Genomic DNA, 56,700 nt, shown 5'->3' on the forward strand with positions numbered 1-56,700 from the left:
ATGCCGACATACTCGGCGTACGGATCCTTGCGGACAAGCCACGGTGCATCCTCCGTCCCACCGTCCATGCCCAGGCCTTGTGCTGCACTGTTAGCCATCGCTGCGTTCGGGGGTGACGGAGGTGGCCTTGTGGTCATGAGCTGGCAGCGCTGGGGATCCATTTCAGCGTGGCCAGGCCGGCGGGGCCGCCGAGGTGGAGTGTATGGCCGTCAACGCTGGTGTGGGCGAGGTTGGTCACGGGTGCTGCGGTGAGCAGTGAGTGGATGAGATCCCCTGTCTGCGGGTCCCAGAAGCGGACGCCGGTGCCGCTTGCGGTGACGAGGACTGAGGATCCGTTCTTGTGCGGGAGCGAGATCATGGCGGTGGTCAAAGACGTGTCGATGTGCTGCAGGGGTTTCCAGGTTGCCTTGTCCCAGAGGGTGATGCCGTGAGAGGTGGCTGCAGCCACGATGTGGTGATCCGGGGTGAGAGAGACCGGGGTGAGAGCGGTGTGTCTGAGGTAGGGGGGCACGGCGGCGGTGCTTGCGGTGATCTGGTTGCTGTCCGGGTCCCAGAGCAGCAGCCCTGACTTTCTCTCAGCCCAGAGGATCGCGGTGGTGGCGTGGGGGGACGGCAGAGCGAGGCACGCGCTCATTTCCAGACGGTGAGGGAAGGCGAGGTCTGCTGTGATCGTTGCGTTGGTGAGGTTCATCGCGGACAGACCCATCCCGTCGCCGATCACCAAAGCAGGGTCGCCGTCGGGCAGACGGACCACACACCAGACGGCACGGCGCAACGGCCCTGACACGGGGTCGATGTGATCGCGTATTGCGTTCCACACTTCGATGCCTTTGTCGTGTTCCAGGACGACGACGGCTTCCTCATTGGGGCCGGGGATCGCTTGCAGGGCCCGTACAGGGCGGCGGCTGGTGTGCTCGGTCAGTGTTTCTCCGGTGGTGGGGTCGATCAGAGCGACGGTGTGGCCCGTGGCCACTACGAGGAGTTCGTTTCCGGCGTCCCGGTGAACAACGCTCATCAGCCTCGGTGTGCTGGGGGCGTTGGCCAAAGACGGCTGGGAGGATCTGCGCTGATAGCGGCGGCCGTCTGTCCGGTCCCATAGCAGGATGCCTTCGTGGCCGGCGGAGGCCAGCTTCCAGCTCCGCCCGCCGCGGCCGGGATCTCCCCTCAGCAGCATCGTCCCAAGCTGTGCGGGGTAGCGGCCCATATGCCGCGGCATCTGTTCCGATAGCCGCCACACGGTGACGTCGTCGTTGGTCACGGTTGCGAGCATCGTCTGGTGGTTGAGGCCGTCGAGGCTGGCGATCCGGGTGGCTTCGACGGGCAGAGGTGCAAGGGGCTTGCTGTCGAAGGGACTGACGAGTTGGACTTCCCGGCGGCGCGGGATGGCCAGTACGTCGTGGCCGGAGCAGCCGGTCGCAGCAGCTACGGTGCGTTCGGAGCTGTTCGCGAGTCCCGTCATGATCGTGTCTTGGGTCAGCGGGTCGACCAGCGCCAGATAGCCGCTGTAGGTGCGGCACAGCCGGTGGCGGTGTCCGCGGGCGTCGGATGCCCACAGGTTCCGTGCGGCGGGCTTGGTTTCGTCTGGCCAGCTCACGCTGTGGACAAGGTCCTCACTCGGCTGCCACAGCACCGTTTCGCGGTTGATGCGGACGGCGACCATCCAGCGTCGTGGACCGTCAGCCAGGACATCTACCGTCCCGGTGCCCTTGCGGTTCAGGGACGCCAGCAGGCGTCCGGACAGCGGATCGAACACCGCAGCTCCCTGGGTGGTACCCGCTACGAGGAAGGGGCGGCCGCTGGATCCCATGGCGACGGCAAGGGAGTACACGGAGCTGGTGGGGATGTGCACGAGCTGTTGTCCCGTGGTGCTGTCCCACACTCCGATGCCGTGCCGGGTGCCGGCCGCGATCAGGCTCCGTCCGTCTGCGGTGCGCAGGGCGCACATGTCGTGGACGTTGCCGGAAGGGGAGGCCACGACGTTGGTGTGGGGCCGCCATGGCGCGTGCACGGGCTGCAGGGGCAGGTGGGGGGCGGCCTGGCTGTAGTCGGGCGCCGGGAGCGGGTCGAGACCGGGATCGGTGGATGCGGCGAGGTGGAAGCGGATGCTGCTCAGCCGGGAGAGGTAGTCGGTGGACTCGTCCACGTAGGGCTCGATCAGCCCCGCTGCGGTCAGGACGCTGCGGGAGGGGTCGCCGGTGGGCAGCGGCAGGCCCAGCCGGGCGCGGAGTGTTCCCGAGCTTTCCCTGGAGGCGAGTTGCAGCGGCATGACGTCATCGGTCAGGGTTCGGCCGGCGTGGGCGTGGGCGATGGTGTGGCGGCGGACGTAGGGGTGGGGGGCGAGCTGGCCGGCCGCGCGTGCCAGTTCCGCGCAGGTGGCGGCGATGTCGCGGTGGATGCGCTGCTGCTCGTCGGGGTCGGGTTCGTGTGCCGCGTGGGTCAGGGAGTGGGGTTGTTTCAGGAGGACTTCGGCCACGCGCTGGTGGATGGGCCGGTAGACGGCCCGGTCGTCTTCCTCGCTGGTGGTGAGGTAGCCGATCAGCCGGCTGTGCTGGACGAGGCGGATCGCCGCGTCGATGTCGTGCTGGCCGGGCACGTCGGGGTTCAGGACGGCGGCTGTCACGGCGGGCCAGACCTCTGCCCAGGGCAGGCCGTTGCCCTGGGCGAACGCGGTGGCGCGCAGGACGGCGAGCAGGAGGGCGGGGGCGACGTGGTGGTCGCGGGCGACGCGCGCGAGGTCGTCTCGCAGGAGTGCTGTGGTTCCCGCTTGCAGGCGGGAGCGCCACTGGAGGTCGTTCACGTCCTGCAGTACGGGGGCGTCTCGCAGCTGGGTGGCGGCGAGGCGGGCGTCGAGGAACGACGGGGTGACTGCCTCGGCGATCGCGTGGGCGGTCCGCTCGGTGAGGGTGTCCTGGGCTGTGTAGGGGCTGTCGGGGTGGTCTTGCAGGAGGGCTTGTGCGTAGGCGGCGATGTCGTCGGCGGTTTCCGGTCCGTCGGTTCGCAGGTGTGTCAGGGGTACCTCATCGTGGCCGATGCCTGGCTGCAGCACGGTGTGGAGGGCTCCCAGGAGCTGGTCGGCTGCAGTGTCCTGCAGTCTGTTGGTGTCGTCGATGGCGGAGCTGCGCATGCCGAGTACCAGCCGGACGGCTGGCGAGCCGTCAAGGTGGCGTAGCCATGCCAGGGGTCCGACCACGTCCGACAGGCAGGCGAGGGGCTGCTCCGCCTCGTCCAGTGCGTCGAGGACGATCGTGACCGGGGTGCTGGCGCCGTCGTGTTCGAGGCCTGTGAAGTGGTTGAGCAGGATTTGCAGCGGGGGCTCTTCGCGTGCGGCGGTGAGATCGAAGGCCGCAAGGAGGTCGTCAGTCAGTTCCAGTGCTGACTTGCCCCGCGCGAGGACGGCAGCGTCGACGGCACCTGGCCGTGGACGCAGGTCGGTGGGGATGTGCTGCGCCGTGTGGGCGAAGCGTGACTCGGTCATGAACAGCGGGTCGCTGAGGGTGACGAGGCGGGCGAGGAGCGCCGATTTGCCTGATCCGGCAGCCCCGGTCACCACCATGACACCTGTGCCGTCGGTGACGAAGACTGTCAGGGACTGCATGAGGGCGGTGCGTCCGCTGAAGTACCAGCCGGGGTCGGTGTCGCTGGTGCGGCCGGAGGCTCTGGACAGCCAGTACTCGGCCAGGGGGGCGGTCAGTGCCAGCGAACGTCTGGCTTGGGCGACGAGTTGCTCCGGCGGGCGGTAGTGGGGGTTGGGCAGGCACAGGCTCGGCTTGCCGCGGCGGGAGTCAGGAGCCACCCACAGGGCTCGCAGCAATTCGGGGTTCTCGTCGGCGGCGGTGTTGAGGAGTTTCTCCCACTCCTCGAACGACAGATGGGGGGCGGTGAAACCGGCGGATTCGTCTTGGGCGAGGTCCAGGCTGCGCTGCAGCAGCTGGGTGAACTCCCCCACCCGGGGTTTCTGGGTGGAGTCGCCGCTGGTGATCACCGCCAGGCTGCTCAGACGGCGCCGGGCGGTGCGCAAGTCTTCGACGAGGGCGGCGAGTTCGCGTTTCAGGACGCCGGAGAAGCAGGAGTCCACGAGGACGAGGACGTGCTCGGCGTCGCTGTCCAGGACCGCGGCGATCAGTTCGCTGGTGGGGAAGGCGGTGGTGAGCAGCCGGTCGGGGTCGGAGCCGGCGAAGGTGAGGTAGTGCCGCTGGGAACGGCCCGCCACCCCGTGCCCGGTGATGTACACGACGAGTGATTCGTCCCATGGAGTTTCGGGCAGACACTCGCCGTCCAAGAAGGCCCGCAGATCTGTCACCGAGGCCAGCTGGTCGGCATGACGAAGGTCAAAGCGCCGCTCGTCGTCCAGGTCAGGGTGGGCGAGCCAGCCGGTCACAGTCGCCACCTGGTCACCGATGCCGGCGGCGAACTTGTCGTCCTGGAGTCCGTAGTCGTCAACGGCGATGACCACCAGCCGACGTGCTGCCGCTTCCACTGTGGGGACTCCCTCACCCGCGCTCGTGCGAAGGGAAAACTCTAGCCGCCTACTCCCAGGCCCCAAGTGGCCGGTCCGGGGGCCCGGGAGCGGTGGATCCGGCCCCGATAGGATCGCGCGCGAGGGCAGCGGACCACAGTTTCGGGGGATCGGGTAAGCATGCACATCGTGGGTGTCCATGGCATCTGGCAGGGAAACACCAACGCCATGAAGCTCTCCGCCGACTGGAGCGGGGCCCTGGCCCGGGGGCTGCGGCGGTATCACGGGGCGCACTGCCCGATCCCGCCCCTGACGGTGTCCCACTACGGGCGCCTGTTCCGCGATCAGGCGCAGCATCTGGGCCCCGGCGAGGACGAGACGTGGGTGGACGAGAGCCCGGTCACGGACGAGGAGGAAGCCTTCATCCTCGACACGCTCGATCCCTACCTGCCGGACGGCGTGGACACCGCTTCCCTGCCCGTCGACACCCTCGGTCTCGGAATCCCCTACGTCCCACGCCAACTCGCCCACGTGCTGGTGGCCGTCGACCAGAAAGCGGGCCGGGGCACGGGACAGTGGCTGCTGCGGATCATCCGGCAGGTCTACCGCTACCTCCACGACGATGACGGCTACGGCTCCCCCATCCGAGACCTGGTCGCCGAGGAGCTGCACCGTCCCGGGCCGCGCGTGGTCATCGCCCACTCCCTGGGCAGTGTCATCGTGTTCGACATTCTGACACGCCAGGACATCGGTCCCGGCCCGGACGGCCTGCAGTACCTGGTCACCTGTGGCTCGCCGCTGGCCTGGCCGACCATTCGCCGCTCCCTGGGCCACGACGGGCTTCTTCGGATCCCGCAGGGAATCCAGTGGCTCAACCTCCACGCCGCCGGCGACGTGGTCGCGCAGTCACGCGGCCTGGCCCACGTAGCACCGGACGTACACGACGAAGCTGTCCGCAACGGCGTCGCCGAACCGCATTCCGTCGTGCGCTACCTTGCCCAGCAACCACTCGCGGACCTGATCGCCAAGGCCGCCACCGGCTGAGCAACCGTACTGCCGAGCCCGCATCTCTAAAGGCATGCCAGCCGCAGGACCGTTGTCGATACGGCACAGATCCAAGCCGCGCGCATGCAGCAAACTGCTCACCGCGACGTCGGCTGGAAGGCCCGAGGACGAAGCCGCGTTCCTGGAGGAGTTGGCTGTCGTGTGCCGTGTGAACCGCCTCTGAAAGGGGGAATCGGCTCCTGCCGTCGCCCGAGAAGAGTCCCACCGGTCCTCGCAGTAGCGGCCCGAAAATGTGCCGGCCGTCTGCGTAGCGTTTCGTCCATGCCACGAACTGCACCCGCCCAGGCGGAGCTCAAGCTCATGGACGCGGCGGCGGCGTCCGGCTTCCCGGTCAGCGCCAGCCAGTTGGAACGCTGGCGCCATCATGGCTTGATCCCGAGCCCTTGCCGGCGTGCTGCGGGAGCTGGGAGATACGAACGGGTCTATCCGCAAGGTACAGAAGACCTGGTCTGTGCTCTGGCCCGGCACGCCGGGCCGGGACGCTCCTACGACGATCTGGCCCTGCTTGCCTTCTTCTCGGGAGTCACGGTTCCCGAGGCCGCGCTCAAGACCGCGCTGGCGCGTGTCTACTTCAAGCACCGTGTGCAGCACGAAGAGCAGGTGGAACGCGTGCAGGCGCAGGTCCCGCCGCCGTGGGCTGCCGAGATGGACAACGAATACGAGCGAGCCGAGGCTGCTGCGAAAATCTCGCTGGCCGAGAACAGCAGGGCCATACGCCAGATGCGCATCAACCTCCGGCGTCGGCACGATCTGACCCGGTCCTCACGCGAAGAGGTGGACGCCCGCCTGCTGGGGGTTCTGGTGGGTCTGGAGAGGCGGCGGCTCCCTGAATCGGACGCGGCTTTCATGACCGATCTGACGGCGGCGCTGCATCTGGACTGCGACATCGCCGAGGACTGCCTCGCGGTCTGGGACTACGCGGCCGTCTGCCACGTATCGCAGATGGGCCGCCAGGAGACGACGTCGCCCCAGGAACGCCTCGAGAAGCTGGTGCGGATCAGCGCCGAGGACCTGCAGGCCCTGCGCAGGGAAGTGCTCGATGACATGGACCAGGTGTGGACGCGGGCGACCGGAGGACGCCAGACACGTGCGGCGAGGGATCAGCCGTGGCTGGCACGAAGTGCTGCCGGCGTGCTGATGGAATGGATGAGCGCGCGGGAGACACACCCGCCTGGGTCCGTGCTGGCCGACCGCTATTTCATCGACAGCCTCGCCGACCTGTCACTGCGTTGCTGGATCTTCCAGACCCGGTCCGCATGGACCGATCAGCCGGGCGAGGGGCGTACTGCCTTTACCGCACGCACCACTGGCTGACGGCTTACCCACCCCTGGCGCGCCGCCACCGGCAACACCCAGGGGGCGCCGTCCGCGCAAGTGGGGACGGTTGGCTCGTCGGCTGCCGCGCCCGCTCGTTGGCCTACCGGCGCCACCATTGCAGGAGGCGACGCAGCCTGGTCGGCGGCCCTGGCCTGTGCTCTGCGGTGTTTTGGTCCAGCAGGCGGCGGTCACGATCCCTGTTCTGGGTGATTTCTGCCGCAGAGTAGCGGCGGCTCCATCGGACACGGCCGTCATGGATCCAGTAGTGCGACCGGCAAGGTAGCGCCCAGTTGCCGATCGAGGGGGCGAGGGACACGTTCTCGCCGTCGTAGGTGATGGACCACTGCGCCGGGGAGAGTGGTGTGACGACCTCGTGGCCGCAACCGCAGCAGCAGAGGTGACCGCAGGTACGGTAAGGGATCGAGACGTACAACACCCCTGCGTCCATCGTCGGGGGGAAGGTCTCGGTGAAAACCGGGCGCAGGGTGTCGTGCGCGGTCACGGCAGGTCCTCGTTGGCGATCTCGCTGGTGATCAGTGAGTACGTCGTGTGGCTCTCGTCGGTGGCGTCGGCGTAGATACCGATGGAGCGTTTCCAGCGGATGACGGCCAGGACGGCGTTGAGCGCGTTCAGGTCCGCGGTCTGGATGTTGCGTGCGTAGGCGTCGCGTTCGGGCGCCGGCCGGGGAATGCGCCGGCGGGCCGCGTCCCGGCGGCCCGGGAGGCTGGTGGTGACGCGCAGGAGTCCGCTGAGGCGGCCGTCGATCTCTTCGATGCCCATGCCGACGTCGATGAACGGTACGTCGTGCGCTTCGAGCCAGTCGATGATCGCCGGCTTGCCCGCGGCGTCGTCGGAGGCGAGGAAGACGAACGTGGCCCCGGTGAGCAGGCCGAGGTTGTCCTCGTCGAGGTACTGCTCGCAGGCGGACACGCCGCGGTGCATGTTCGCGTAGAGCGAGGCGAAGTAGGTGGCCTTGGGCGGGCGGGCACGGAGGGTGTCGAGGGTGGGGGCGCCGGGGGCCCGGAAGGCGTTGTGGTTGTCGAAGGTGTCGCCGTCGATGAGGAGGATCGAGTCGACCTCGGTCTTGGCGACCTGGTCGAGGATGTAGCTTCCGCTGCCTCCGAGGCCGACGATCACGATGCGCTGTCCTCGGAAGCGGCGGTGGACGGCCGCGATACCGGCGCGGGAGGTGGCGGTGTCGCGGTAGACGAAGGGGCTGTCGTCCTCGGCCTCCTGCCACGCGGCGCCGGGAGTGGGGGTGGCCGAGGGGTCGAGTGCCTGTGCCTGGGCGGCGATGATCCTCGCGTACGCGGTGATCTTCGTGTACTCGTCGGGGTAGCCGTCGGGGCCGGGTTTGCTGGAGAGCATGAAGGTCGCCTGCATGCCCTCGGCGATCACCCGGGTATCCGTATGGGCCAGGGGCAGGGGGCGGCCGTGCTCGTCGCAGGGGGCGGAGCCGCTGAACCAGATACGGTGGTCGGTTGCGGAGACCAGGCGGTCCCCGCTGACAGTCACGGGGTAGGCGAGGAAGCCGTGTTCGACGGTGCGGTTCTCGGTGACGTACGGGATGTGCCGGACGATGATGTGGCCCGCGTGGACGACGATGTCGTAGCCGTCGTCGAGGAGGCGGGACAGGTCGGCGTCACGAGCGAGAAGTGCGGTAGGCATCGAAGACCATCCCCTTCTTCACTTGGACGCTGTGGCCGGCGGTGAGGCTGCCCGTTCCGTGGCCGTCGTGGCCGCGGCTGTACTGGACGGTGTAGGTGTCCTGGTCGTTCGGCGGCTGGCCGGGGTAGGCCAGGTCGACGATCTGCTCGAAGGTGATCTCCTTCGCCTCCCAGGTGTGCGGTCGGGCGTTGACGATGATCGTGACGGGCGCGGGCCCGTGGTTGTCCTGGGACATGGGTTCTCCTGGGTGAAAGTTCGTGTGTCCGCCCGGAGGTGCCCGGGGGCGTCCGGCGGGCCACCGCAAGGGGGCGGCGCGCCGGACGGTCGTGGGGGTGTGGCGGTTCAACGCCGGGGAAGGGCAAGGAGGTTGTTGGTCCACACGCCGTCGGCGCGGGTCCTCAGGTACTTCTCGCCTCGGGCGGGCGTCACCACGGCGACTTCCGTCCGGTGTCCGGCCCGGTCGCTGGTGAAGGCCTTGCCGGCCTGGTTCTCGATCCAGGCGACGATCTGCGCCCGCGTGTTGTCGCCGGTCTTGCCGGACTCCTGCTCGGTCCACCACAGGTGGGTGATGTGCTCATGCATGGTGCCGCCGGACAGCCGCACCGCGGTGATCTGAATAGCCATCGTTCTGTTCCTGCCGGCGATGTTCCGACGGCGCCCGCGGCCGGCGCCCGGGTTCCGTGATCACCCCTGGGTGGGGTGCTTCGCCTGGGACGGACGACGTAACTCGCGGGTAAGGGTGACCGTGGTGCAGATGGGGGTGGCGAGGCGTCAGTCGCAGTTGAGACAGCGGTCGCTGCCCGAGGGGAACATCGAGGGCGGGTGCAGCATGAAGCAGCCCGGGCAGGAGCGTTCGGTGACGCGGGGCGGGCAGGCGCAGCGGCCGCAGTCGGGGCACGGGGGTATATGGCAGCGCTCGCAGACGGGGGCGAAGGAGCGGTACTCCTCGTCGCAGTTCGCGCAGATGTAGTCGCGTGAGTGCGGGCCGGTGTCGCGGGTGGGTGGGGTGAAGGCGCGCCAGGGGGCGGAGTCCGTGACGAGGACGGCGACGAGGTAGCCGTCCATGGGCGCGGTGTCGGTGTGCAGTTCCCGTCCGAGGATGCCGTCGCGGTAGCGGACCTGGGTCAGCCCTCGTGCGTGGCCCAAGTCGGCCAGTGCACGGTCGATGACCGGTATGTCGCCCTGGAAGCTGCCGCGCCGCAGAGGCGGAAGGCCGTGGGAGGCGGCGAAGGCGAGGTGTCCTGTGGAGTCGAGAAGGAGGATGTGTCCGGGCGCGGGGAGATGCTGGGCGGCTCGTACGCAGACCGCCATGCGGGAGGCGTTGCTCGCCCGCCACAGCTGAATGATCGTTGAGGCGGTGGGTCCCTTGGCGTCCAGGTGCTGGCTGACGAGGGGCGCGGGGAGCAGGATCTCGGCGGCGAACGCGTCGCAGGCCGCGTCCTCAAGCAGGAGGCCGCCGTCGGGTTCGCTGCCGAAGGGCTCCATGAGGGCGAAGCTGTTCTTCTGCAGGTGGTGGCCCAATTCGTGCAGGGCGGTGAAGTCCCGCCGTGCACGGCTGGTGGACGTGGCGACGGACAGGTGCGGTGGTGGGCCGAAGTCGTACGCTCCGGCGACGCTGCACCCTTGTTCCGTCAGATTCTCCTCGACCTCCAGGACGGTCAGTTCGGGCCAGGTTCTCAGCTCCGCGAGGGCGCCGTGTGCCAGGCGCGCGACCGCGCCGGGACGGGCCGCTTCGAGTTCTTGGATCATCGCGGCGGCCTGGGCCCGGGCGGCGCCGGCGCGCACGTAGTTGACCACGCGGTCTGCCCCCCCCTATTCGCCCAGACGCAGTTCGAAGTAGCGGTCCGTGCGTGCCGTCCAGTTCGGCTGCGTGCGATCGTCGTCGCGTGCCGCGAGCGTGTAGATACCGTAGGCGGCGCGCAGCCGGGCCTCGCGTTCGCTCTCGTCGTGCTGAGCGGCGAGTGCCTTGACCTGTTTGCGGCGCAGGGGGCGGTTCAGTTCGTGCACGACGACGGGCGGCAGGGCGGGGTTGGCTGCAAGCAGCTGGCCGGTCGACTGGCCGAGGCGTTCGGCGAGTGTGGCGGCCTGCTCGGCGGTCAGGGCCAGTTGCCCCCGCCAGACGGCAAGCGCCCGGGGCGGCGGCAGTTGCAGTTCGGCCCCGAGCTGCGGGGCAGTGATGCCATGGTCACAAAGCAGCTGGTTGAGGCCTCCCGATCCCTGAGGTACCCACCGTGCCGAGGCAAAGAGCGCGAGCTGGTCGGCCAGGACCGCGCGATACTCGTTGGCTGGCGCGGACGAGACTGTGCCACTCCCCCACTGCGTACCGGGCACGGCGTCGGCGAGCGTGCGGGCGGTGAGGGCGGGAGGACGCTTGGTCAGCTCGCTGACCTGCCGGTCCAGCACACACCACGGAAGGGTGGTCTCCAGGCCCCACCACAGGGCCAGTGGCTGTTCCAGAGTGGTCGCCTGGGCGGGCACGAGCAGGGTGTCGGGGTCGGCGTACCGTTCGAACGAGGCCGGCACGGCGCGCAGGGTGTCATCGTCGCCGGCCGCTGTGATCAGCAGCAGCTGGATAGTGTCGTCCCATACTGCGCGCCAGATCTGGCCGGGCTGCGGGTCCTGGGGTGGTGCGGTGGCCACCTGGCGGACGGCGTCGGGCACCTTCAGTCCCGCCGCAGTGGCCACCAGCCGTTGGTAGGCAGTGATGTTGACAGAGCTCATACCGTCTCCCCCGTCTCCTCGGCTGTGGTCCATCAGCGCATTCTCTTCTCACTGGATCCAGACGACGTAACTGGGGCTGTTCACGAAGGACCCTCCCCGCAGCGCCGCAGCAGGGCGGCCACGACTGCCTGGGGGTCGCTGTCCGCGGACAGGGCGGTGCGGAGCGTTGTCTTGAGGTTCGACAGGACAGCAGCCGCATGGGCCTGCCCGATCTCCAGCAGCTGCGCCGCGTGATGGGCGTCCTCGTCGAGGTAGGGAAGCAGCAGGCGTTCATTGGGTGACAGGCGCTGCCAGATATCCTCGGCCACTCCGTCAACCCCCGTGGGATCCGGTGCGGTGGTGACCGCGTGCTGGTCGACGAGTTCGGCGACACTCCCTTCATCGGCGTACAGCGCGGTGAAACGGGCTGGTGCCAGGAGATCGAACCGGGCCTCGAGGACCTTGGCGAGGTCTTCCTCCCGCACCGCTCCCTGGGTGTACTGGAGCACGGACGAGAGGATGGTCTTGAGGGCGTGGACCGTCTGCTTGGGGGTGGGGCCGGAGTGGTTCCATCTGGTGATGCCGACACCTGTCACCCGTGCCGCCTGTGCGATGAGACCGTCGAGATCTCCCTGCCACACGGCTCCTTCGGCATGGTCGGCAAGCGCCCAACGCGGCGGTGAGCCGCTGCTCTTGCGGTAGGCCGTGTCCTCGTTCATCAAGCGGGCGATGCGGCGCCGGAGCTTGCCCCGCGGTGTCTTCTTCGCCTCATCGATAAGGAAGTTCTTGATCGACGTGAGGAACAGTCGCTCCAGAGAGGCCTCGTCGGCGGCCTGGGCGAAGCAGAGAGTCACGAACCGTTGTCCCGCTCCTTCCTGGGACACCATCGCTCTGATCACGTCGTAGGCCGCGTCGTCGCTCCAGACAGTGTGCCCTTCCGGGGGCGGAAAGCCGGAGGCCCGGCGCACCTGGTGGACCAACCGCCGCAACAGATCAAACGTGGCCGGCCCGAACCCGCCGGTCTGCAGCTCCTCGAAAGCCCCGCTTGCCACGAGCCACCCCCGATCCCCTGCTCCCCGCCCGGCGCCTGCAGCCGCGGGGCTTCGGCTCTACATACACCCACGTCCAACCCCCGGGTGCGCGACGCGCCCAAAGTCCCCGTGCTTGTGCAACAGCCCCCAGCCGACCGATACCCCTGGGCACCTCCGGCCGATCGGCCGGCGCCATCAACCCCGTGCTTCAGGCCCTTCCCGATGAGCATTCTCTGGAACCCACCAGCGGCCCCACCACCGAGTGAAGGCCGTCTCCGGTGGGGTCGTCCTCGCCATCGCGCCACCGCCGGGGCAGCACCCGCCACCAGATCAGCGTCGCCCTGCACCCCAGACGCCGAGTTTGTCGCCGGCCGGCAACCGCTGATCGTCCGAGAGCTTGCCGCCACGGCCTGCGCTGCAGGCACCGCGCGCCTTCAGTACCGGCACTCCTCGACCACCACTACCGGCGGCTCCCCAATCCTGAGCAGTCAACGCTCCCGTTGAGCAGGCGACGCAGACCCTCCACAAAAGCGCACGTCAAACCACGTTGCCGAGCACTGCACTCAACCTTAGCCCTATAGTTACCCATAAGTAACTTCTGCTGGACCCGCTCTCTGAATCTGAGCAACACCCTGGTCAGCGCCCCGGGACTGCTCACTTCCAAGAGAGCCGCAACAGCGGCTTCGACCACATCACCGACTCCTGATCTGCCGTGGTCAGGAGCCGGTCTCGATGGTGACGGGGACCTCCAGCGGCACGGTCCACTCGCTGCCCTTGGACCTGGCGGTGATGCTCAGGCGCACCGGTTCGCTCGCGTAGTCGCGGTGCCAGGCGTCCGTGGTGGTCGTCGACCAGGGCGGCGGGGTGGTGGGGGTCAGGCCGTATCGCGTCCACTCGCCGATCGCCAGCTGCTGCGGGGCGACTGTCCGGCCGGTGTCGTCGCGTCCGTCCGCACTGAACTTCCACGGCCCCCAGATGTGGGCGCGGACCTCTTCAGGAGTCGGAGCGCCGGCGAGCTGGGGACCGTCGCCTCGGTGCGGGTTGTCGTCGCGCAGGGACGCGGTGATCTCGACGGTGCCGTGGGACAGCAGGCCGGGCGGGCCTTCGAGGTGGACCCGCAGCATGGCGGTGGAGCGGGCCTCGTTGGCCACGATCGTGCAGTGGAAGACGGGGGTGAGGTCGGTGTGTAGGCGCTGCTGCTCGAGCCGGGACAGGGTCTGCGCGGCCCCGTTGGCGTTGCGCGCGGCTCTCCAGGAGCCGAGGGCGGCAACGGCAGCGACGACCGCGACGGCCAGAGCCAGGGCCGCGATCGTGTCGGTGGTGGTCATGAGGCAGGACGCTGTCGCCACCACCCGTCACAGGTCAGCGTCCCGGAGATATGGCCATCAGCGGGGGACGTCGTCCAAGGTGGGGCGATGAGCGCACTGCGACCCGGTGACATCACCGACGAGATGATCCAGGCCATGGACGCGGCCAAGCGGCAGGGACTGCGAAAGGACCTCTGCACCCTTGCCGCCAACATCCGCACCGACGCCGAAGGTCGCTACGACAGCGCGGAACCCGGGTGGCGGGCCGGAGTCGAGTGGACGCTGCTGTGGATCGAGAACACCGCCGCCCAACTGACCGACGGCAGGCCGTAAGCGAGAACGCCGGCGGGCGTCAGGGTGTTTCACAGGAGTAGTGGAAGCGGCACACCACACCCGGGCCGGCTGCCGGGCGCGGCTCGTCTGGGAGCGGGTCGTACAGCGCCCGGCCGCCGGGCCACCGCCCCAGCTCGGTCATCAGGGCGACACCGTCGTCTATCTCTTCCGGCCGCCAGCCCGTGATGTCGAGCAGCAGCCCGTCCAGCGGCCCGCCGACCAGCGCGGCGTACGTCTGGTGCGGCAGCGGGCCCGGGTTGGGGGCGTCGTGGTCGCGGCCGTACACCCGGCCGCGCAGCAGTTGATCGTCATCGGCGTTCATCCGACCAGCCTCCCAGCTACCGCCGACAGCGGAAGGCCGGCGGCGACCGACAGCGCGGCCTCTCCCGTTCTGCGGGAAGGCGCGGGGGCGCCCTCCCGGAGGACCGGCGTCAGGCACAGGGCAGACGGTCGGAGGCGGGCCAGTTGATGCGCGCCCCGCTGCGGATCAGCGCGGTGATGCTGTCGACCTGGCACGTGGGCGGCTGCTCCTGGGTGAAGCGGCGCAGCGCCCGGTACACGCCGTCGCGCAGCTGGCCGTCGGTCGCAGAGCGTCGAGGAGCTGCCCGGCGCGGGCCGCACGGGACAGCGCGGCGTCGGCGAGCGGCCCTTCGGCGAAGCCGTTGCGTACGTACAGGCCGGGCTCGATGAAGGTCATGGTGACGGTCCTTTCCGCCCGGCCGCACGTGGTCTCCCGGTTGGAGACGCGGTCGCGGTACCGAGCGGGCGGGAACGTAGAGCACCGAGTTCGTTAGCGTCGCGTCCTGCTCCTACCAGCGACGCCCGAACAGGCCGCGGCTCTTCTTCGGGTCCGCTTCGGCCGCCTCCCGCACCGCGGCCTCCTCCGCCGCGCGGCGCGCGACGCGCTCAGCCTCCGCCCGGTCGACGTCCTCCTGCCGACACGGCCCGCACAGGTTGTCCCCGGTGCTTCGCCATGAGGTCTGGATGACCGACTGCCAGCGTTCGTCGGTGAACTTCGTCCCGCACCGCGTGCACACCGGCCGCTGCGCCTCACGCTCCGCGGCTTTGCGTTCCGCCTGCCACCTGCGGGACTGCTCCTCCTCCACCCAGTACAGCCGCTCACCGTCCGGGTTGTCCAGGACCTCGCTCAGCGTCTGCCACTCCTCGCGCCCGAGCCGCCGCCACACCCTGCCCGCTGCCCCGGCCGGGTCGGCACAGATCCGCTCCAGCTCGGTGACTACCACCGGCACCGCCCGGTGGTAGTCGACGGCCGTGAACCCAGCCCACGGGTACGGAGTGCCGGCGAAGTAGCGGCGGGCGCTCTGCTCCAGGCGCCGCATCCGGCTCTCGCGCGGCTGTCGTCAGCATGGCGCTGAACTGCTCCCAGCGGGCCGCCTCGCATGCCTCGCGGCCCTCCGGCGCAGCCTCGTAGTCCCATTCCTCATCCGGCCAGGAGAAGGTGAGCGCGTCGTCGAGGTCGCCGCCGATCATGTCCCAGTGCCCGTCGAAGATCTCGTGCACCAGGTCGTCCAGGAAGCCGGTGAAACCGGGCTGGCACGCCGTCCCGATCAGCACGGTCAGCGGGAAGCCCTGACGGGGCAGGACATGCTCCCAGCCCGACAAACACCAGTCGTTGTGCATCGCCATGCTTGACCGACAGGTGAGCATGTAGCTGCGTACGGGCCGCCGGAATCAGGAGATGCCCTCCCTCGAATGCCGTGATCATTTAGAGTGCGTTTGTGACTACTCGCCGATGGCGGGAGTGTGAGAGCCGTGCTGGCCGCAAGCCGTGCGGGAGATCGGGGTGCGCGGTGGGCGAGGATGTGGTGCGGGAGTCCGCTTTGGCAGGGCGGGTGGTGCTGTGGGAGGAGTCGGCGCGGGACGGAGCGCAAGCGAAGACGCTCATGAGCTCGGACTTCCGGGTGCGGCTTGCGCGGGCGCAGGGGCAAATCTTCGGCGGCGACGGGCATCGCCATGTGGTGTTTGCGGCGGGCTTTCCGGCGGTGTGTGCCGAGGAGTTCGAGGCGGTGCGGCAGGTCGCGGTGGAGGCCGAAGGGATGGTCAGCGTCGCTGCGGTGTGCCGGGGTAGGGCGGAGGATGTGCGTCAGGCCGTCGCCGCAGTCAAGGGCACCGCGCACGCCCGGGTGATGGTCGTCGTGCCCGTGTCTGAGGCAATGGCACAGGTGATGACCCACCTTCCGGCGCGTGAAGCCCTGGAACAGGGTGTTGCGCTGGTCAAGGAGGCCCGTGGCCTGGATGACGGTGTGGCGGTGGACGTATGCCTGGCGGATGCCTCCCGTGCCGACCACGGCTTGATGGCCGCGTATGCGGCGGCCCTCACCGAGGCCGATGCGGGAATCGTCCTGCTGGCCGACACCGTCGGACAGCAACTGCCGGCCGAGACGGCACGAATGTTCCAGCAGGTGAGCGGTGCGGTCGGCGACGGCGTGGTCCTCGGCTCTCACCTGCACAATGACCTGGGATTGGGGCTGGCCAACACTTTGGAAGCCCTCGGGGCGGGAGCGCGGGTCCTCTCAAGCTCGTGGCTGGGTATCGCCGAACGCAGCGGCATGGTGGCGACCGAACAACTGCTGTTCATCCTCGCCCACCACGCCGGGCGTGCAGCGCAGTTGCTCGGCGCCGGAACCGAGCCGTGGTGGACGGCACCCGATCTCACCGGGCTGCCCGGCATCGCTCGGATGGTCTCGCGGGAGACCGGTGTGCCGCTCAGCGTGACGACACCGATCGTCGGCAGCGGGGTCGGCACGATCTCCACCGGTACACCGTTTGTCCACCCGGACCTGTTCCAGCCCTTCGACCCCGAAGCACTGCTGGGCATCGAGCCGAGTGTGGTCCTCACCCAACTGGCCAGCGCCCGCGTCGTCAAAACGGTTGCCGCCAGGCTCGGCCACCAACTCGACGACACCGAAGTGCGCGCCGCGACGGGGTGGGTGAAACGGTACGCATACCGCCGCGGCCACGCCGTCGTGGACGACGGCGTCTTCAGCAGCTACCTCGACGGTTTGTGTACCGAGCCCCTGGAAGGGCCCCGATGAACGTCGAATCGGGCACTGTGGATGCCGACGGTGCGCGCCGTGCGCTGCGCCAGGGAGGGGCGGTGGTCCTGCCCAACCCCGCGCCGCTGACCTACGTGGTGGCCGCCACCGACCCGCAGGCCGTCAATCTTGCCAAGGCACGTCCGCCCGACCAGGCTGTCGCGCTGTGGGCCCACGACCCCCGCACCCGCGCCGCGCTCGACGATGTCCTTGATCTGGACGCACGTCTCCAGGCCCTTACCCGTCGGCTGCTCGCCGAGGAACGCGTGACCCTGCTGGTACCGCTGCGCCCCCGCGGCCGCTTCCCTGACTGGTTGTCACCGGCCAGTCAGGACGGCTGGACCCTGCTGTTCGGCGCCCGCTGGACGCCCCTGCTCCCCGTCCTGACGGACTTCCCGATCCTCTACGTCAGTAGCGCCAACCGCACGGGCGAACCGCCCGCCGCCACCGCTGCCGAAGCCACCGCCATGTTCCCTCCGGCCACGCCCGTCCTCGACGGCACCTCCTTCACCGGTGCCGGGAACGACCACGACGGCCGGCCCCGCTCGGCGACCACCACCCTGCGTGTGCACCCCGACGGCCGCCTCGACCTCCACCGTCACGGCGCCCAGGACTACGCGCACCCGACCGCCGAGCAATATCTCACCGGCCTTCAGGCCAAGTACGCCGGCTCGGAACACCGCCGCTCCGCCCCGCATTGACCGTCCCCCCTGCCCAGCAGGTGCGGGCGGGTCAACGCTGTGGTTGTCGGGCAGGGAGGTGTGCGAGCAGGCGAGCGGCGGACGTGCCCAGGCCGGTGGGCCCTGCCGGGACGCGGCCCGGTCCGGGCCGGGCCGGGGAGGCAGTGGGCGCGCCGGGAGCGAAGACTTCCTGCCAGTCGTATTTTCCTGTGGTCACATGCCATTCGAGCATGGCCCGTACGACCTTCTTGATGCCGGCCGTGTACCTTTCCAGCCGCTCATCCGCCACGCCGTCCTTGCCCGCGGACTGTGCCATGTAGTCGAGCGCCGTCATGTCGGCGTTGATGCGGTCCACCAGAAAGGTGACGGCTTCCACGGAGCTCTTGCCTTCATGGGCCATCATCGCCGCGATGAGGTTGTAGACCTCGCCCGAGACCATGTCCCGGTTGAAGCCGTAGATGTCGTTGTACCAGCAGACGCTGTTCATGAAGCGCACGTGGGTGTCGGCGACGGACGGGTGCTCGTAGACGTCCTGGGGCAGGAAGGCGTTGAGCGCGATCTCGTTCCAGGGGATGAACATGTCCATCCCGTGGACCTGGATGAACTTACCCAGGATGTGCGCTGTCGTGGGGATTTGGCGCTGATGCCGCACCGCCCCGCTCTCATCCATGGAGACGTTCAGCCAGTTGTCGATCACGCTCGCATGGCGCTTCAGTTGGTCGAGGGGGGAGATGGCACGCACCTGTGCCCACAGCTCGGCGAAGGTGTTCAGGGTGCCCGCACCCCACGGGTCCCGGCAGGGGCCGGGGACCCCTGCCCACAGGATCGGCCTGAACGCCTGGACGTACTCGACCTGCTGCGCACGGTATTCATCGCTGCGGGGTTCGTCCATGAAGTCATCGAGGACCCAGAAGAAGGTCAGGAGCTTGTCGGCCAGCGCCAGGTACTCGTACTTCGGAGCGTCGCACCACATGCGGGCGTGAAGGTCCGGCATGCGCTGCCGCTGCAGCCGCCCCAGCACCTCCTCCTCGCTCACACCCGGATAAGGAGGTGCCATCCCCGTCTCCACGATCCACTGAAAATTGTCCCGTTTGAGCCGTTCCGCCTCCGGATGGATCCCCACTTCCGGGAACGGGCAGACGATCTCGGGGACCTCCCGGCTCGCCCCCGGCACAGCGAAATCGCGTACCGCGGGGACCGGGAAGCTGTCTCGGACGGCAGGAGAGCTCAGGTCATCAAGTGTGAGAACGCGCGCCATGATCAATCATCCAGTTCAGTAACTTTGCCCGGTCTGCGGGATGACGCGTACAGCCTCCTCAACGAGCCCTCGACCGAACCAACGGGCACGCGGAATGAGGCCGTCAGGAGGCGTGGGGCAGCTTCAACTCCAAAGCGTCGTTGCTGCATTCAATCGTCTGAGATGTCACGCGGTCGCCGGAACTCCCGCTCCGCCACTCGATGCGCTGAATACGACCGCGTCGAGGTTTGCAGCGGTCCCACCGTCACGCTGCCGCGCCCGCTCGTTCGAAGGTGCGGTGGCGCAGTCCCTCTCGGTATGCCTCCGGAAGGCCGCCGGCCACGCAGCCGCCAGGGTGAAGCTCACCGCTCCAGAACGTGCTCGAAGGGCGGTCGTGGTGCACGTGCTAGGCACGTGACCGTTTCCCGTCCGGGCGAGGGCCTGGCCGGTGATGGGTCCTGCTTGCTCGCAGCGGTCACCAGGCATGCAAGGGGGATTTCCGTCGGTGTCATCCGCGATGCTGCGTGTGCGGCCTGCGGTCTTCTCCCGGCGCCGAAACTGAGTCAATGACGCCTTTTAAGACTGAAATTGTCTTGGTCAGCCTGGAGAAGACACCGCCAGGCCATCGCCCGCCGCTGCCACTACCGAAAACGCAGCTCAGGACACGATCCGCTGCTGGAGTACTACTGACCTTCAAAGGGTGGTGTCGGCAGGGCTGACGGTTCCGTGAGAAATTGAGGATGGGCGCGGCTGCGCGGTTCGCCCTGGGCTATGAGAGCGCGGTCATCGCGCACGACCTGCGGGTCAGCGTCCGGTCGGTACAGCGTTGGCGCAAGGCCTGGTCCCAGGACGGGCCGAGAGCTCTGGCCTCCGAAGGGCCCGCGTCGTTACCGCTGCGCAGTGACGAGTTGTTCGTCGTGCTGGAGCAGGAGCTGGCCAAGGGGCCGGTGGCGCACGGCTGGCCGGACCAGACCTGGACCCTGTCACGGATCAAGACGCTCATCGGGCGCCGGTTCCACAAGAAGTACACCGTCCAAGGTGTTGCCGCGCTGCTCAAGCGGCACGGCTGGAGCTGCCAAGTCCCCGCCCGACGGGCGGTGGAGCGCGACGAGGCGGCGGTGGCCGGCTGGGTGAAGGAGACCTGGCCTCACGTGGAAGGACCGTGGCGGCGCTCGACGCCTGGCTCGTCTTCGAGGACGAGCCGGTTTCTCGATGACGCCGCCGACCACCCGCACCTGGTCCCGCCGCGGCCACACCCCTGTCGTGCGCGTGCCGGGCCGCTCCCGCCGCCGGCTATCCGTCGCCGCCCTGGCCTGCTACAAACCCGGCGAACCCTCGCGGTTGATCTACCGGCCGTGCCCGGACGCCCGGTCGCAAGAGCTTCTCCTGGAAGGACTACCGCGACCTGATCCACACCGCGCACCAGCAACTCGGCGGCCCGATCGTGCTGGTCTGGGACAACTTGAACACCCACCTGACGGCCGGCATGCGCCGCTATATCGCCGAACGGGACTGGCTCACCGTGTACCAACTCCCGCCCTACGCACCCGACCTCAACCCGGTCGAAGGCATCTGGTCGGTACTGCGACGCACCACCACAGCCAACCGCGCCTTCGCCGACCCCGACGACCTGATCACCGCCATCCGACGCGGCCTACGCCAGCTCCAGTACCGCCCCGACGTCCTCGACGGCTGCCTCACCGGCACCGGCCTCCGACGCCAACCACCATGACGACATCACACATTGAAAGTCAGGTAACCGGTCCGCTCACCGGCATCTACGACCCCAACGGCATGCGTGCCATCTTCTTCGCCGTGCTCGCCGTCACCGAGCAGATCGAACTCAACTACATCCGGGAGAAGACCCTCGAAGGACAGGTCACCGCAGCGGCCAAGGGCAACCACGGCGGACGGCCGAAGGTCATCGACGATGACATGCTCACCTTCGCCGTCGCGGTCAAGGACAAAGGCGTTCCCGTTCCCGAGATCGCGACGAAGCTGGTCATCAAGACCGGGAAGAACAGGCAAAAACCTTTCGGTCGCCTCGCTTTACCGGGCACTGGCCGAAGCCGAAGAGGCCGCGGCGGACGACGGCCCGCCACTGCGGTCTAGAGCGTGTCTCTTTGATGGGTAGATCAGTTGATCGGATGTGCCCGTTCGGTTGGTGATCACTGATGCGATGTGGACGGATGGTGCCGGCCGATCACCGTCGGACGCTGGAGTCCGTCGCTTGGGCATGCCACGGCTGCTCGCCCGAGGGACCCGGGGAGGCGGTGCGTCAGGTTGCCCCCGTGGCGTGGCAGCAGAATTCCAGGCGGTGGAATCGGCCATGGAATTGACCATTTGCGCCGTTGTCGGCGTAGCTGGCTTCGAGCCGGGTGCGGTGGGACAGGGCTGGGCCGGGTGGGGACAGCGACCGTGAGGGGAGCGCCCGCCGTGCGGGTAAGGGGGCGTGGGCCGTGGCCGAGCTTCACTACGAGATAATCACCGATCCGAGCGAATTGCGGGTGTCGGGGGCGGGGAGCAGGGAGGAGTCGTTGGGGACGGTCTACCTCACCGTCACCAACAGGTCTCCGGTTCCTGTGAACGTCACGGGTTTCACGGTTGATATTCCTTTTGGGCCCAATGCGGAACATCTGACGTCCGATCCTTCGGGAATGGACTTCACCGTGATCGAACAATCGTGGGGCTGGCGGACAGCCCTTCCCATGTTGAGGCCGACCCTGGGGAGCTTCGAGGTCGCAACGCAGACCACGGTGATCAACGTCCGCCCGGAAGACGTCTTGGTCATCAGGCTCCACAACATTCTGGTCTCGACTCTGCCGGGTCTGGCCCGGTTGACGGTTCGGGAGACCGCCTTCATGTCGCCGGACAGCATCGTCATGCTGAGCGTGCTCAAGCGAGAGGCACGAGTCCCGAGCAACTTCCGTGCTGAGAAGGCGTTCCTGGAGGCCGCGACCCCCACCCGGGGCCAGGACACCCTCACGTTGCTCTGGGATGGCCCGAACAACCTCGACTACCAGATCGAGGGCCCGGACGGTCGGCACACGGTCACGGGGACCGGTCCGCACTGGAACTGGTCCCCCGCCGCGAGTGCCGAACCCAAGCGGGACGCGACCTACACGTTGATCGCCACCCCGCAGCTGGGCAGGCAGGCCGGGTACTTCCTCACCACCACCGTCCAGGTAGAGGAGCCGGAGTTCCCGAGGGTGACCGTCACGAAGGCCGTCCACACCCCGCTCGTGACGGGGACCGGCAACCAGCAGGGGCAGATCGTGTTCACCGCCGACGGTGTGCGGGTCCTGGGCTCCCTGGGGGCACCGGGCACCGTGGACGCGGGAGAGGTCGACGCGGAGTCGGTGCTCACCTCGGCCGTGCGGGGCCGTGGCACGGACTCGGGGTGGGTGCGGTTCCCGGACGACGGGATCGTGGTCGGCCACGGCCCGGGCACAGACCTGGGGGTGGTCACGGCGGACAAGATCCGTGTCAACGGCGTGAACACCCCGTGGGTGGGGGACGCGGACGGCGGCCGGGGCTGGATCGACTTCACCGACTCCGGAATTGGCGTGTACAAGGACGGCTCGCGGACCTGGGGAGACGTGGCCGCCGACAAGGCCAGCCTCAACGGGATCAACACCAAGTGGGTGCAGGGTCCCACCTCCGACGACGGGTGGATCGATTTCCCGGCCGCCGGCCTGAACATCTTCCGGGGTGGCGGGGACCGACAGCGGGGCACGGTCACCGCCGACACCGCCGACCTGAGCGACCTGGTCACCGAACGCGCACAGGTCAGGGAACGGCTCACTCTCCAGGGCGGGCTCACGGTCGAGGGCCTGCTGGAGACCCAGGACAGCCCGCCGCGGCTGGTCGTCCAGGGCGCGATCGACGCCGAGGACGAACTCCACGTTGTCGGCGACGCCCGGATCGGTGGCAAACTCGCGGTCCGCGGCGACCTCGGGGTCCTGGGGAAAACCAACGCCAACGGACACCTCGCCGTCCGGGCCGGTGACACCTGGATCATCCACACCGACGACGGCCAGGTCTCCGTGCAGGCCGACCTCCGCGTCCACGGAGCCCTCCGCTCCGACAGCTGACCCCACCGCCCGCTCGTCGAGCCGTCGGGCGCCGGCCCACGGGGCCGGCGGCGACGGCTCCTTCGGGCGCCCTGCTCAACACCGGTTCCAGATGAGAATGGCGGCAAGGTAAAGAGCGGGTCGGTAAGCGATGGCGAGCTTGTCCGTACGCATCGCGAGGCCCCGCCACTGCTTGATCCGGGCGAGGCACCGCTCGACGGCATTGCGCTCCTTGTACCTCTCGGCATCGAAAGCGGGCGGGCGGCCACCTGCACGGCCTCGCCGCAGGCGATGGCCGACCTGGTCCGCGGGCTGCGGGATCACCGCCCGAATGCCGCGCCGACGGAGGTGACTCGAATCGCGCGGGAGGAGTAGGCGCGATCCGCAAGGACAATCGCAGGGCGGGTTCGTGGTCTGCCAAGCCCGCCCCGGGGGATTCGGATTCCGGGATGACCGCCTCGAAGGCCGGTGCGTCGCCAGCCTGGCCTGCGGTGACGTGGATGGACAGAGGCCGTGCCCGGCTGTCACTGGTCAGGTGGACCTTCGTGCTCAAGCCACCACGGGAGCGCCCGAGTGCGTGATCCTCCGGCTCGAATCGGCCGGGCATCCCGCGCTTCCTCGCTCCGGCCGAATGTTGGTGAGCGCGGCAGACGGTGGAGTCCACCGAGACGGTCCAGCCCACCTCGTCAGCGGCATCCGCTACGGCAAGGACAGCCGCGAGAAGACGTTCCCATGTGCCGTCCACGGCCCACCTGATCAGCCGTCTGTGCGCGGTCCGAAAGGAACCGAGCTCTTCCGGCAGGTCGCGCCAGGGCGAGCAGGTGCGGTACTTCCAGGCGATGGCCTCCAGGGTCCGACGGTGGTCGGCCCACCGCCGTCCACGGACCGGATCGGCCGGCATCAACGGCTCGATCCGGTCCCACATCGCGTCAGTGATCACTAACCGAACGGGCACATCCGATCAACTGATCTACCCATCAAAGAGACACGCTCTAGATCGCCTGCATGCCGTAGGTCGTAACTGGGACTTACTTTCGTCACAAACGAAACTCCAAAACCTTCCATTTTCCGGGCCCTGAGCAGGGTTGGTCTGCTTTCGTTCCGGGGCGCTCGTGGCAGCCCGGCGCAGGCACAGCCGAAGTGGGACGGGGTTCCACGCGACCGCTCTATGGAGGCAAGCACTCTGACCGGAACGGTCCTCTGCGCACCTCAGAGCACCGACCGCAAGCCGTGCAAGAAGCGGCCTACGACGACACTGCACTCCTCTATCGCCATGTAACTGGCCTCCCCCTCGATCCCCTACGGACGCGCTGACCGTCTACGACGCGCTGCTGTGCTGCCTGCCGCATACCGCCCCGGCCGGCAGGCGCGGCCGCCGGTTCGTCCTCGGCCAGCAGCGCACGGTGGGCCCGCAGGGCGGCTGCGTCGGCATCGAGCAGACGGTGACGGTTGCGCTGCCGCCGTGCCTGCCCTGCGACCCCGTGGAAGGCCCGTGATGAGTGCTGGGGTGAGGATCGAACCCGGGCGGATCCCCCGGTTCCTGCGGCTGCGGAACGGGCGGGTGGAGCGCAAGCTGCGCGAGCGCACCGAGCGGGTCGCGAGGATCGGCGCGCAGGAGGCGCCCGGGACAATGAGCCGCTACATCGACTGGCACATCGGCCAAGGCCCCCGCGGGCTCGAAGGCGTTATCACCTGCGACCACCCAGCCACGCTCTACGTACTCAACGGCACGAGGCCGCACCTCATCCGCCCGCGCCGGCGCAACGGCGTCCTCCGGTTCGAGGTAGGCGGCGAGGTCGTCTAAACGCGGCTGGTCAGACATCCTGGCAGCAGGCCGAACAACTTCTTGAGTCGTGCCCTCCGAATGGGTCGATGATCAGGCATTGACCGCCAACTCACCGGCCCGCGCCACCTGATGCGCGGTGGCAGGGTGAGCAGGTCTGCTTACCGTTCTCTCACCCTCATGTCTTCCTCAGAGCCGTGGCGCAAGATCATCTCCGGGTCATACGGTCGACTTCGGCGCGCCACCGACCAACAAAAACGAGGGGACTTGCTTTTCCATGCGCATACGCGCTCGTTCTGCCCTGACATCGGCCGTGGCGTTGGCCGCAGCCGGACTCATGACCGCCGCCGCCGTACCGGCCTCCGCAGCGGACGCTCCCGTTCCTCCCGCCGAGAGCTACCAGGAACTCCTGGACAACCACCAGCCCGTCCCCCTCAGCCGCGCGGAGGCGGGGCAGCATGAGGAGTCGAAGACGTTCCTCGCGGCGGCGAATGCCGACCACCTCAGCGACCACGACACCGATGCTCTCCTGTCCTCGGGCCGCTGGATCGTCTACCCCGTCAGCGTGACGGCGGAGACGGTGACGCAGGAACCCGAGGCGGGGACAGAGACGACGGTGACGAAGGTGACCAGCTCCGTCGCTGCGGAGAAGACGTCGACGGAGACCGTCCCGCTCAAAGCCCGGACGCAGAACGGGTACCTCAAGCAGGTGTACTGGCTCAATGGGGCCGACGGCCGGCACTTCGCCTACTTCCAGATGCGGGAGAACTACAGCTACAACGGGAAAGCGGTCACCGCGTACGAGCAGCCGATCATCGACCACAAGGTCTACACGTGGGCGGAGGTCCTGGGCTGGTCCTTCGAGGGGCTCGACCTGAGCGGGTCGCAGGGCCCGTTCTACTATTCGTGGCACGGTAACGCTCACGGCGCTCTCCAGACGTGGCGCAAGGGGAACTTCAAGTACGACCCGACCCACCTCGACATCGGGTCGATGCACCGGTACCCGTGGCTGCACTTCTACCAGCACGCCGACGGCACCGAGTACGAGACCGACGGCATGTAGGTCGCACGACATGTGCTTGGGAGCCTGCGGGTTCCCCAGGCTCTGACTCCAGGGGAAATGTGATGAAGAGGACCGTTCTTGCTGTAGCGGGGCTGTGGTTCATCATCGGGGCAGGGTTGGCGTCCGCACGGCACTGGCCCGCTCACCTGGTCGCGCTGCTAGGGCTGGTCATGCTTGTCTCGGCCGCTGCGGGACGTGAGGTGTGGGCACGACGGGGGCTGTGGGGCGCCGTTTTCATCTCCGCAATTCTTGGGCTGACGTGGTGCATCGCTGAGCTGGCACGTGCCAGCGGGCAGCATCTGAGCGTGGAGAACCCCGGAGCGGTGGGAGCGTATGTCCTGGGGCTGGGTGTCCCCGCCGCCGTGGTGCTGTGGGTGCTGCGTCGCTCTGGCCAGCCCCGCTGAAGCCCTTCCGGGCCTGCGTAGTACTGGGAACCTCAGCGTCGCCGACCTCTCCGGAAGTTCCGACGCCGCTTGCCATCAGGTCTTCTCGTAGCGCGCGTAAGCACGACCACTCGATTCATGGGAACGGCCCCGCACGCTGGTGCGGGGCCGTTCTGCTGTGCGACTACCCTCATGGGTGCTGACTGGTTGAGGGCCGGGCGACGGAGCGGGAGACAAGGACATGACCCGTGCGGAAGACGATCGCGCCCAACACTGAACCCCACGTCATTGCGGTAGGCCCCCACGAGCTGGAGTTCCTCCCCGAGGTGTACGGCGCCGAGTTCATCGACGCCTACGAGGAGCTCCAGGAGGCGCAGGCGGCGAAGGGCGTCGACCTGGAGGACCTGGAGGCCGCCGATCCGACGTCGCTGCGGAAGACGATCCGCGCGGTGCGGGTGTTCCTGGCCCGGCAGATGCTCCCCGACTCGGCGGAGCGGTTCCTGCGCCTGGACGTCATCGTGGACGGCAACGTGCTGGAGTCGTTCCAGGACGCCGACGAGGCGGCGGCGTTTGCCGCCGAGCACCCGGGCGCGCAGGTGCAGGACGCGCTGCGGCTGCCGGTCCGGTCCACCGCCACCCGTCCTGGGGCCAGCCCTGTGGATAACTTGAATCGAAGTCGCAGGGCAGCGAGGGGTCCATGTACCGGTATGGCGCGTGAGCGGGTGCGGTGGCCGTCCGTGGTGGACCGGGCGCGGGAGGGCGGGTGAGGTCGTCTTCGGAAGCGGCAGCATGCGGCCGTCGGGAGGGCTACACCGCGCCCGACCTCGGAATAGGGGACCTCGCGGCCCTCCGCAGCACAGAAGCGGCGGTGCTGGACACGGCTGCCGTCAGCGGTGCGGATCTCATGGAGCCGCGCGGTGTGCTCTTCGGTAGCCGCGTAGAGCTGGACCGGAATCGAGACCACCCGAAGGCGATGGTGCCCGACCAGGTAGCGGTGGCCCTCATGGTTCCAGCGTCGGCGGCCGTGGCTCCCCTCGCATCCGGGAGGACAGCCACGGCCGCATGAGGGCACCGGGGAGCTTGGTCAGCGGTGGCGCGCCCTGACCTCTACCGCCACGCGCGCCCGCGTTTCGAGCGGCTGACCAGCCGCTCGCGCCCTTCGTGGTGCACCGCAGGGCGCGAGCGGCTTCCGCGGGGGTCAGTGCGGGACCGGGCACACCCCCGCGGCGGCGACCGTGTTGTAGGAGGGGGCCGCGGGGGCCGTCACCGTGTTGCTGCCGAGCTGCTTGAGGATCTCGTCGGAGAGCAGGTCCTGCTGGCCCTTGAGGGCATCGGCGACCGTCGTGTCCTTCGGGAAGACCAGCTCGGCGGCGATGTTGTCCTGGACGATGCGGGCGAGGTTGTCGAGCGCGGTGAAGACCGGATCGGTCGGCGGCTCCAGGCCGGGCAGGTCGATGAGGTGCGTGGAAACCTTCGCCGCGTTCATGCAGTCCTTGAGGATGATGGTGTTCTGGTTCAGGACGCTGGTCGTCCACTGGGAGAGCACCACGCAGTAGAGATCGGCCCACGCCGCCTCGCCGACCTTGGCGCGCCAGGTCTTCATGATCTCCCGCACGCCCTTGATCTGGGCCTGCGAGGCGTGCTCCATGTTGGTACGGATGGCCGGGTAGACGCTCCCGGAGAAGTCTTCGAAGGACTTCATGTCGAAGTGCTTCTCGGCGACCGAGGCGTTGATGAACTTCAGGCCGCCGTCGAGGATCGCCGCGCAGGACGTGGTCAGCGCGGCGGGCAGCGCCGCCGCGGCGAGGTTGGCGCGCGCGGTGGTGAGCTTGGCGGCGTAGGCCTTGAGAGGCTCGATCCAGGCGGTGGACGCCTCGTCGTTGAACGCGACCAGGACCAGGTCGTGCGGGTCGATGCGGTTGGCGTTGGGCAGGTTCGGGATCTTGTCCGCCAGGTAGGAGGCGATCACCGAGAAGATGCCGAGGGGGACGTGTGCAATGGACTTTGCCAGCTCGAACGTCTGCGGCACGGGGTTGGCGGACTCCTGTCCGTCCTGGGTCACGAGGGTGAAGCGACCGCCCTTGGCGTCGTTCTGGACCACGACGACCGGGGCGAGGTGTTTGATCAACTCGGCCTTCAGCGTGGCGTAGTTGGCCCGCATGCCCGCGTTGACCGCGAAGAGCGACTCGCGCGCCTGGGTCTGGGTGACCGTGGCCGTCGCGTCCGCGGCCGCGGCGCTCGGCACCGTCGAGTAGCCGATCAGGGCGGCGGTGCCGATGCCGGTGGCGCCGCCTATGAATCCTCTGCGCGTAGCCATCTTCGTTCTCTCCCTGGGGATGTGAGGTTCGGTTTCTTGGGGCGCGGGGGGATCTCGTTCATGGGGGGGACCTCTTTTGGGGGGGATGGGGGGGATTAGGGGGGTGGAGTTGCGGTGGTGCGTGGGAGCGGAGAGGGGCGTCCGGACCCTGGGCGCCTGTCTCCCCGGTGGGGTTACGTCACTTGATGTCGCGCTGCTTGGGCACGACGACGCCGAACCGGTCCTGGATCGTGGCGAGCGCGGACTCGTGCACCTGCCGCGCCGGGATGCCCAGGGGGTTGCCGCGTACCGGGAGCGGGCGGGTGGCGGAGGCGTCGCCGACGACGGTCGGGGCGTAGCCGTGGTAGACGGCGCCCTCGGTGGTGAACAGGGTGCACATGTGCGTCATGAAGCCGGAGATGATGACGTTCTTGCGGCCGGTCTTCTTGAGCACGGCGTCGAGGTTCGTCTCGTGGAAGCCGTTGGGGACGGCCTTCTCCACGACGGTCTCGCCCTTGGCCGGCTTGAGCGCCGGGATGATCTGGCCGGCCTTCGACGAGAGGTCGTACCCCTTCTCGACGATGTGGACGACCGGGGTGTGGGCCTTGCGGGCCCGGTCGAGGAGGGCCTTGGTGTTCTCGACGGCCGCGCGCCAGCCGGTCAGCTCCATCGCGCCGCCGGTGTAGACGTTCTGGTAGTCGACGAGGACGAGCGTGGCGTCCGAGAGTTTCGCCGGCGTCTCGTCCGCCTTCGTCAGCTGCCGCAGCGTCGTCGTGTCCCGTGCGTAGTTCTTCTCGTGCCGCTGCTCGCCGCCGCCGGTGCGGGTGACGGCCTCGGAGCTGCCGCCGCACGCGGTCAGGGTGGCCGCGAGGACGGCGCCGGCGCCCAGGGCGGCGGCGGATCGGAGCAGCTTCATCAGACGATCTCCTTCTGCGACAGGACGACGACGCCGTACAGGTCGGCGACGGTGGCGAGGGCACCCTGGTGCACCTGCTCGGCGGGGACCTCGGTGCCCGCGACCGGGAGCGGGCGGGTGGCGCTGGCCTCGGCGACGACGGTGGGCCGGTGGCCGGCGAGGAAGGCGCCCTGCGCCGTGAACGCCACGCACATGTGCGTCATCCAGCCGGCGACGACGACGTCCTGGCCGGCGGTGAGATGGTCGGCGAGGTCCGTGCCGACGAAGGCGTTCGGGACCTGCTTGACGACGACGGGCTCCCCGTCGACCGGCGCGACCTTGGGGTGGATCTGCCCGATCTCGGTGCGGATGTCGTACGGGGTGCCCTCGCCGCCGTCGTTGATGACGTGCACAACCTTGGTACCCGCCTCCCGGGCCCGGGCGAGGAGCTGCGCGGCGGCGTCCAGGGACGCCTCCCAGCCGTCGAGCTCCATGACGCCCTGGGTGTAGGTGTTCTGGAAGTCGATGAGGATCAGGGTCGAGCCGGCCAGCGTCGCGGGGGTCTCGTCGAAGCCGTTCAGCTCGCGCAGCGTGGTTCGGGACATGGGTGTACCGCCTTCGGAAATCCGGGTGGGAGACGCGGTCCGGGAAGATCGCCGGGCCACGTCCACAAAGCTATGACCCCGCCGTGACGTCGACAATGACGTCTAACATGCAGAAACCGACATGCCTGTTGTCGGTCAGCCATGGAGGGGGAAGCGCGTGCCGGAGACCGCCGGACCAACCATCGTGATCGTGCTCTTCGAGGGAGTCGACCTGCTCGACGTCACCGGGCCGCCGGAGGTGTTCTCGCTGGCGCTGCGCGAGACCGAGGAGGCGGCGGGGTACCGGGTGCTGCTCGCGGCCGAGACCCTGGACCCCGTCACCACGGGCGCGGGGGTGCGCATCCTGCCCGACATCACCTTCGCGCGGGCCGCCGCGGGCAGCATCGACACCCTCATCGTGCCGGGGGCGGTGGAGCTCGACGAGGAGCGCCGCGTCCACCCGCTCGTCGACCCGCGCCTTGTGGAGTGGGTGCGGGTGCTGGCAGGGCGTACGCACCGGATCACGTCGGTCTGTGTCGGGGCGCATCTGCTCGCGGCCGCCGGGCTGCTCGACGGCAAGCGCGCCACGACGCACTGGTCGACCGCGCAGCAACTCGCCGCGGACCACCCGGCCGTGGAGGTCGACGCCGACCCCATCTTCATCCGCGAGGGGAACGTGTGGACGGGGGTCGGGATCAGCGCCTGCCTCGACCTCTCGCTCGCGCTGATCGCCGACGACCTCGGTGAGGCGGTCGCGCTGCGGGTCGCGCGGCAACTGGTGATGTACCTGAAACGGCCCAGCGGCCAGAGCCAATTCAGCGTGCCGCTGGAGCAGGTGTCGACGACGCGGCGCATCGAGGACCTGCGCCACCACATCCTGCGGCACATCGGCGAGCCGCTCACCGTCGTGGACCTCGCCGCGTACGCCCACGTCAGCGACCGGCACCTGACCCGGCTCTTCAAGACGGAACTGGGCACGACGCCTCACGCCTACATCGAGTCGGTCCGGGTGGAGAAGGCCCGCCACGAGCTGGAGTCGTCCGACGCCACGGTGGAACGCGTCGCCACGCTGTGCGGGTTCGGGACGACGGACACGCTGGTACGGGCCTTCCGTCGCCGCCTGAACACGACACCGACGGAATACCGGCGGCGATTCCGGGTGCCGCTGGGGCCGTGAACCGGGGTGGTGGTGTCGGTGACGGTGGTGACCGCCGCCTCGGGCCAGGTCTCGGGGTTGGCGAAGCGGAACTCCTTGCCGTGCTTCGGCGGTCGTCCGCCCTGGGAATAGGCCAGGGCGTACTCCTTGAGCGAGGGCTTCGGCAGCCGCATCACCCGGTCTCTGCGGATTCGCCCGACCAGTTCGACAGGAAGATCCCGCAGGACCCAGGCCAGGCGGGTGACCTCGTAACCCGCGTCCATGACGATCGTGATGCCCGGATCGCCGGGCGCCCACTGGCCGGCTGAGAGGAGCCGCTCGGCCACGGCGCGGAGTTGGGCAATGGTGACGGCGGTCGCATCATCTTCGGGTCCGAGCCGGACCACGTCCAGGACCGACGTCCACGAGGTAGCTCCCGGTTCGAGGACGGCGACGAAGGAGTACGGCCAGCCCGGAATGAACTGGGAGGCGGACTCCGCCCGGCCGTAGACGTGGCAGCGACGCCCGTGACATTCGCCCTTCCCCGGCACGGTCCCCGCGCCACGTCCCGTGACCCGGCCTGCCCTGGCCGAGGCATACACGGACGGCCGCCGACGTGACCTCTTCAAGATTCACAAAGATACGGTCCGCAGTGGACCTCCTTTCGCGCCGACGAGCGGGAGGAAACGACCTCTAGTGATCATCGCGTGCTGCCGACGTCCCGGTGGAACACAGGACGGGACGAGCAGGCTATGGCGGGGTGCCAGGCCGCGATGACCTGCGCGAGGACGAGCATGGCCTCGGCGTCGCAGGAGGGATCACCGAAGCGTGAGGAGGTGGGCCGGTCACACTCCGGCGGCGGTGACCACGGCGTCGGTGGCGAAACCGAGGAGAAGGCCGAGCAGGATCATCCACGTGGTCAGTTCCTTCATGGCGGCGCGGCGGGCGACAGCCAGCAGCTCGATGACGACGTAGAGGATGGAACCGGCGGCGAGCCCGAGGAAGGCGATGGACAGGGTGTCGTTGACCAGGTGCTGGCCGACCAGGGTGCCGGCGAAGGTGGGGCCGCCGCCGATGAGACCGAGCAGGCCGAGGCGGCCCCAGGACGGGCGCTCGCCGTGGGAAGCGAGCGGCGCGACGATGCCGAAGCCTTCGGTGGCATTGTGCAGGCCGAATCCGATGATGAGCAGGACGGCCAGGGAGATCTCGCCGGTGGCGGCGGAGTTCCCGATCGCCAACCCCTCGGCGAAGTTGTGCAGGCCGATGCCTGTGGCGATCATCAGGGCGAGCCCGGACGCCGTTGAGCGTGTGGGCGGGGCCAGTTCGGTGGCGACGGCGGCGCCAGGGCCCTCTGACAGCTTGGAGGCCTGCCGGTGTGCCATGACTCGGTCCCAGTGGACGAGCCCGGCCAGTCCCGCTGCCAGTCCGATGGCCAGGACAGCTCCGCCGCTGATCGCGGTTCCCCAGTGGTGGTCGCTCAGCGCGGCGTCGGTCGGTTCCCAGGCGGCGCTGAGTACGTCCCAGACCAGGAAGACGAGGATGCCGATGGCAACGGCGTTGAGACCTGCCCTCAGCCTGGGGGCAGGGTTGGTGAGTCGTCCGATCGGCAAGCCGAGGTAGATGGTGAAGCCGGCTATCGCGCCGAGCAGGGCGATCTGGGACGAGGACATGCGGGTGCTCCGAGCAAGGGACGGGGGGTCAACGCGAGCGACCCTAGAGCAGCTAAGGCTCACCTAACAAGTGGACGGGTGAAGGGTGTGCCGACTGATGGGCTTGCGGTTCTCGCGTCGGGGGCTGTCGTGGTCACGGGCGACGCGCTCGCCAGGGTGCGGCCACCCACCAGCCGGGCGTCACCAGCCTGTCGGGACAGCACGCGGAGAGCGGCGTCGAACGGGCCGCCGGTACCGAAGGACGCGGCCGCACGGTCGGGGCGGGGCGACCGGGTGCGGGACGCTCGCCGACGGCCGTCCGACCTCGCCCCACCTGTGGCCACTGCAAGGGCTCAGCGACCGGACCGGTCGTCGGCGGCCGCGCGCAAGGCGCGGCCGTGGATCTTGCCGACAGGTGATGAGTCCATGCCCGGCCTGGCGGGTACCCGTTGGGGCAGGTGCCCACTCAGAAGCGGTGGCGCTTGAGGTCGCCGAGCAGGACGTTGAGTTGCTGCTTCTGCTCGGCGGCTGGAGCCGGCTGGATGTTGCCGTGGTCGATGGCGTACGCCTTGAGGACCGCATCCATCTGGTTGTCGAGCAGGGTCCAGGTCGTCTTGTTCACCGCCTGTAGGGAGGTGGCGTCGGCGTCCCAGTCATCGCGCATCTTCTGCACGGTGGCATGGGAGGCCGCGGCCGTCCCGGCCTGGTCCTGAGCGATCGCCGTCTGCGTAAGCTTCTGATACTTCGCCACCGCTGCGGCCGTCTGGCTGCTGCTCAGGGCTGCCTTCGGGCAAGCCGGCATCGTCTCGCTCTGACCGGTCGGGTCGCAGGTGACGTGGGGCTGGTTGTGGGCCCAGATCATCAGGGCGACAGTGGCGGCGGCGATCAGGCCGAAGGCTCCCAGTGCGATGCGCTCCTTGCGCGCGTCGGTGGTGACCGACTGCTCGTGGGTCGTTTCGTGGGCCTCGGCGACGTCCCTGCGGCTGACCGACAGGTAGATGACCGTCGCCAGGATGGCGCCGAGGAAGATCAGGCTGGTGGTGAAGGTGCCCAGGCCGAGTCCGACGGGCTCGCCGGGGCTGGTTGCGACCTTCGGGGAGGCGAGCCAGTCACCGATGTTGGCGCCGAGTGGACGGGTGAGGATGTAGGCCAGCCAGAACGAGAGGACCGGGTTGGCGCCGAACTTCCACAGTGCGGTGATCGACGCGATGAGACCCAAGGGCACGAACACCGACTGCGCGGGCGTCCAGTTGGTCAGCTCCAGCGTCCAGTCACCGGTGGCGGTGCCCAGCGCGAACGTCACCAGGACTGCCAGCCAGTAGAAAGCCTCACGTGGGAAGGTCGTGATGCTGTGGATCGACAGGGTCCGCTCACGCAGCCACCAGACACCGAAGACGAGGGCCAGCAGGACCGAGAACACAGTCGAGCTCAGCCACAGCGGGACGTGTTGCTGATCGGTGAGCATGTCGGTGTAGAGGGTGCCGGTGACGCTGACCACGACCACGGTGAGCCAGTACGGGAACGGGTTGTAGCGCTTGGTACGGAACTGGATGGTCAGCACGACCGCGAAGACTGCGGTGAACAACAACATGGTGTTGGTCAGGCCGAAGCCCAGCGTGGTGTTGATGTAGTCGGCGAGACTCTCGCCGACGGTCGTGCAGAGGATCTTGATGATCCAGAACCAGACCGTGACCTCGGGCACCTTGTTGAGCAGGCGGCTGCCCATGGCACCTTGTGCGGTCACGGCAGTCGTGGGAGTTGTCATGCCGCGACACTAGCGACTACAGCCTTGTAGACGCCAGTGTAGCGGCGTGGCTTGCGGCCTCGTACTCTCGGCCCCGGTGTCCTAGCTCACACGCCAGCCGCTAAGCAGCGAGGTGATCGTGTGCTGCCCGCCGTGGCGGCATCCGGGGCGGGCGCCCGCCGGTCTTCGGGGTCAGCCGCTCTACGAACAGCGCATCGTGGTGGAACGGTGCTCCAACCGTCTGAAGCAGTGGCGCGGCATCGCGACCCGCTACGACTGCGAGGATGGCGGTGCTGTCCCGGCGGTGGTCTGACCCGCGCTACGACTGACTGTCATGTTCTGCGTCAAACCGCCGAACCCTGCCAGCCAGCCGTCAGTCTCGCATCGCTGCGGGCGTGGACGTTACGTGCGAAGACAACTCCGGCCTTCGGCGTACGACACGGTTCGCCGCCGTCTTCTGCAATGGAGCGCAGCCGCGGAGCGCGAGGCCGCACAGCGCCGAGGCGAGGAGGCACCGCCGGCCCCACCCCTCCGGCTGGTTGAGTACGGCGCAGCCGCACCACATGGACACCGTGCGGGCCGGGGAGACACGGCGCCGGCCGGTACGGCGTGCCCGGCGGTGGGGTGAGGAGGGCGGCCAGTACGGCGGCGGCCGCCGCGGCGGCACGGACAAGACGCACGGCGGAGGCCTCTCGAAGAACACGGACAGGGCCGTGGTCTTCGTAACCGCTCCACCGGGCACCCCGCCCGGGAACCGGCAGCGGCACCACCCGTTCAGGCGGTAGGTCCGAACATCGGCGCCCGAGTGGAAAGCATGCGGATTAGGTCGTGGCCGCGGGCCTCGCCGAGGATCAGGGAGCCAGCCCCCGGCGAGCGTAGGAGCCCGGCGGCGTTGCGCGCTGCTGCGCCCCAAGGCCAAGCGAACCGGTGATGGACCCGACGCATCCTGATCGCCTCCGGCCCGGCCCCCACTTCGGGGCGAGGCCGGTCACTAGGAGGAGCGGCTACCAAGTGTCAGCGGAGACTCCAGCGAGGACGATGATGCCGCTCTACCTTCTCGTCGCCGCTGCCGTTCCGGTGCGACTCCATCGCGGCCCGCACTCACGGCCTGGGATAAAGCGACGCTGCTGGCCTGCGGGAGCGGTGACCGGATGTGGTAGTCGGGCCAAGGGACCAGCGCCATGGGCGAGGTGAGCCCCGGGCATCCGGGGCTCACCTCGCCCACAACTGCGTTCCGCCCGTGATCACTCTGCTCGGACGGATGCGCCGTAGCTGTCGGTCTGGCGCAGCGCCGCGGCCTGCTGGGGCGGTGTGGGCCATACCTGGATGAGGTACCACTCGGTGACGTCGTCCGGGGCGAGGTCGATGGCGGTGTCCCGGCCGCGTGCGTGGATGCGCAGCCGGTAGTCGCCGGGGCCGTCGAAGGACAGCGCGGGCAGGTCCTCGTCGAGGTCGGCCATCAGGCCGCGCACCATCAGTTCTCCGGATACCGAGTGCAGCGAGACCTCGACGATCTCCTCCCACCCGGCGCCCTCGAAGCCGCCGACACCGCGATCAGCGAGCGGTCGTCACCGAGGTCGTTGGCGTACTTACGTCTCGCGTTCCTTCGCCGTCCAGGCGGAGGCGCCGGAGTCCCTTGCCTCGGCGAGCGGGACCAGGTGGTCGATGTCCACACCGCTCCGCCCCTGGATGTAGCGGTCGTCGTAGGGCGAGTACCACTCACCCCCGCTCAGGGCACAGCGCGGGCCCTGTGTCGGGGCCATGACGGCTTCGGCCTCGAGCACCTCGGCGCGGGTGTTGCAGCCGTCGCGGTCGGCGTCGACCCAGCCCCCGAACTTGCTGCGCTCGTACCCGGTACGGTCCTCCTCCCGCACGGGAGGGCGGCAAGGGCGTCACGAACCGGCAGCGTCACCGTCGTACCGGGAACCCCACGTTCAGCCGGCCCGGCCGCAGAGGCAGAGGCTTGGGCAGAGGCGGAAACGAGCAGGACGGCGAAGGCGGCGGCCCTCGGGGCGGTACGGGCCAGACGCATCAACAGGTCCCTTCGAAGACCACGGACAGGATGTGATCTTCGTAACCGTCAGCGGACGCGCCCGGCATGCATTACCCCGCCACCCGTGTGGCCGCTTGAGTCAGATCGGCCGCAGCGGCCTGCTCGGCATCGCCGCCTTCCACCGGCAGAAGGCGCCCGTCACCGCTTCAGCTCGCCGTCGTTTGCCGACAGGCGACCCGACACTGGACATCGACCGACATGGTCAGATCACGCCTGACGAGCGATCACGGGGGGCCTTTGACTCCGATCTACCGCGGAACGTGTTGAAGGCATCGACCGATGCCATGAAGGCCGCAATGCTCGACGAAGGCTTGAAAGTTCTGGAGCGCGGTCAAGCGTGGTCTTCGACCATCGGCGGCATTCAAGTAAGGCTCGACCCCCGGTAACAATCAGATGCGCCGGCCGCTCCACCGCCGCCGCAGCGGCGCCCCGGCCACGGCGCCGCGCTCGCGCCTGCAACGCACCGAAGTCGAGCCGCCCGTCCTGGACGACGACCAGCTCAGCGTCCAAGACCACGGGTCGCGGCCCTCCGGCGGCGGAGCTGTCGGCTTCCCAGCAGACCGTTAACGCCGTCACCGACTTCGGCGCTTCGGGGTGATTGGCCTGTTCGCGTAGCTCATTGACGGTCACCTGCACGCTATGCCGTAGGTATGCGATATGCGGATTGGGGCGGGCTGACGGCGAAAGGCCGGCAGCGTCGCGAGGCGGTGCGCTCGGAGGCCGCCCGGATGGACGACACTGTCTTCGGCAACGAGGACGGCGTGTCGTTCGTCGCCGCCGAGCGTGTTGCGGAGGTGCTCACGACGACGCACCGGATCTGTCAGACGGAACTCGAACAGGCCCGCAAGATCGGGGCAGGCCAGACGCTGCTCAGTACTCGACGGCGGTCAGGTGCTCCGGCTCAGGTACGCAGCGAAGCTGGAAGCGCTGCACGAGCCGCGGTCCCTGGAACCCGACCGGAACGGCTCCTACCAGCGACTCCTCGCCTACCTCACCGCCAACGCCACCCTCAACGACCCCGCGAACCGCACTGGCGGTGAAGCGGATCCGAGTACCTGCGCAAGCGCCCCCGCGTCATCCGTAGCAGCGCGCCGGAGACCACACCAACCCTCCATGTCGCCAACGCCCCAAAAGCCAGAACGCTAATGCTTACGCACATCACGGCTGACCGAACCACTCATGTGACCATGAAGGGCAATTCGTGAATCAGGCGCTACCCCTATCATCCGACTTCGACCTGTTCGACACCCTCGCCCACTCTCAGAACTCCGCCGACCCGTACCCCTTCTACCGGTGGCTGCGGTCACATCACCCCGTATACGTCAACCCCGACGGCATCGCCTACGTCTCCACCTACGAGCACTCCGCACTCCTGGGAAGCCCGGACGTCCGCGACAACCTGGAAGACGACGAGCAATCCGACACACTGCGCCTGTTCAACCGGACGATCATCAAGACGGTGCCACCGCGTCACACCGACCTGCGCCGCGTGGGCGGCGAGGCTTTCCGACGCGGATTCCTGCTGGAGACCGGCAGGCAAATGCAGCGCGCAGCCGATGAGCTGGCCGACCGGCTGGTCCGCACCCTGAAGAGGGACGGCAGCGCCGACTTGAACGCGGAGTTCTCCTACCCGTTCTCGCAGGAGGCCGCCCGCATCTTCTTCGGTCTCCCCGAGGAGGACTTCGACATGCTGGCCGCGCTGCCGAGCCGCATGTTCAAGGCGCTCTACCCCAAGACGGATCCGGAAGGACTGAGGGACGCCGACGACGCCTCGCGCTTCCTCTACGCATACCTGGAGGATGCCGTCCGACACCGGCGGTTCCGCCCCGGCGGGGCTTTCGATCGCATCGTGGAGGCCGCCGACGGCTCCCTGGCCGACGATGTGGTCCACCTGTGCTGGCTCATGTGGTTCGGGTCATACAACTCGCCGCTGGCCGCCATGGACCTGGCTCTCCTGACCCTCATCGAGGAACCGCAGACCAAGGGTGCGCTGCTGGCGGACCCGAAGGCATGGGTCGACGAGGCGTTGCGCTACCGCAGCGCACACGTCATCAACTCGGCCAATCTCACCACGCGACGCGAGCTGACCGTGGGCGATGTGACCCTCCCGGCGCAAGCTCCCATCCGCTTCCTCCTCGCGGCGATCAACCGCGACGAAATGGCGTGGCCCAACGCAGAGGTCTTCGACCCGAGCCGGGACGACGGCTTCCGCCACGTCGCCTTCAGCCGCGGCCCGCACACCTGCATCGCCAAACAGTTCGCCAGCATCGAGGTCGGTGCCGCGGTCACCGCCCTCGCCTCCCGGGTGCCGCGCCTGAGCCTTGCGGGCGAGCCAGCCTGGAGCACCTACACCACCCAGCGCCTGTGCACTGCCTTCCCCGTGAAGCTCCACTAACGAGTTGGAGCGTGATAGCGGGTGAGGTGTGTTCTTGCTCACGGCCGTCTTCAGGTGTTGGCCGTGCGGTCGGAGACGAGGCCGGCGATGGCGCGGTAGGTGTCGGGCAGGCGGTCGCGGCGATGGGTCCAGCGGGTCAGTTGCTTCCAGCGTTTGTGGTCGGCGAGGGCGTGTTCGACGGTGATGCGGCCGGATGAGTGGCCGTGGCGGTCGCGTTCCCACTGTTCGACTCTGCCGGGCAGTGCTCCCGGCCGGGGTCTTCTCGGCGGTGTCACCGGCGCCCGGGAGAGCCTGCGCGGCATGATCAGAACCGGGAATGCTCCCTGACAGCGAGCCGCCGGCCTCGCGTGGAACCACAGAGCAATTGGTCAGGAGTCGCGGTGGTGGCGCGGTCACGGGCGGTTGCTCGGAGGGTTTCCTGCTGCGCCTGTCAGTCGGTGCCCGGGGCGGCTGGGGTCATTGGTGTGGGTGAGGTGGCGGAGGAGGCGTGTGGCGGCATGTTCGCCGGAGCGGAGGGCGCCGTAGGTGCTGGAGGGGCCGAAGTAGTCGCCGGCGAGCTGGATGCGGGGGTCTTGGGTGCGGCGGCGGGTGTTGAAGGCGCGCAGGGCTGCGTAGCCGCCGGGTGGGCGGACGACGAGGGCGGGGTCGCGGCGGTTGATGTGGCTTGTCAGGACGGTGCGGTGGAGGTCGGGGAAGACGGCTGCGGCGGCGGTGATGGCCTGTTGGGTGACGCTGGTGTCGTCGGCGTCCCACCAGCGGTCGGTGAATTCCTGGCGGGGGTGGAGGGTGATCAGGCCGCGGCCGTCGTCGACACGTCCGGGGATCTTGTTGTGGTGCAGCTCGATGCCGACCAGGGCGGGGTGGGCCCGCTGGGAGAGGAAGAGCGCGAAGGCTTTCTCCGGGGGCGGGCGTTCGAGGCCGAGGGAGATGATCAGGGCTCGGGAGTAGGGGATGGAGGTGAGGTAGTGGCGGTCTGCGGCGTCGAGGTCGGGCATGAGGCCGGGGACTTGGGGCGCGGGAACGGCGATGACCGCGGCCTCGGCCTCCTCGGTGCGCTCGCCCTGTCCGGGCTGCTTCCAGGTGACGGTGACTCCGTCCGGTCCTGGGCGCACCGCGGTGACCTGTGCGTCGAGTTCCACGGGAACGCGCTTGGCCAGGGTGCGGGTGAGCAGTCCGGCGCCTTGCGGGCTGTTGAAGTGCGGGACGAGGAGTTTGGCGGTGTAGAAGAGCATGTCGGCGGCAGCCAGCTGGTCCGGTGAGGCCAGGACGATGCCACCACCGAAGAGCGGTTCGCACAGGTGGTCGATGGCCTCCTGAGTGAGTCGGCGGCGGGCGTACTGGGTGGCGCTGAGGGTGTCCAGGTAGGTGTTCTGGTCCATGGTGTCCCAGTCGAGCCGCCTCCGGTGGGCGAGGAAGGTCGGCAGGGCCCGCAGGAGGGCGGCCTTGGTGCGAGGACTGAGCAGACGGGTGCGCAGCAGGTCGGTGCGGGAGTCGGTGCGCAGGCGGTGGACGGTGCGGTCGCGCTCGAAGCCGCACAGGGTGTTGGAGGGACCGTAGTTGTGGGCGAGGCCGAGTTCGCCGATGAGGCGGAGCATCCCTGTGTAGTTGCGTCCCAGGATGCTAGCGCCGGTTTCGATACGGAATCCGTCGTGGTCGAGGGTCTGCATGCGTCCGCCGGGGACGGCGTCGGCTTCCAGGACGCGGACGGTGAGTCCGGCTTGCTTCAGGCGCCAGGCGGCGGTGAGGCCGGCGATGCCGGCACCGACAACGATCACCGTCGCGGGGGCGGGCGTAGGGATGGCGGGCTCCTTCAGGGGCGGGTGGCCAGCAGGTGCTGGAAGTAGGGTTCGATCGCTGCGGCGCTTCCCTCGGCCCAGCCGCCGATCGCGGCGGCCAGGTGCCGCTGGGCCGAGGTGAGGGCGGGGTCGGCGCGCAGGCGGGCCTGGTCGGAGTCGAAGCGGTGTTTATGCGCGGCGTGCAGGACGACCGTGGCGCGGTAGGCGTCGGGCAGGGCGAGGCCGTATTCGTGGGCCAGGACGGTGACGGCGTTGACGGGGTCGCCCTGGCGGTGTTCGGCGGCGTGGCCCAGGAGGTCGTTGGCCAGGCCGCCGAGGAGGAAGGCGAGTTCGGCCAGGGCGGTCAGGCAGGTGGGCAGCGGTTCACCGGGCGGTGGCATCCCGGGAGCCAGGCAGTGCAGGTAGAGGGGGTGGCCGCCGGAGGTGTGGGTGCGCCGGCGCAGGTAGGCGTCGAGCGCGGGGGGCTGCCCCGAGGTGCGCCAGGGCGCTTCGCTCGCACAGCCGTCCAGGTAGCGGCGCAGTCCGTCGGCGAGCTGCGCCAGTACTTCCTGTCCGCCGTCGGTGTTCGTGATCTCTGCGCGGACGGCGGCCAGTGAGGTCAGATGGACGCAGGACGGTGTGTCAGGGTGGGTGCGCCCGGAGTGGAGCAGGCTCGGCAGGTCCCACGTCAGGTGGGCGTCCAGCTGGCCGGGGTGTTCGGCGACCGTGTCGTCGAAGTGGAACACCCAGGCCAGGTAGTGAGTGGTGAGCCGGGCCACGGCAAGCGGCGCGTGGGGCATGCACCAGGCGACGAGGTGGCCGATGCGCCTGCGCTCCAGCGCGCACTGCCCGCCCTGGGCACACAGCCCCGCCCCCGCCGCCCACTCCCGCACGTCGCTCTCCAGCTCCCGGGCGGCCGGATGTGGCCGGGCGGGCGGTGGCGACAGCCGCAGGAGATGTTCGTGCGCGTAGGCGGCGAGCGCGGTGAAGTCACCGTCCGGGGTCAGTTGCGGATGGGTCATGCGCCGAACCTCCGCTCCCGTGTGGCGTAGGACGCGAGCGCCGCGTCGAATGATGCCCGGTCGAAGTCCGGCCACAGCTGCGGGCTGAAGCAGAGCTCGGCCACGGCGCTCTGCCACAGCAGGAACCCGGACAGGCGCTGCTCGCCGGACGCGCGGACGATCAGATCGCAGTCGGGCTGGCCCCACCGGGCCAGCTGTCCGCTGACCGCCTCACGGTCCAGGCCCTCCAGAGCCTGGGCGTCGCTCTGGGCAAGCAGGGCACGTACGGCGGCCAGGATCTCGTCCCGCCCGTCGTAGGCGACCGCGAGGTTGACCCGCAGGCCGCCCGTGGCATCCGCCGCCTCACCGCAGCGGCGGGTGCGGGCGGACAGGGCCGACAGCCCCAGCTCTTCAAGATGCTCGGGGCTTCCGAGGACGTTCAGACGCCAGATGTCCTCGGCGGTGAGCGCCTGGGTGAGCGCGCTGATGGCGTCGAGCATGACCGGCAGTTCCTGCCGCTTGGCGGCGTTGTCCAGCGACAGCGCCCACACCGTCACCGTCTCCACCCCCGCCTGCTCGCACCAGCGCAGCACCTCCAATGTCCTGGCCGCACCCCGCCGGTATCCCTCCTCCACCGGCACGCCGTTGAGGCGGGCCCAGCGCCGGTTGCCGTCCGGGACGATGCCCACATGCCGCGGAATTCCTCCGCCCGGCCCGCTCACCGAGCCCCCGCCAGCCAGCCACCGCTGGCCGCCGAAACCGGGGTTGTCCGACCCGCCAGGTGTCCCAGGGCCAGCAGGGTGAAGATGTCCGCCAAGACCGGCACGGTGAACACGAACGGCCTCGGCCCGATCGAGTCGGGGCGCACCTCCCGCAGTCCGTGCCCGTCCTGCGCGGCGGCCAGGAACCGCGCCGCGGCAGCCGCGGGCACCGGGTCTTCCTGCCCGCACACGGCGATCAGCCCATAGGCGGTGCTGATGACATCACTGGGCTCGCCCGCCTGCTGCCCCCAGCCGCCATCCGCGTTCTGCTGCTCAAGCACGAACCGGTGGGCCCGTTCCGCCATGCGCCGAATCTGCGGTGCAGGCCTGCCCCCAGGCCGGACACATGCCAGTAGCACCCGGAAGACGGCGTGCAGGCGGCTGCTGCTCCAGTCCGGCGGGAACGATCCATCCTCGCGCTGCTGCGTCGCCAGATAGTGCAGACCCCCCGCGATCAGGGGCCGGTGAGCCTCCGGCCGTACGCTGAGGGCGTCGACGACGGCCGCGGTCATACACGCCTCCGACGGAGCCCCCGCCACGTAGGTGGGAAAGCCTCCGTCAGAGCCGGCCACCGCCACCAGCGACCGCAGCCCGCCATCGATCGACTCCCTATACCGAGCCTCGTCGACCACGTGCAGGAACTGCACCGCCACCGAGGTGTCGTCCACATCCGTTTGGCACGCCAGATCGGTGAAGGACCAGCCGCCCGCCGGCTGCTGGGACCGCACCAGATGGCCAGCCACCCGCTCCAGCACCTCCGGTGGAGCCCCCGCGGCCGCCAGCGCCACGCCCGCTGTCGCAGTGCACCAGGTATCGGTGTCCGACACGAACGGCAGCCCGCCATCGACCCGCTGGTGCGCCAGCACCCGGTGCACCCCCTCCGCCACGACCGCCCCGGTGCCGGGCAGCCGGGACAGGGCGTGCAGCACCGACAGATAGATCAGAACGTTGCCCTCCCACACATGCGGTCGGCGCTGGGTGTCCAGGAGCAGCCGCACATCCTCGTCAGCGACACAACCGAGACGCCCACCCGCACAGGCCAGGACCACCTTCGCCGCGGTGACCTGGACCCGGGCCCAGCTGTGCAGCCCCGATAGGTCGAACGCCGTCTCGTCCCACTCGGGCCTGAACGTCTCGTCGGCCATCACCGCAAGCGCGTGCACAAGCGCACGCTTCCGCACTGCGGTGAAGTCGGGGACCGCAGCGGTCACCTCGCCGACAAGCAGATCGCCCGCGACGATCCCTCTGCCCTCCAGCGCCGCTGCGACCAGGAACCGCTCCATGCCCATGGCAGGCAGCTGGGTGCGCAGAAATCCGCGCAACGCCTCCGCCGCCCGGGCATCATGTCCGGTGCGCTCCAAGAGCCGCAGCGCCAGAACAGATTCCAGGGCCCTGCTGCGGCACTCGTCACGGACCGCACCGTCCGTCCCCGCCTTCGCCGCCAGCGACCACGTCAGCCGCTCGCGCAACTGTCTAGCCTCCGCCGGGAACAGCTCGCCGGGCCAGCGGTCCGCCTCGGATGTCGTCCACCGCCTCACAGTCCACCTCCTCGTGCCGAAGTACTGAGAAGGCTCTGCCCAGCCCCCGAGCCGTCCAAGAAAATCCGACACGCCCCCATAGGAAAACCAGCCAATTGAACGAGGGTCACCAAGCCGGTTGACCGCACCAGGGTCCGCCATGGGGCGGCGCCGGGGGCGCAACATGCCTTACATGCCATCCCTGACTCCACCCGTGTGACCTGCTGAGGAACTTGACAGGTGTAGATACACCCGTAGGAGCCGGAGTAGTGGTGCCGGTACGAACTCCTTAGTACTCCAGCAGCGGGTCGTGTCCTGAGCTGCGTTTTCGGTAGTGGCAGCGGCGGGCGACGGCTTGGCGGTGTCTTCTCCAGGCTGACCACTTCAGCGCGTGGGTGACGGGGTCGCGGTCGGCTCGTGGGTGGGGCAGGAGAGCGTCCAGGAGCCGCCGGATCTCTGCCACGGTGAGCGGGACGAGGGCTGATCCGTTTCTGCAGCCCCCTTTGCGGCCTCGCCGCCGGCCCGGGGTCGTGCTGCGAGTGCGGTCAGGACGGCATGAGCGAGCATGGCCAGGGTGATGTGCCGATACCAGCCGGGATAGCGGCGGACCTCGTCCTCGTCCAGGCCGCATTCGTTCTTCGCGGCCTGGAAGCACTCTTCGATCGCCCAGCGGGAGCCGGCGATCCGGGTCAGCTCGGCGATCTCGACACCGACGGGCGCGTAAGCGAGGTAGTAGGCCACGTCTTCGGGGTCGCAGATGCTGCGTCGGGCCATGACCCAGCGGTGCTGGGTGGGTCGGGGTCGAAGATGAAGTTGGTGTGACGAGAAGGCCGACACCTGCGCCGGCTTCCTGCGTCGAGCCGCGGCCTTCTTCACCGCGTCGGGCATCGACCGCATCGAACGGGTACTGACCGACAACGCGCGGCCCTACCGCAAGAGCTTCGCCTGGAGGCTGCGGCTTTGAGGGCCTGCCGCCCCAGCAAATGCCCTTCTCGCTGCGGATCCGAGCACGTTCACGGCATTGAGCTGCGAGGACGTCTGGCTGACGGGCGTTGGCGTTGCGCCAGCGCAGGTACGCGCGCAGGGCTCGCGTCTGGACAGGACCGGGTCATCGACGCGCACCGACAGATTCCCCCGGTAGGCGATGCCGTCGTCGAAAGTGTCGTGCACCCCCAGGAGGGCGGGCCGGTGGCCGCCGAGGTCGCCGAAGACGTGCTGGGCATCGAGGGCGCCGTCCCACAACTTCCCCGGCGCCTTGTCCTCCGGGGCCGACACCGGGCGCAGCCAGGCGGGCACGCCCGTAGCGGTGGGGGCCGGGGCACCCAGGGCGCGCCCGGCCCAACCCCAGAACTCCGCGCCCGGCTCGACCTGGGCGTCCAAGGCCTTCGCGATGTGCGCGTGGTGGGCGCGCATGCGCTGTTCGGTGTCCGGGGCAGGGGGCGGCGAGTACACCGGTAATCTCCCGCAACTTGGCGGCGGTCGGGTAGGTTTGGGCGACGGCGTCAGTGTGGCGCACCGGAGGCGGCGAGAAGGACGTTTGTCACTCCTGGGCATGACGCGACGGCGAGGACGCATGCTTGTGCGGGGGGCAGGCCCGGACGGATGAGGTCGGCGAGCTCCTGGTCGACCATGCCGGGGAGCTCGCCGCCGTGCAGCGGGGCCGACGCCATCACCCTCAGCCCCGCGCCGGCGGCGGCCGGGAGCACGCCCCGGCCGTCAAGGGCCTGCGCGATCGGCGTCATCGTCACCAGGCTCAGCGGCATCTGGACCGCGACCAGGTGGTGCCGGCCGCCCGCGGCTTCGGCGGCCAGGGCCAGCAGCTTCCCCGCCGTGGACGCTTCCTCCTCCAGGCCCGCCCACGTGGCGATGCCGTACCCAGCCACGTTCCCGGCTGCCATGGCTTCCTCGAGGACGAGGAACGCCTCCCGCATCGCGCGGTGCAGGGCCAGGCGGTCGCCGGGGTGGGCGCGCTCGGGGTTGTGCAGCAGGACCAGTCCAGCCGCTCGCGCCCGAGCTGCTCGCGGTTGCGGCGCAGCTGCCAGCGCACGTAGTGCAGGGCGAGGCTGTGTTCGGCCACCGCCTGGCCCTCGGTGAGAAAACCGACGTTCACCGCATCGGTGCCGGCCGCCGCGGTGAAGCAGCCGGCCTTTGTGGATAGCCGCACGGTCGGGTGGGCGGCCAGGACCGGGACCAGCAGGGTCTGCGGCTGGCCGGTGGCGTAGTTGGGGGCGGTGTCGATCCACCGCACTCCGGAGGCGGCCGCACGGACGGCCGCCTAGGTGTGTTGTCCGGACAGGTTGGTGACGCGGCTGGCTGGTGGTTGGCTGCTGATGCCGGTGTGGGGTCGGTGGTAGTTGTACCAGTCCAGCCAGTCGGGAAACGCAGCTTGGCGTTCGGTGCGCATACGACCGACCAGTCGACGGCTCCCACGGCGTCGGAGTGCTGCTGGACGTGGTCGACCGCGGGTCACCGCGACCGGTATGAGACCAGGACCGCCGCGGGTGTGCGCACGGATCGTGGGCGGAGAGGCCGGTCCGGGGAAGGATGCGGACCCGCTGTTGGTCCTCAGCACGGCTTGCGGGCGCTGCCGTCTGCCCGGGCAACTGCCCGAGACCGAGCAGAATGCCCTCCCCGAGGGCACAGGGCCATCACCGTCAGAAAGTGCTGTAGGTGCAGGAGCCCATGGTCAACTCGCCTGCGCTGTCTTCGCTGATGGTGCCACAGGTCGCTCTCACGTTGAACACCGCACCCGAGATTCTCCTGTACACGTCAAAATCGGTCAGGTGGTGCCCACGAACACGCCATAGTCATTACGGCGCGCACCGGAGGACCGACGGCCGGACGCAGCAGTGGCTCGCCGCCCATCCCGAACCGGTCGAGGCCGGGCGCGTTCAGGAACGTTGACAGCGCCCTCAGAACAGCCCGGACCGTCACGCCACTACCAGGGCATACACACCACGATCCCGCTGGCACCCATCGCTGCCACTCCGACGCCCACATGACAGGGACGACCAGGCACCCCCGAGGAGGAGGCCCGGCCGTCCCGTTCGCCGGTGCGGCCGGCGCCGGTGTCAGTGTCCGCCGGACTCCTCGGGGCGTGCCTGGCGCGGGAGGAGGAAGGAGAGGAGGAAGGTCAGCGCGAGCATGCCGTCGACGATCCACAGCACCGTCTTCATGACCGATCCGAAGCCGCCCTTGAAGGCCGAGGTGGCGGTGGCCTGTAGGGCTGCGGGTATCCGCGCACCGGCCTCGGTGGAGGTCACCGCAGACCGCGTGTCCTTCTCCAGCCGCGCGCAGGACGCCGGGGTGGCGGCGGGGTCCTTGGCCACGGCTCGGTCCGAGGCGCACTCGCGCAGGTCCGCCACGACGCGATCCTGTGCGGCGGGCTGGACGTGGGCGGCGGCCAGCTGCTCGCGCAGACCGTCCGAGCGGTGGTCGACGGCCGAGGCGATCCCACCGCCCAGCAGGCCGAAGAACACGGTACCGAGGATGGCCACCCCGAAGGCGCCTCCGAGCTGCTGCATCGCGGTCATGGTGCCGGACGCCGAACCCGTCTCGTGCTGCTCGACACTGGCCAGCACGATGTCGAAGAACGGAGCCATGAGCAGGCCCATGCCGATGCCGGTGACGAGCAGGGACGGCAGCAACTGCCAGGGTCCGACGCCACTGCCCACCATGTCGAGGGTCAACCACACACCGAACACACCGGCCGCCATGACGGCGGTGCCCGCCTGAAGGACGGCACGTCCGAACCGTGCGACACCCTGCGCGATCCCGAACCCGACGATCATGCCGCCGGACCAGGGCACCATGACCAGACCCGCCTTGAGCGGCGAATAGCCGAGACCTATCTGGGTGTAGAGGTTGAAGACCAGCATGAAGCCCTGCATGGTCGAGAAGAAGACCAGCCCGAGGACCATGCCGCCGCTGAACCCGCGCTTGCGGAAGAGGCTCGGGACGACCAGCGGGTCAAGACCGGCGCTGCTGCGGCGCGTCTCGTACTTGGCGAAGACCGCGAAGACGACGACGGAGGCGCCCATCATCGCGAACGCCCACACGGGCCAGTCGTACTCGCGGCCCTGGACCAGCGGGAAGATGATGAGCAACGCAGCCAGCGAGACCAGGAGCATGCCGGGAATGTCCAGGCGGGGCTTGCTCTCGGAACGGCCCCGGGGCAGGTAGCGCACCGCGCCGAGGAAGGCCGCGGCGCCCAGCGGCAGGTTGATCAGGAAGATCATCCGCCAGCCGGTGCCGAAGTAGTCGGCGTCCACGAGCCACCCGGCCAGGATCGGCCCGCACACTGCGGAGAGTCCCATGACCGGACCGAACATGCCGAAGGCCTTCTGTGACTCCTTGGGCGGGAACATCTCCTTGATCATGCCGAGGCCCTGGGGCAGCATCACCGCGCCGAACAGGCCCTGCACGACGCGGGCGCCTATCAACATCTCGGGCGACACGGACACCGCGCACAGCAGCGAGCCCACGGTGAAGCCGGCGGCGCCCACCAGGAACATCGTGCGGCGTCCGTGGATGTCCCCGAGCCGGCCTCCGGTGACGAGCCCGACGGCCATCGACAGCGTGTACGCGGCGGCGAGCCACTGGAGGGTCGAGGCCCCGCCGCCGAGGTCGGCACGCATGGAGGGACCGGCGATGTTCGTGACGACGGCGTCGAGGAGATCCATCACCTCCGCCGCGAGGATCACGAAGAGCGCAGCCCAGCGCCACCTGTAGGGCGCGGGCGAGTCGGTGGGCGTCTCCGCGGACGCGACACCGGTGGTGGTCATCGGAACTCCTCGCAGCGGGGCGCGCACCGCGGAGACGGTCCGCGAGGCGCGCAGAAAATAGGTGGACGAAAGTAGTGAACGATGTTCACCATAGCAGAACAGTGCTCAGACAAAGAACGCTGTTCATCAAGATATAGCGCGATCTGGTCTCGGTGCAAGATATATCGCGTCTTGTTGGTGGACGGGTATCTGAGGAGCGTCGCCCGCACCGCCGGAGAACACTGTTCTCCCGCGTGCTTAGACTGGTCACATGACAGACGCGGCAGCCGCCAGCCCAGCAACCCCACCGCCCTCCCCGTGGGACCGGGAGCGCCCCGCCCGCGCCCACGCCGCTCCCGCCCGCACACCGCTGTCCCGCGACCGCGTCGTCGAGGCGGCCTTCACCGTGTTGGACCGGCAGGGACTCGACGGACTGTCGATGCGTCAGGTGGCCGCCGAGCTGGGCGTGACCGTCTCCGCGCTCTACGCTCACGTCAACTCCAAGGACGATCTCCTGGAGCTGATGTACGCACGTCTCTTCGACGGCTTCGAGATGCCCGCAGCAGATCCGGACCGATGGCAGGAGCAGTTGCTGGACTACGCGCGGGCCGGCAGACAGCGCCTGCTGTCCCATCGCGACATGGCCCGGATCTCCATGGCGCACGTCCCCTTCACGGCCGAACTGCTCCCGCACGTCGAGGGGTTGCTCGCCATATTCCGTACGGCGGGCCTGCCCGACCGCATCGCGGCGGAGGCGGGCGACCTCATCTCCACCTACATCGACGGGTTCGTCCTGGAGGAGGGCATGTGGCGGGACCGCGCCGCCCAGCAGGGCGGCGACGCCTCCTCCCCGGCCCGCCCTGACTGGCGCGAGATGGCCGGTGACATGCAGAACTACTTCGCGGCCCTGCCCGAGGCCGACTTCCCGCACCTGCGCGCGCTGTCCGGACTCATGGTGACGGACTCCTCCGACGAGCGGTTCGACACCGGCCTTCAGATCATCCTGCGCGGCCTGGCGAGCTACCTGCCGGACCGGACGGACCACGCGACCCCGGAGGACTGACCGTCTCCGCAGCCCCCGCCGGACGCCAACGGAAGGCGGCTCGTCCGTGTCGGCCGCGGCCAGGGTGCGGCGGTCGTGGCCGAACGCCACGCCGTGGACGGCGCCCGCTCGCTGTTCGTCGTGAGGACGGTACCGAACTCCTCGGTCCGGACAGCGAGGCCCGCGCCGACCACCCCGTCGATCAGGTGCGATCCAGGGAAACGGCGCAGCAGGCCGGCGGGTCCAGTTCGTTCGTCCAGGCAGTTGCCGGCGAGGAAGGCCAGCGCCTCTACTGCGCCTCGGCCGGCACCGCGTGGCCGATGTCCTGATCGCCCGGGCGCCGGTGGTTCCGGCCGACTGACAGGATCCGCCTTCGATCATGGTCAGGTGTTGCCGGTGGTCTTCACCGTACGGCCCCCGCGTCACCACGTCGCTGCCACGAACTCCCCCCATGCGCCCCAGTCCGCGTCGAGGAGTACGCCCGGTCACCGCCTGCCGCCCCGGCACGCGCGAGGTACGTGGGCGAAGCCGCGATTGCCACCCGAACGGCCTTGTCACATCGGAAGTTACGGGGAATGGGCGGGGCGGGCTGCGGGGTACCCGCGATCCGCTCCGGCCGATCGGTCGACCGCCGCTGGGCAGCGGGTGGGGGTGCGGCGGGTGGGGTGCGGGCGGATGCGGGAAAGGCGTCTCCACGAGGCCGGGGACGGCCAGGCCAACGCACCGGACGACGGCAACCGTGACGGACGGATCGGAGGACGACAGGAACGCCAGCGGCGAACCCCCGCCCCACGAGCCGCCGACACGCCGCCGGGGCGCACCACCCGCGCCCCGGCCCCGAGCGCAGACATGAGACCGCCAGTGACCGCCATCCCCCAAGGCCGCGACTGGACCCGGATGAGGCGCGCCGACTTCGACGCTTCCGCTCCGCTCGACCTGATCGACGAGGGCGTGTGCCGACCGGTGCCCGCCGCGCCCGACGAGTACGGGGTGGAGGCACTGTTCGGGCGGGACCCGCAGCCCGCGCGCCCGTGCCGCGCCCGCACATCACCCCCGGTGACCACCGACACCCTGTTCTGATCCGGTCCGTCGCAGCGCCGGGCGCGGGGACGGGGCCGGCGCGGAGACCGCCGCGTGCCGCGACGCTGCCGACGCTGTCCGCGCGGGGCTGCCTCTCGGGCCGGCGCGGATCGTTCGGGGCGGTTCTCGCCAACTGGTTCCCCGCTCCCGAGGGGTCGGCGCGACGAGGAGTTCGCGCGCGTTCGACGTACTGGAGGGTGGGCGTCACCCCGCGGCCGGTGACGACTTCGCTTCCCGGCCCGGTCCCCCGCTGCTCGACTGATCGCCCCAGGGCTCCGGGTGGGCGTACCGGACGGGACGCGCGGATCAGCCGTCGTAGGGCATGACGCTGAGGATCCTGCCCTTCGGGGTGGCCGAAACGTACCCGCTCTGCCTGTAGGTGTTGCTGAGGTAGACGGACATGCCGGCGGGGTCACCGAACGTGTCGTCCGGCACGTTGACCACCAGGTAGCGGCTGTTGGGATTCTTGACCTTGAGCTTCCGCTTCGCCTCGGCCAGCAGGCCCGGTACCTTGTCCCAGTCGAATCCGCCGAGCGTGACGGGCTTCCTCCCGCTCGTCAGCGAGCCGCCGAGGATGCCCTTCTGGACCCCCCGGCCCACGTAGTAGGTGTACGAGTCGTACGCGGTGTCGCTGCCCTTGACCATCAGGTCGGCGGACGCGTACCCCGAGTACACCGTGAAGGAGCCGTACCTTTCGCGGCCGGTCTCCTTCTTGAATGCGTGGATCGCGCCGCGGATACCGTCCGGCGTCAGCAGATCGGTCGTGCCGCCGGGCGTGGCGTCCGGGCCGGTCGGGCCGGTCGAGCCGCTGCCCAGCGGCTGGGTGGTGGCGGGGCCGCCGGATGCGGGGGACCCGGACCCGTAGGTGCCGCTGTCCGGGAGCTGCGTCCAGACCAGCGCCCCGGCGAGCGCCACACCGGCGACCAGCGCCCAACGCCGCGGGGGTACGGCCAGGGTGCGGGAGCCGGGGCGCGCGTCCTGCGGGCTCGGGTACGGCGTCGGGGCGCCGGGTTCGACATACGGTCCGGAGGCCATGCCGGGCGCGGGGCCGAAGCCGTGGGGCACCGCGTCCGCCTGGCCGGGGACCGGCGGCGTACCCGGGTCGTGCGGGGGATGGGCCGCGGGGGGCTCGGCGGCCTCGTGGAGGACGCCGTCCAGCATGCGCTCCAGTTCGTCGGCGCCGGGCCGGGCCGCGGGGTTCCGGACGAGGACGCGGGTCAGGATGTCACGCAGCGGGCCGGCCTTGACCGGCGGCGGGATCTCGTCGGTGAGGACGGCTGCCAGCGTCGCCAGGGTCGTGCCCCGGCGCAGCGGGTGGTGACCCTCCACAGCCGCGTACAGCATCATCGCCAGCGACCACAGATCCGAGGCGGGTCCGCCGTCCTGACCGGAGACGCGTTCGGGGGCCATGAAGTCGGGCGTGCCGATGAGCGACCCGGTGGCCGTAATGTTGGTCGCCTCCCAGACGGCGGCGATGCCGAAATCCGTCAGCACCGGTCGGCCGTCGGGCCTCAGCAACACGTTGGCCGGCTTCACGTCGCGGTGCTGGATCCCGGCCTCGTGGGCGGCACGCAGGGCGGCCAGTACCTCGCGCCCCATCCGGGCCGCCTCCTGGGGGCTCATGGGTCCGCGGTCCAAGCGGTCGGCGAGGGAGCCACCGGTGACCAGTTCCATGACGATCCAGGGGTAGGTCCCCGGGCCGCCGTCGACGATGTGGTGGATGGTCACGACGTTGGGGTGGTCGACCCGGGCCAGGGCGCGCGCTTCGCGCAGAACGCGCTCCCGGAGCAGCCGGGCGCCCTCCGGGTCGTACTCGGCGAGGTCCGGATCGGGTGGACGGACCTCCTTCACGGCCACGTTCCGTCGCAGCACCAGGTCCGTCGCACGCCAGACCACACCCATACCGCCACCACCGAGCCGTGCTTCCAGCTCGAAACGCCCGTCGACAACGCGTCTGCCGCTCTTGCCGCTGCCCTCTCCACTCATGCGACGGAGCCTAGTTGGCGCCTCCCGGTGCCGGGACGCCACCCCGCTCCGGTTGCCGGGACGGGGGCGCGTCAGGACGTCGACGCTGGCGCGCCGGCAGGCCGCGTGGGCACGATGGACGCACGCCGGACAAACACGGGGCCGACGCCCGAACCAGTCCGGCGGCGGGGAGGCCGATTGCGGAGGTGACTACGGCCGGTCACGCTTCCTGGCGGTAGGCCGTCCCCGGGCTCCGACCAGGCTCGTGCGGGGGCGTGCGACAGGGCCCCGGGTCAGGCCGCGCAAGGGGACTGCGACAGCCAAGAGGGGCGGTCACCCGTCCGGTACGTCCAGGCTCACCAGTCCCTGCTCCCAGCGGTGCCGGCGCTCCCGCTCGGTCTGTTCCCACCACGGGGTGCCCCGCTCCCCCAGCGCGACCTTGGCCCGGTGCACCCGTGCGCGTGCCGCATCCTCCGCCTGCGCGTCACCCGCCGCCTTCGCTGTGCGCACCGCGCGGCGGGCGGACATGAGGTGACGCCGCAGGCGGGCGGCGGCCTCCTCGGGAACGGACGGATCGGTCGCCCGCCACTTGCGCCCCTCGACGACGATGTAGTGCCCGTCGGGTGTCCTGTCGGGCGGCTCGCGTCCTGCCATATGAGGCATTCTGCCTCCGCACGAGCCCTTGGGCGCGGCGGCAGGGCGGTGGCAGCGGGGCGGGGACCGGCCGACGGGGTGAGGGTGTCCGGCCGGACCGAGGGTCCGGGGGGCTGTTGCTCCCATCGGCGACGGATCACCGGGAAGAGGCGTCGCACGCGGGCCGATGGGCGCCGGTTCCCATGACGAGCCGGCGGTGGAGGGCGCCGCTCACGCCGGGGAGGATCGCCTGGCTTTCCGCGCGCAGCCATGGTCGGCCCGGGCCGTCAGCGAGCGGTCGGGCCGTCCAGCTCAGCAGCCTTCGCTGTTGGGTTTCTGCGGAAGGACGTCCATCTTCCGCAGCCGACCGATCGCCGTCCTCGCGCCGTGCCTGTCGGCCCTTGGCTCCGCGCCAGCGGAGAGACAGGTCGCCGCGATCCAACTTCGATGGCAGATGGTCCGGGTTCGGTGTCACCGGACAATCAAACTGAGGGGGGTTCTCCCTCATCGGCGCCGGACTCTGTCCACAGGGCCGCGATCCGAGCATCGGTCGTCGAGGCCACCGCGATCAGCGGGGCGGCCCGTACGTTCACCGAGCCGACATGCCCGACACCACGCCGCTCGCCCCAATGACCCCGCACCAGGCCGTCAGCGCCTTCAGCTACCTCCGGGCCGTCCAGGTCGACGACACCGGTGCCGCCCGCGAGTTCGCCGGCGCCGAACCGCGGATGCCCGAGCTGCTCGTCGGCGTCGCCGAGCGCATCGTCGTCCCGGTCAAGCGTTGCCCGGCCCGGAGGTCGCCGAGCCGTGCGCCGACACCTTCGCCATGGAGTCCCTCGGGCGCGTCTTGAACGCCTCACCAAACAGGTCGCCGGCTGGCTGCAGACCCACCTGGAACCGAAAGGCGTCGGCGTCGTGATCGAAGCCGAGCACTCCTGCATGACCCTGCGCGGCGTCCAGGCCACCGGCTCCAGCACCCTGACCTCCACCTTCCTCGGCCTGCTGCGCTCCGACGCACGCTCCCGCAGCGAATTCCTCGCCCTGACCGGCGCCACCTCCTGATCCCACCGCGCCGCATGCAGCCGACTCGTAGTCGTTCGCCCGGGCAGGGGTGGCGGAGAGGAAGACGCCGGAGACGGACAGCAGCAGGGTGAGGAGCACACCGAGCTCGTATCGCCGGCCGGCGCATCAGGGATCTTCGGGACGAGCGGGTCTGACGTATGACGTGATCATTTCCATCCTGGGGGGATCGCTCGGTCGACTGGAGGGCCGCGCGTGCGCGCGCGAGTCGTCCGGCGAGATGTGTGATGATCCCCTTGTCGGGCTCGCCGATTGGTGATCGCAGCCTGCCCGGGACGTCCGTCCCGGACCAGCCCGGACGGCCGTTCCGGGACGCTGGGACGTTCCGCATCCCCTGACCAGGCGGTATGCGGCCGCATGGGACACGGGGTGGGACGTGTGGGTGGGGTGGGAACGGTGAGGGACGCCGATACGGCGGCCGGGCTGGGCGAGATGCTGCGCTCGCTGAAGGAGCGCGCGGGCCTCAGCTACGGCGCTCTCGCGGGCCGGCTGCACCTGAGTACCTCGACGTTGCACCGCTATTGCACCGGTGACTCGGTGCCGGCCGAGTTCGCCCCGGTCGAACGCTTCGGCCGGATCTGCCGGGCGGACCCCGAGGAGTTGCTGGAGCTGCACCGGCGATGGGCGGTGGCGGACGAGGCGCGGCGCGGGAGGGGGGCGAGCCCGTCGGAAGGTGCGGAGGTGCCGGTGCCCGCGCCGGTACCGGTCGTCCAGAGTCCGCCGACTGTCGCGGAGCCGACGCCGCGAGCCCGCCGACTCGTGCCGCGATACGTCCTGCTGGGGGCCGCCGTGGTCGCCCTCAGCACCTCCGGAGCGCTGGCCATCGACCGGTTCCGTGCCGAGTCGGTACCGGACCTGACGGTCCCGGCCGTCACGGTGCCAGGCCCGTCGACCGAGGAGGTAGGGGCGGCCGGAGGGAAAGTCCCTCTTTCGGCGGCCGTCGTCCCGTCCGACGACGACTGCCCCCGGACGGATGGCACTCGGACCCGTCCCACGACGTTCCGTCTGAAGGTGCGAAGCACGGCAGAGGGCCCCGTGACCGTGACCGCTATGGACGTCCGGGCACTGTCCGCCGAAGCCCCGCCCGCCGAAGTCACCTATGCGGACTGCCAAGGCACAGGCGTACAGCACCCGTTCGCCGTGGACCTGGACGCCCCCGCGCCCCGGGCCGTGAGCCCGAGGCGCGGCTTCCCCTACGAGGCGTCCGTCGGGACCCCCCTGGTCCTGGACGTCACCGCGCACACGTCGAAGACCGAGGTGCGCTGGTACCTCGAACTGAGATGGGCCCAGGGCCCCCGTTCGGGCACGCTACGAATCGACGACGGCGGTCACCCGTTCCGCACCGGAGCGGTGAAGTAGCGCCGCCCCCTCTCAGGTCCGCACCGCCAGGTACTGCCACCCGCCCCGAGCCCTGACGTCGATCATGTCCTGCGGACGTGCGCCACGAGAACACCGCCCAGCAGCGGACCGGACCCTGCCGTCACCGCGATCGCACTGGTGCGGATGGCGATCGGCGTGCCGAGCCGGTCCGCGGGATACACCAGCCGTAGCAGCGCGAGCGTCCCAGGTGCAGGAATGCGGCGAACCCGCCCTGCACCGCGCGCAGGACGATCACCCAGCCGACGGCCGACGCGAGCGCGATCCCCGCCGAGGCAGCCCCGAAACCGAGGACGCCGACGAACAGCAGGCGGCGATCCCCGAGGCGCCCGGCGATCACGAGTAACGCGGCCACGGCGACCAGATAGCCGGTGCTCGTCCATTGGATCTGCGCCACGCTCGCGCCGAGACCACGCTGTATGCCGGGCTGCGCCATGAGCAGGATGGTGCCGTCCAGTGCGACGATCATCGCGCCGACCACGCTGACCAGAAGTGCAATCTGCCGCTGTGCGGGTGCGGTCATGAGGTCGCCGGGCCGAGATGGGCGTCCAGAACTGCCGTGATGAGCCGGTCGCGTTGATTGTCGCCGTCCAGCGGTGGGGCGCCGAGGGCGAGTTGCAGACTGCTCCAGGCCCACAGTTGGGCCATGCCGTGCAGGTTCGACCACAGGGCGGCGGCAGTCACCGCAGGCGGTGGTACGGCCTCGTTCGGCCCGTCGGCGTTTCGCGTGGCGTCCCGCTCCGATCGGCATCGGGCGACGAGTCCGGTGAAGTGCCGGAACAGCGGGAGGGTCGACTCGCGCA

General features: G+C 69.5%; 47 protein-coding genes and 14 pseudogenes (2 of these 61 running past the window's edge). 22 read left to right on the top strand and 39 right to left on the bottom strand.

Annotation, left to right across the window (positions count from 1 at the left end; translation table 11 throughout):
- Both ACIQVT_RS00425 and ACIQVT_RS00430 read right to left on the bottom strand, forming a co-directional pair.
- Window positions 1–2 carry a 2-nt sliver of a hypothetical protein gene (locus ACIQVT_RS00425; protein ID WP_403745537.1) on the bottom strand. It extends 325 nt beyond the left edge of the window, so only 2 of the gene's 327 nt are visible here; its start codon straddles the left edge of the window (only 2 of its three bases are visible, at window positions 1–2); its stop codon lies beyond the left edge, outside the window.
- 131 nt (window positions 3–133) lie between these two features.
- Entirely contained in the window at window positions 134–4,477 is a 4,344-nt protein-coding gene (locus ACIQVT_RS00430) for a hypothetical protein (RefSeq protein WP_403745538.1), read from the bottom strand.
- 159 nt (window positions 4,478–4,636) lie between these two features.
- Between ACIQVT_RS00430 and ACIQVT_RS00435 the strand changes: the two genes are divergently transcribed.
- Both ACIQVT_RS00435 and ACIQVT_RS00440 read left to right on the top strand, forming a co-directional pair.
- Window positions 4,637–5,500: a hypothetical protein gene (locus ACIQVT_RS00435; RefSeq protein ID WP_403745540.1), complete on the top strand. Its 864-nt coding sequence runs from the start codon at window positions 4,637–4,639 to the stop codon at window positions 5,498–5,500.
- 282 nt (window positions 5,501–5,782) lie between these two features.
- The gene (locus tag ACIQVT_RS00440; RefSeq protein ID WP_403745542.1) at window positions 5,783–6,835 is read left to right on the top strand and encodes a hypothetical protein; all 1,053 of its coding nucleotides are present in this window, start codon (window positions 5,783–5,785) and stop codon (window positions 6,833–6,835) included.
- Window positions 6,836–6,938: 103 nt separating this feature from the next.
- Here ACIQVT_RS00440 and ACIQVT_RS00445 read toward each other — a convergent pair whose 3' ends face one another.
- The 8 genes from ACIQVT_RS00445 to ACIQVT_RS00480 all read right to left on the bottom strand — a co-directional run bounded on the left by ACIQVT_RS00445 (window position 6,939) and on the right by ACIQVT_RS00480 (window position 13,565).
- On the bottom strand, window positions 6,939–7,286 hold the full coding sequence (locus ACIQVT_RS00445) for a DUF6527 family protein (RefSeq protein WP_403747813.1): 348 nt from the start codon (window positions 7,284–7,286) through the stop codon (window positions 6,939–6,941).
- Between the two features lie 50 nt (window positions 7,287–7,336).
- On the bottom strand, window positions 7,337–8,506 hold the full coding sequence (locus ACIQVT_RS00450) for a ThiF family adenylyltransferase (protein ID WP_403745544.1): 1,170 nt from the start codon (window positions 8,504–8,506) through the stop codon (window positions 7,337–7,339).
- Window positions 8,481–8,741: a multiubiquitin domain-containing protein gene (locus ACIQVT_RS00455; RefSeq protein WP_362713991.1), complete on the bottom strand. Its 261-nt coding sequence runs from the start codon at window positions 8,739–8,741 to the stop codon at window positions 8,481–8,483. Before ACIQVT_RS00455 ends, ACIQVT_RS00450 begins: the two co-directional genes overlap by 26 nt.
- A gap of 107 nt (window positions 8,742–8,848) precedes the next feature.
- Complete coding sequence (locus tag ACIQVT_RS00460; RefSeq protein ID WP_403745546.1) at window positions 8,849–9,130, bottom strand: DUF3892 domain-containing protein; 282 nt, start codon at window positions 9,128–9,130, stop codon at window positions 8,849–8,851.
- Window positions 9,131–9,277: 147 nt separating this feature from the next.
- Window positions 9,278–10,303, bottom strand: a complete 1,026-nt coding sequence (locus ACIQVT_RS00465) for an ImmA/IrrE family metallo-endopeptidase (protein WP_403745548.1) — start codon at window positions 10,301–10,303, stop codon at window positions 9,278–9,280.
- 15 nt (window positions 10,304–10,318) lie between these two features.
- A complete protein-coding gene (locus ACIQVT_RS00470) occupies window positions 10,319–11,227 on the bottom strand; it encodes a hypothetical protein (protein ID WP_403745550.1) in 909 nt (302 codons plus the stop codon).
- Window positions 11,228–11,307: 80 nt separating this feature from the next.
- Window positions 11,308–12,258, bottom strand: coding sequence for a hypothetical protein (locus tag ACIQVT_RS00475; RefSeq protein WP_403745553.1), 951 nt, complete (start codon window positions 12,256–12,258; stop codon window positions 11,308–11,310).
- A gap of 695 nt (window positions 12,259–12,953) precedes the next feature.
- A complete protein-coding gene (locus ACIQVT_RS00480; RefSeq protein WP_403745555.1) occupies window positions 12,954–13,565 on the bottom strand; it encodes a hypothetical protein in 612 nt (203 codons plus the stop codon).
- 87 nt (window positions 13,566–13,652) lie between these two features.
- Between ACIQVT_RS00480 and ACIQVT_RS00485 the strand changes: the two genes are divergently transcribed.
- The gene (locus ACIQVT_RS00485) at window positions 13,653–13,877 is read left to right on the top strand and encodes a hypothetical protein (RefSeq protein ID WP_403745556.1); all 225 of its coding nucleotides are present in this window, start codon (window positions 13,653–13,655) and stop codon (window positions 13,875–13,877) included.
- A gap of 19 nt (window positions 13,878–13,896) precedes the next feature.
- On the opposite strand, the gene ACIQVT_RS00490 is transcribed toward ACIQVT_RS00485, so the two are convergent.
- The 4 genes and pseudogenes from ACIQVT_RS00490 to ACIQVT_RS00505 all read right to left on the bottom strand — a co-directional run.
- A complete protein-coding gene (locus tag ACIQVT_RS00490) occupies window positions 13,897–14,199 on the bottom strand; it encodes a hypothetical protein (protein WP_403745558.1) in 303 nt (100 codons plus the stop codon).
- A gap of 165 nt (window positions 14,200–14,364) precedes the next feature.
- Window positions 14,365–14,574 (bottom strand): hypothetical protein, encoded by a 210-nt coding sequence (locus tag ACIQVT_RS00495; protein WP_403745560.1) that lies wholly within the window; start codon window positions 14,572–14,574, stop codon window positions 14,365–14,367.
- Window positions 14,575–14,686: 112 nt separating this feature from the next.
- Window positions 14,687–15,217: a hypothetical protein gene (locus tag ACIQVT_RS00500; RefSeq protein WP_403747949.1), complete on the bottom strand. Its 531-nt coding sequence runs from the start codon at window positions 15,215–15,217 to the stop codon at window positions 14,687–14,689.
- 28 nt (window positions 15,218–15,245) lie between these two features.
- Window positions 15,246–15,545, bottom strand: a pseudogene (locus tag ACIQVT_RS00505) (DUF6042 family protein); the annotation flags it as partial.
- 143 nt (window positions 15,546–15,688) lie between these two features.
- Here ACIQVT_RS00505 and ACIQVT_RS00510 point away from each other — a divergent pair.
- Entirely contained in the window at window positions 15,689–16,933 is a 1,245-nt protein-coding gene (locus ACIQVT_RS00510) for a 2-isopropylmalate synthase (protein ID WP_403745562.1), read from the top strand.
- Window positions 16,930–17,634, top strand: coding sequence for a hypothetical protein (locus ACIQVT_RS00515; protein WP_403745564.1), 705 nt, complete (start codon window positions 16,930–16,932; stop codon window positions 17,632–17,634). Before ACIQVT_RS00510 ends, ACIQVT_RS00515 begins: the two co-directional genes overlap by 4 nt.
- A 31-nt stretch (window positions 17,635–17,665) precedes the next feature.
- Here the strand turns inward: ACIQVT_RS00515 and ACIQVT_RS00520 are convergent, their stop codons facing one another.
- Entirely contained in the window at window positions 17,666–18,871 is a 1,206-nt protein-coding gene (locus ACIQVT_RS00520) for a terpene synthase family protein (RefSeq protein ID WP_403745566.1), read from the bottom strand.
- Between the two features lie 713 nt (window positions 18,872–19,584).
- Here ACIQVT_RS00520 and ACIQVT_RS00525 point away from each other — a divergent pair.
- The 4 genes and pseudogenes from ACIQVT_RS00525 to ACIQVT_RS00540 all read left to right on the top strand — a co-directional run.
- Window positions 19,585–20,049 (top strand): annotated as a pseudogene (locus ACIQVT_RS00525) (winged helix-turn-helix domain-containing protein); the annotation flags it as partial.
- A gap of 13 nt (window positions 20,050–20,062) precedes the next feature.
- A pseudogene (locus ACIQVT_RS00530) lies at window positions 20,063–20,582 on the top strand (transposase).
- Complete coding sequence (locus tag ACIQVT_RS00535; protein WP_403747952.1) at window positions 20,579–20,962, top strand: hypothetical protein; 384 nt, start codon at window positions 20,579–20,581, stop codon at window positions 20,960–20,962. The pseudogene ACIQVT_RS00530 and the gene ACIQVT_RS00535 overlap by 4 nt, the downstream one beginning before the upstream one ends.
- Before the next feature lie 596 nt (window positions 20,963–21,558).
- Entirely contained in the window at window positions 21,559–22,944 is a 1,386-nt protein-coding gene (locus tag ACIQVT_RS00540) for a hypothetical protein (RefSeq protein WP_403745567.1), read from the top strand.
- Between the two features lie 75 nt (window positions 22,945–23,019).
- Here the strand turns inward: ACIQVT_RS00540 and ACIQVT_RS00545 are convergent.
- Window positions 23,020–23,848: pseudogene (locus tag ACIQVT_RS00545) on the bottom strand (IS5 family transposase).
- Window positions 23,849–24,430: 582 nt separating this feature from the next.
- Here ACIQVT_RS00545 and ACIQVT_RS00550 point away from each other — a divergent pair.
- From ACIQVT_RS00550 to ACIQVT_RS00560, 3 genes are all read left to right on the top strand, one after another.
- Window positions 24,431–24,727 (top strand): hypothetical protein, encoded by a 297-nt coding sequence (locus ACIQVT_RS00550; RefSeq protein WP_403745569.1) that lies wholly within the window; start codon window positions 24,431–24,433, stop codon window positions 24,725–24,727.
- A gap of 292 nt (window positions 24,728–25,019) precedes the next feature.
- Entirely contained in the window at window positions 25,020–25,769 is a 750-nt protein-coding gene (locus ACIQVT_RS00555) for a hypothetical protein (RefSeq protein WP_403745570.1), read from the top strand.
- 631 nt (window positions 25,770–26,400) lie between these two features.
- A complete protein-coding gene (locus tag ACIQVT_RS00560; protein WP_403745571.1) occupies window positions 26,401–26,919 on the top strand; it encodes a hypothetical protein in 519 nt (172 codons plus the stop codon).
- A gap of 50 nt (window positions 26,920–26,969) precedes the next feature.
- Here ACIQVT_RS00560 and ACIQVT_RS00565 read toward each other — a convergent pair.
- The 4 genes and pseudogenes from ACIQVT_RS00565 to ACIQVT_RS00580 all read right to left on the bottom strand — a co-directional run.
- Window positions 26,970–27,224, bottom strand: a pseudogene (locus ACIQVT_RS00565) (Ku protein); the annotation flags it as partial.
- A gap of 126 nt (window positions 27,225–27,350) precedes the next feature.
- Window positions 27,351–28,469, bottom strand: a complete 1,119-nt coding sequence (locus tag ACIQVT_RS00570) for a hypothetical protein (protein WP_403745573.1) — start codon at window positions 28,467–28,469, stop codon at window positions 27,351–27,353.
- A 178-nt stretch (window positions 28,470–28,647) separates the two neighbouring features.
- Window positions 28,648–29,364 carry a cysteine hydrolase family protein gene (locus ACIQVT_RS00575; RefSeq protein ID WP_403745574.1) on the bottom strand — a complete coding sequence of 239 codons (717 nt, stop codon included), beginning with the start codon at window positions 29,362–29,364 and terminating at the stop codon, window positions 28,648–28,650.
- The gene (locus tag ACIQVT_RS00580) at window positions 29,364–29,948 is read right to left on the bottom strand and encodes an isochorismatase family protein (RefSeq protein WP_403745576.1); all 585 of its coding nucleotides are present in this window, start codon (window positions 29,946–29,948) and stop codon (window positions 29,364–29,366) included. Before ACIQVT_RS00580 ends, ACIQVT_RS00575 begins: the two co-directional genes overlap by 1 nt.
- A gap of 157 nt (window positions 29,949–30,105) precedes the next feature.
- Between ACIQVT_RS00580 and ACIQVT_RS00585 the strand changes: the two genes are divergently transcribed.
- Complete coding sequence (locus ACIQVT_RS00585) at window positions 30,106–31,104, top strand: GlxA family transcriptional regulator (RefSeq protein ID WP_403745577.1); 999 nt, start codon at window positions 30,106–30,108, stop codon at window positions 31,102–31,104.
- Between the two features lie 11 nt (window positions 31,105–31,115).
- On the opposite strand, the pseudogene ACIQVT_RS00590 reads toward ACIQVT_RS00585, so the two are convergent.
- The 3 genes and pseudogenes from ACIQVT_RS00590 to ACIQVT_RS00600 all read right to left on the bottom strand — a co-directional run.
- Window positions 31,116–31,580: pseudogene (locus tag ACIQVT_RS00590) on the bottom strand (transposase); the annotation flags it as partial.
- Between the two features lie 327 nt (window positions 31,581–31,907).
- Complete coding sequence (locus ACIQVT_RS00595) at window positions 31,908–32,732, bottom strand: ZIP family metal transporter (protein ID WP_403745578.1); 825 nt, start codon at window positions 32,730–32,732, stop codon at window positions 31,908–31,910.
- Window positions 32,733–33,177: 445 nt separating this feature from the next.
- A complete protein-coding gene (locus ACIQVT_RS00600; protein WP_403745579.1) occupies window positions 33,178–34,476 on the bottom strand; it encodes a hypothetical protein in 1,299 nt (432 codons plus the stop codon).
- A gap of 137 nt (window positions 34,477–34,613) precedes the next feature.
- On the opposite strand from ACIQVT_RS00600, the pseudogene ACIQVT_RS00605 reads away from it, so the two are divergent.
- Window positions 34,614–34,732 (top strand): annotated as a pseudogene (locus tag ACIQVT_RS00605) (IS5/IS1182 family transposase); the annotation flags it as partial.
- 967 nt (window positions 34,733–35,699) lie between these two features.
- On the opposite strand, the gene ACIQVT_RS00610 reads toward ACIQVT_RS00605, so the two are convergent.
- Together ACIQVT_RS00610 and ACIQVT_RS00615 are read right to left on the bottom strand one after the other, a co-directional pair.
- Complete coding sequence (locus tag ACIQVT_RS00610; RefSeq protein ID WP_403745581.1) at window positions 35,700–35,930, bottom strand: hypothetical protein; 231 nt, start codon at window positions 35,928–35,930, stop codon at window positions 35,700–35,702.
- Window positions 35,931–36,044: 114 nt separating this feature from the next.
- Window positions 36,045–36,329: a hypothetical protein gene (locus tag ACIQVT_RS00615; protein ID WP_403745583.1), complete on the bottom strand. Its 285-nt coding sequence runs from the start codon at window positions 36,327–36,329 to the stop codon at window positions 36,045–36,047.
- Between the two features lie 253 nt (window positions 36,330–36,582).
- Between ACIQVT_RS00615 and ACIQVT_RS00620 the strand changes: the two genes are divergently transcribed.
- Both ACIQVT_RS00620 and ACIQVT_RS00625 read left to right on the top strand, forming a co-directional pair.
- On the top strand, window positions 36,583–36,894 hold the full coding sequence (locus tag ACIQVT_RS00620) for a hypothetical protein (RefSeq protein ID WP_403745585.1): 312 nt from the start codon (window positions 36,583–36,585) through the stop codon (window positions 36,892–36,894).
- 815 nt (window positions 36,895–37,709) lie between these two features.
- A complete protein-coding gene (locus ACIQVT_RS00625) occupies window positions 37,710–38,903 on the top strand; it encodes a cytochrome P450 (RefSeq protein WP_403745587.1) in 1,194 nt (397 codons plus the stop codon).
- Between the two features lie 50 nt (window positions 38,904–38,953).
- Here ACIQVT_RS00625 and ACIQVT_RS00630 read toward each other — a convergent pair.
- The 6 genes and pseudogenes from ACIQVT_RS00630 to ACIQVT_RS00655 all read right to left on the bottom strand — a co-directional run.
- Window positions 38,954–39,178: pseudogene (locus tag ACIQVT_RS00630) on the bottom strand (transposase); the annotation flags it as partial.
- A 117-nt stretch (window positions 39,179–39,295) separates the two neighbouring features.
- Complete coding sequence (locus ACIQVT_RS00635) at window positions 39,296–40,678, bottom strand: protoporphyrinogen/coproporphyrinogen oxidase (protein WP_403745589.1); 1,383 nt, start codon at window positions 40,676–40,678, stop codon at window positions 39,296–39,298.
- A gap of 35 nt (window positions 40,679–40,713) precedes the next feature.
- Complete coding sequence (locus ACIQVT_RS00640) at window positions 40,714–41,700, bottom strand: terpene synthase family protein (protein ID WP_403745590.1); 987 nt, start codon at window positions 41,698–41,700, stop codon at window positions 40,714–40,716.
- Window positions 41,697–42,368: a polyprenyl diphosphate synthase gene (gene uppS / locus ACIQVT_RS00645; RefSeq protein ID WP_403745591.1), complete on the bottom strand. Its 672-nt coding sequence runs from the start codon at window positions 42,366–42,368 to the stop codon at window positions 41,697–41,699. Before uppS ends, ACIQVT_RS00640 begins: the two co-directional genes overlap by 4 nt.
- A 29-nt stretch (window positions 42,369–42,397) precedes the next feature.
- Entirely contained in the window at window positions 42,398–43,909 is a 1,512-nt protein-coding gene (locus ACIQVT_RS00650; RefSeq protein ID WP_403745592.1) for a prenyltransferase/squalene oxidase repeat-containing protein, read from the bottom strand.
- 432 nt (window positions 43,910–44,341) lie between these two features.
- Window positions 44,342–44,764: pseudogene (locus tag ACIQVT_RS00655) on the bottom strand (IS701 family transposase); the annotation flags it as partial.
- Between the two features lie 13 nt (window positions 44,765–44,777).
- Between ACIQVT_RS00655 and ACIQVT_RS00660 the strand changes: the two are divergent.
- Window positions 44,778–44,897 (top strand): annotated as a pseudogene (locus ACIQVT_RS00660) (IS481 family transposase); the annotation flags it as partial.
- A 24-nt stretch (window positions 44,898–44,921) separates the two neighbouring features.
- On the opposite strand, the pseudogene ACIQVT_RS00665 reads toward ACIQVT_RS00660, so the two are convergent.
- The 4 genes and pseudogenes from ACIQVT_RS00665 to ACIQVT_RS00680 form a co-directional block, all read right to left on the bottom strand.
- A pseudogene (locus ACIQVT_RS00665) lies at window positions 44,922–45,056 on the bottom strand (IS630 family transposase); the annotation flags it as partial.
- 403 nt (window positions 45,057–45,459) lie between these two features.
- A complete protein-coding gene (locus ACIQVT_RS00670) occupies window positions 45,460–46,200 on the bottom strand; it encodes an aldo/keto reductase (RefSeq protein ID WP_403745594.1) in 741 nt (246 codons plus the stop codon).
- 32 nt (window positions 46,201–46,232) lie between these two features.
- A pseudogene (locus ACIQVT_RS00675) lies at window positions 46,233–46,355 on the bottom strand (IS481 family transposase); the annotation flags it as partial.
- Window positions 46,356–47,028: 673 nt separating this feature from the next.
- The gene (locus ACIQVT_RS00680; RefSeq protein ID WP_403745595.1) at window positions 47,029–48,741 is read right to left on the bottom strand and encodes an MFS transporter; all 1,713 of its coding nucleotides are present in this window, start codon (window positions 48,739–48,741) and stop codon (window positions 47,029–47,031) included.
- 250 nt (window positions 48,742–48,991) lie between these two features.
- Between ACIQVT_RS00680 and ACIQVT_RS00685 the strand changes: the two genes are divergently transcribed.
- Both ACIQVT_RS00685 and ACIQVT_RS00690 read left to right on the top strand, forming a co-directional pair.
- Window positions 48,992–49,783, top strand: a complete 792-nt coding sequence (locus ACIQVT_RS00685) for a TetR/AcrR family transcriptional regulator (protein WP_403745597.1) — start codon at window positions 48,992–48,994, stop codon at window positions 49,781–49,783.
- An 840-nt stretch (window positions 49,784–50,623) separates the two neighbouring features.
- Window positions 50,624–50,842 (top strand): hypothetical protein, encoded by a 219-nt coding sequence (locus ACIQVT_RS00690; protein WP_403745598.1) that lies wholly within the window; start codon window positions 50,624–50,626, stop codon window positions 50,840–50,842.
- Between the two features lie 306 nt (window positions 50,843–51,148).
- On the opposite strand, the gene ACIQVT_RS00695 is transcribed toward ACIQVT_RS00690, so the two are convergent.
- Window positions 51,149–52,828, bottom strand: a complete 1,680-nt coding sequence (locus ACIQVT_RS00695; protein WP_403745599.1) for a protein kinase — start codon at window positions 52,826–52,828, stop codon at window positions 51,149–51,151.
- A 312-nt stretch (window positions 52,829–53,140) separates the two neighbouring features.
- A complete protein-coding gene (locus ACIQVT_RS00700; protein WP_403745600.1) occupies window positions 53,141–53,461 on the bottom strand; it encodes a hypothetical protein in 321 nt (106 codons plus the stop codon).
- A 581-nt stretch (window positions 53,462–54,042) separates the two neighbouring features.
- Between ACIQVT_RS00700 and ACIQVT_RS00705 the strand changes: the two genes are divergently transcribed.
- From ACIQVT_RS00705 to ACIQVT_RS00715, 3 genes and pseudogenes are all read left to right on the top strand, one after another.
- The gene (locus tag ACIQVT_RS00705; protein WP_403745601.1) at window positions 54,043–54,291 is read left to right on the top strand and encodes a hypothetical protein; all 249 of its coding nucleotides are present in this window, start codon (window positions 54,043–54,045) and stop codon (window positions 54,289–54,291) included.
- Window positions 54,287–54,502: pseudogene (locus ACIQVT_RS00710) on the top strand (GTP cyclohydrolase I); the annotation flags it as partial. The gene ACIQVT_RS00705 and the pseudogene ACIQVT_RS00710, both read left to right, overlap by 5 nt.
- A 414-nt stretch (window positions 54,503–54,916) precedes the next feature.
- Window positions 54,917–55,879, top strand: coding sequence for a helix-turn-helix domain-containing protein (locus tag ACIQVT_RS00715; RefSeq protein ID WP_403745602.1), 963 nt, complete (start codon window positions 54,917–54,919; stop codon window positions 55,877–55,879).
- Window positions 55,880–55,956: 77 nt separating this feature from the next.
- Here the strand turns inward: ACIQVT_RS00715 and ACIQVT_RS00720 are convergent.
- Window positions 55,957–56,420, bottom strand: a pseudogene (locus ACIQVT_RS00720) (MFS transporter); the annotation flags it as partial.
- Window positions 56,417–56,700, bottom strand: the 3' portion of a protein-coding gene (locus ACIQVT_RS00725; RefSeq protein WP_403745603.1) for a hypothetical protein. Its footprint extends 55 nt past the window's final position; the window shows 284 of its 339 coding nt (coding positions 56–339); the start codon falls outside the window, past its right edge — the gene reads right to left on this strand; it ends in the stop codon at window positions 56,417–56,419. The pseudogene ACIQVT_RS00720 and the gene ACIQVT_RS00725, both read right to left, overlap by 4 nt.

The organism is Streptomyces sp. NPDC100445 (genome assembly GCF_044759735.1).
In the GTDB taxonomy this organism is placed as follows: domain Bacteria; phylum Actinomycetota; class Actinomycetes; order Streptomycetales; family Streptomycetaceae; genus Streptomyces.

Coding starts and splice junctions, on each gene's coding strand:
- ACIQVT_RS00705 (WP_403745601.1), top strand. CDS start 54,043: ATGCCCGACACCACGCCGCTCGCCCCAATGACCCCGCACCAGGCCGTC.
- ACIQVT_RS00535 (WP_403747952.1), top strand. CDS start 20,579: ATGACGACATCACACATTGAAAGTCAGGTAACCGGTCCGCTCACCGGC.
- ACIQVT_RS00540 (WP_403745567.1), top strand. CDS start 21,559: ATGTTGAGGCCGACCCTGGGGAGCTTCGAGGTCGCAACGCAGACCACG.
- ACIQVT_RS00440 (WP_403745542.1), top strand. CDS start 5,783: ATGCCACGAACTGCACCCGCCCAGGCGGAGCTCAAGCTCATGGACGCG.
- ACIQVT_RS00570 (WP_403745573.1), bottom strand. CDS start 28,469: ATGGCTACGCGCAGAGGATTCATAGGCGGCGCCACCGGCATCGGCACC.
- ACIQVT_RS00575 (WP_403745574.1), bottom strand. CDS start 29,364: ATGAAGCTGCTCCGATCCGCCGCCGCCCTGGGCGCCGGCGCCGTCCTC.
- ACIQVT_RS00455 (WP_362713991.1), bottom strand. CDS start 8,741: ATGTCCCAGGACAACCACGGGCCCGCGCCCGTCACGATCATCGTCAAC.
- ACIQVT_RS00580 (WP_403745576.1), bottom strand. CDS start 29,948: ATGTCCCGAACCACGCTGCGCGAGCTGAACGGCTTCGACGAGACCCCC.
- ACIQVT_RS00595 (WP_403745578.1), bottom strand. CDS start 32,732: ATGTCCTCGTCCCAGATCGCCCTGCTCGGCGCGATAGCCGGCTTCACC.
- ACIQVT_RS00700 (WP_403745600.1), bottom strand. CDS start 53,461: ATGGCAGGACGCGAGCCGCCCGACAGGACACCCGACGGGCACTACATC.
- ACIQVT_RS00515 (WP_403745564.1), top strand. CDS start 16,930: ATGAACGTCGAATCGGGCACTGTGGATGCCGACGGTGCGCGCCGTGCG.
- ACIQVT_RS00445 (WP_403747813.1), bottom strand. CDS start 7,286: ATGGACGCAGGGGTGTTGTACGTCTCGATCCCTTACCGTACCTGCGGT.
- ACIQVT_RS00610 (WP_403745581.1), bottom strand. CDS start 35,930: ATGGTGCGCGGCCTGATGGCCGACCTCGACGAGGACCTGCCCGCGCTG.
- ACIQVT_RS00435 (WP_403745540.1), top strand. CDS start 4,637: ATGCACATCGTGGGTGTCCATGGCATCTGGCAGGGAAACACCAACGCC.
- ACIQVT_RS00485 (WP_403745556.1), top strand. CDS start 13,653: ATGAGCGCACTGCGACCCGGTGACATCACCGACGAGATGATCCAGGCC.
- ACIQVT_RS00640 (WP_403745590.1), bottom strand. CDS start 41,700: ATGACCCATCCGCAACTGACCCCGGACGGTGACTTCACCGCGCTCGCC.
- ACIQVT_RS00495 (WP_403745560.1), bottom strand. CDS start 14,574: ATGACCTTCATCGAGCCCGGCCTGTACGTACGCAACGGCTTCGCCGAA.
- ACIQVT_RS00450 (WP_403745544.1), bottom strand. CDS start 8,506: ATGCCTACCGCACTTCTCGCTCGTGACGCCGACCTGTCCCGCCTCCTC.
- ACIQVT_RS00685 (WP_403745597.1), top strand. CDS start 48,992: ATGACAGACGCGGCAGCCGCCAGCCCAGCAACCCCACCGCCCTCCCCG.
- ACIQVT_RS00600 (WP_403745579.1), bottom strand. CDS start 34,476: ATGACAACTCCCACGACTGCCGTGACCGCACAAGGTGCCATGGGCAGC.
- ACIQVT_RS00480 (WP_403745555.1), bottom strand. CDS start 13,565: ATGACCACCACCGACACGATCGCGGCCCTGGCTCTGGCCGTCGCGGTC.
- ACIQVT_RS00460 (WP_403745546.1), bottom strand. CDS start 9,130: ATGGCTATTCAGATCACCGCGGTGCGGCTGTCCGGCGGCACCATGCAT.
- ACIQVT_RS00500 (WP_403747949.1), bottom strand. CDS start 15,217: ATGCGGCGCCTGGAGCAGAGCGCCCGCCGCTACTTCGCCGGCACTCCG.
- ACIQVT_RS00490 (WP_403745558.1), bottom strand. CDS start 14,199: ATGAACGCCGATGACGATCAACTGCTGCGCGGCCGGGTGTACGGCCGC.
- ACIQVT_RS00680 (WP_403745595.1), bottom strand. CDS start 48,741: ATGACCACCACCGGTGTCGCGTCCGCGGAGACGCCCACCGACTCGCCC.
- ACIQVT_RS00470 (WP_403745550.1), bottom strand. CDS start 11,227: ATGAGCTCTGTCAACATCACTGCCTACCAACGGCTGGTGGCCACTGCG.
- ACIQVT_RS00695 (WP_403745599.1), bottom strand. CDS start 52,828: ATGAGTGGAGAGGGCAGCGGCAAGAGCGGCAGACGCGTTGTCGACGGG.
- ACIQVT_RS00520 (WP_403745566.1), bottom strand. CDS start 18,871: ATGGCGCGCGTTCTCACACTTGATGACCTGAGCTCTCCTGCCGTCCGA.